59 protein-coding genes, 1 tRNA gene and 3 pseudogenes (2 of these 63 running past the window's edge) are annotated in these 54,994 nt (G+C 64.9%); 33 read left to right on the top strand and 30 right to left on the bottom strand.

Translation table 11 applies throughout. From position 1 onward, the window contains the following. From EYW42_RS13625 to EYW42_RS13575, 11 genes and pseudogenes are all read left to right on the top strand, one after another. Positions 1–199 (top strand): annotated as a pseudogene (locus EYW42_RS13625) (ABC transporter substrate-binding protein); it begins 1,144 nt to the left of the window's first position. Next, positions 199–1,008: an ABC transporter ATP-binding protein gene (locus tag EYW42_RS13620; protein WP_135535840.1), complete on the top strand. Its 810-nt coding sequence runs from the start codon at positions 199–201 to the stop codon at positions 1,006–1,008. Before EYW42_RS13625 ends, EYW42_RS13620 begins: the two are co-directional and overlap by 1 nt. Beyond that, positions 1,005–1,715 (top strand): ABC transporter ATP-binding protein, encoded by a 711-nt coding sequence (locus tag EYW42_RS13615; protein ID WP_135535839.1) that lies wholly within the window; start codon positions 1,005–1,007, stop codon positions 1,713–1,715. The genes EYW42_RS13620 and EYW42_RS13615 overlap by 4 nt, the downstream gene beginning before the upstream one ends. Continuing rightward, complete coding sequence (locus EYW42_RS13610) at positions 1,712–2,722, top strand: branched-chain amino acid ABC transporter permease (RefSeq protein ID WP_135535838.1); 1,011 nt, start codon at positions 1,712–1,714, stop codon at positions 2,720–2,722. The genes EYW42_RS13615 and EYW42_RS13610 overlap by 4 nt, the downstream gene beginning before the upstream one ends. A 40-nt stretch (positions 2,723–2,762) precedes the next feature. Next, positions 2,763–4,064 carry a branched-chain amino acid ABC transporter permease gene (locus tag EYW42_RS13605; RefSeq protein WP_135535837.1) on the top strand — a complete coding sequence of 434 codons (1,302 nt, stop codon included), beginning with the start codon at positions 2,763–2,765 and terminating at the stop codon, positions 4,062–4,064. Continuing rightward, entirely contained in the window at positions 4,061–5,080 is a 1,020-nt protein-coding gene (locus EYW42_RS13600; RefSeq protein WP_135535836.1) for a 3-oxoacyl-ACP synthase, read from the top strand. The genes EYW42_RS13605 and EYW42_RS13600 overlap by 4 nt, the downstream gene beginning before the upstream one ends. Positions 5,081–5,121: 41 nt before the next feature. Then, positions 5,122–5,192 (top strand) — tRNA-Pro (locus EYW42_RS13595). A 678-nt stretch (positions 5,193–5,870) separates the two neighbouring features. Continuing rightward, positions 5,871–6,281 carry a type IV pilin N-terminal domain-containing protein gene (locus tag EYW42_RS13590; protein ID WP_202613901.1) on the top strand — a complete coding sequence of 137 codons (411 nt, stop codon included), beginning with the start codon at positions 5,871–5,873 and terminating at the stop codon, positions 6,279–6,281. A 758-nt stretch (positions 6,282–7,039) separates the two neighbouring features. Continuing rightward, positions 7,040–7,894 (top strand): cytochrome c oxidase subunit II, encoded by an 855-nt coding sequence (coxB, locus tag EYW42_RS13585; RefSeq protein WP_135535834.1) that lies wholly within the window; start codon positions 7,040–7,042, stop codon positions 7,892–7,894. Continuing rightward, positions 7,891–10,443, top strand: a complete 2,553-nt coding sequence (locus EYW42_RS13580) for a cbb3-type cytochrome c oxidase subunit I (protein WP_135535833.1) — start codon at positions 7,891–7,893, stop codon at positions 10,441–10,443. The genes coxB and EYW42_RS13580 overlap by 4 nt, the downstream gene beginning before the upstream one ends. Positions 10,444–10,451: 8 nt before the next feature. Further along, positions 10,452–10,712: a cytochrome C oxidase subunit IV family protein gene (locus EYW42_RS13575; RefSeq protein ID WP_135535832.1), complete on the top strand. Its 261-nt coding sequence runs from the start codon at positions 10,452–10,454 to the stop codon at positions 10,710–10,712. A gap of 121 nt (positions 10,713–10,833) precedes the next feature. Here the strand turns inward: EYW42_RS13575 and EYW42_RS13570 are convergent, their stop codons facing one another. From EYW42_RS13570 to EYW42_RS13545, 6 genes and pseudogenes are all read right to left on the bottom strand, one after another. Further along, a complete protein-coding gene (locus tag EYW42_RS13570; RefSeq protein WP_237561334.1) occupies positions 10,834–11,289 on the bottom strand; it encodes a nucleoside deaminase in 456 nt (151 codons plus the stop codon). A gap of 136 nt (positions 11,290–11,425) precedes the next feature. Further along, positions 11,426–12,085, bottom strand: a complete 660-nt coding sequence (locus EYW42_RS13565; RefSeq protein WP_135535831.1) for a DUF7546 family protein — start codon at positions 12,083–12,085, stop codon at positions 11,426–11,428. Between the two features lie 43 nt (positions 12,086–12,128). Further along, positions 12,129–12,584, bottom strand: coding sequence for a hypothetical protein (locus EYW42_RS13560; protein ID WP_135535830.1), 456 nt, complete (start codon positions 12,582–12,584; stop codon positions 12,129–12,131). 103 nt (positions 12,585–12,687) lie between these two features. Next, positions 12,688–13,290: pseudogene (locus EYW42_RS13555) on the bottom strand (IS6 family transposase). A 176-nt stretch (positions 13,291–13,466) separates the two neighbouring features. Continuing rightward, positions 13,467–13,814, bottom strand: coding sequence for a nuclear transport factor 2 family protein (locus tag EYW42_RS13550; RefSeq protein WP_161972951.1), 348 nt, complete (start codon positions 13,812–13,814; stop codon positions 13,467–13,469). Between the two features lie 216 nt (positions 13,815–14,030). Further along, complete coding sequence (locus tag EYW42_RS13545; RefSeq protein ID WP_161972950.1) at positions 14,031–14,498, bottom strand: phosphotransferase family protein; 468 nt, start codon at positions 14,496–14,498, stop codon at positions 14,031–14,033. Between the two features lie 270 nt (positions 14,499–14,768). On the opposite strand from EYW42_RS13545, the gene EYW42_RS13540 reads away from it, so the two are divergent. From EYW42_RS13540 to EYW42_RS13530, 3 genes are all read left to right on the top strand, one after another. Beyond that, entirely contained in the window at positions 14,769–15,575 is an 807-nt protein-coding gene (locus EYW42_RS13540; RefSeq protein ID WP_135535827.1) for an alpha/beta fold hydrolase, read from the top strand. Next, positions 15,572–17,530 carry a hypothetical protein gene (locus EYW42_RS13535; RefSeq protein ID WP_135535826.1) on the top strand — a complete coding sequence of 653 codons (1,959 nt, stop codon included), beginning with the start codon at positions 15,572–15,574 and terminating at the stop codon, positions 17,528–17,530. Before EYW42_RS13540 ends, EYW42_RS13535 begins: the two co-directional genes overlap by 4 nt. A 108-nt stretch (positions 17,531–17,638) precedes the next feature. Beyond that, on the top strand, positions 17,639–17,767 hold the full coding sequence (locus EYW42_RS13530; protein ID WP_135535825.1) for a phosphohydrolase: 129 nt from the start codon (positions 17,639–17,641) through the stop codon (positions 17,765–17,767). Between the two features lie 114 nt (positions 17,768–17,881). On the opposite strand, the gene EYW42_RS13525 is transcribed toward EYW42_RS13530, so the two are convergent. Further along, on the bottom strand, positions 17,882–19,078 hold the full coding sequence (locus tag EYW42_RS13525; RefSeq protein ID WP_135535824.1) for a redox-regulated ATPase YchF: 1,197 nt from the start codon (positions 19,076–19,078) through the stop codon (positions 17,882–17,884). 86 nt (positions 19,079–19,164) lie between these two features. Next, a complete protein-coding gene (locus EYW42_RS13520) occupies positions 19,165–19,764 on the bottom strand; it encodes a hypothetical protein (protein WP_135535823.1) in 600 nt (199 codons plus the stop codon). 84 nt (positions 19,765–19,848) lie between these two features. Between EYW42_RS13520 and EYW42_RS13515 the strand changes: the two genes are divergently transcribed. After that, entirely contained in the window at positions 19,849–21,006 is a 1,158-nt protein-coding gene (locus EYW42_RS13515; RefSeq protein WP_135535822.1) for an NAD(P)/FAD-dependent oxidoreductase, read from the top strand. A gap of 17 nt (positions 21,007–21,023) precedes the next feature. Here the strand turns inward: EYW42_RS13515 and EYW42_RS13510 are convergent, their stop codons facing one another. Next, the gene (locus tag EYW42_RS13510) at positions 21,024–21,452 is read right to left on the bottom strand and encodes a hypothetical protein (RefSeq protein WP_135535821.1); all 429 of its coding nucleotides are present in this window, start codon (positions 21,450–21,452) and stop codon (positions 21,024–21,026) included. Between the two features lie 132 nt (positions 21,453–21,584). On the opposite strand from EYW42_RS13510, the gene EYW42_RS13505 reads away from it, so the two are divergent. Next, positions 21,585–22,022, top strand: coding sequence for a universal stress protein (locus EYW42_RS13505; RefSeq protein WP_135535820.1), 438 nt, complete (start codon positions 21,585–21,587; stop codon positions 22,020–22,022). A 167-nt stretch (positions 22,023–22,189) separates the two neighbouring features. Continuing rightward, positions 22,190–23,245 (top strand): NAD(P)/FAD-dependent oxidoreductase, encoded by a 1,056-nt coding sequence (locus EYW42_RS13500; RefSeq protein WP_135535819.1) that lies wholly within the window; start codon positions 22,190–22,192, stop codon positions 23,243–23,245. A 6-nt stretch (positions 23,246–23,251) separates the two neighbouring features. On the opposite strand, the gene EYW42_RS13495 is transcribed toward EYW42_RS13500, so the two are convergent. Then, the gene (locus EYW42_RS13495; protein ID WP_135535818.1) at positions 23,252–24,526 is read right to left on the bottom strand and encodes a carboxypeptidase regulatory-like domain-containing protein; all 1,275 of its coding nucleotides are present in this window, start codon (positions 24,524–24,526) and stop codon (positions 23,252–23,254) included. A gap of 127 nt (positions 24,527–24,653) precedes the next feature. Here EYW42_RS13495 and EYW42_RS13490 point away from each other — a divergent pair, with 127 nt between their 5' ends. The 3 genes from EYW42_RS13490 (at position 24,654) to EYW42_RS13485 (ending at position 27,252) form a co-directional block, all read left to right on the top strand. Next, positions 24,654–25,940, top strand: coding sequence for an ornithine cyclodeaminase (locus tag EYW42_RS13490; protein WP_135535817.1), 1,287 nt, complete (start codon positions 24,654–24,656; stop codon positions 25,938–25,940). A 67-nt stretch (positions 25,941–26,007) separates the two neighbouring features. Beyond that, entirely contained in the window at positions 26,008–26,169 is a 162-nt protein-coding gene (locus EYW42_RS19515) for a hypothetical protein (protein WP_161972949.1), read from the top strand. Between the two features lie 6 nt (positions 26,170–26,175). After that, on the top strand, positions 26,176–27,252 hold the full coding sequence (locus EYW42_RS13485; protein ID WP_135535816.1) for a hypothetical protein: 1,077 nt from the start codon (positions 26,176–26,178) through the stop codon (positions 27,250–27,252). Between the two features lie 81 nt (positions 27,253–27,333). Here the strand turns inward: EYW42_RS13485 and EYW42_RS13480 are convergent, their stop codons facing one another. Next, positions 27,334–27,711: a universal stress protein gene (locus EYW42_RS13480; protein WP_135535815.1), complete on the bottom strand. Its 378-nt coding sequence runs from the start codon at positions 27,709–27,711 to the stop codon at positions 27,334–27,336. 234 nt (positions 27,712–27,945) lie between these two features. Between EYW42_RS13480 and EYW42_RS13475 the strand changes: the two genes are divergently transcribed. Continuing rightward, complete coding sequence (locus tag EYW42_RS13475) at positions 27,946–28,899, top strand: phytoene/squalene synthase family protein (protein WP_135535814.1); 954 nt, start codon at positions 27,946–27,948, stop codon at positions 28,897–28,899. Between the two features lie 46 nt (positions 28,900–28,945). Here the strand turns inward: EYW42_RS13475 and cruF are convergent, their stop codons facing one another. Genes cruF through EYW42_RS13460 form a run of 3 tightly spaced genes read right to left on the bottom strand, consistent with a single transcriptional unit; the run spans position 28,946 to position 32,089 of the window. After that, positions 28,946–29,785, bottom strand: a complete 840-nt coding sequence (gene cruF, locus EYW42_RS13470; RefSeq protein WP_135535813.1) for a bisanhydrobacterioruberin hydratase — start codon at positions 29,783–29,785, stop codon at positions 28,946–28,948. Then, positions 29,778–30,611: a prenyltransferase gene (locus EYW42_RS13465; RefSeq protein ID WP_135535812.1), complete on the bottom strand. Its 834-nt coding sequence runs from the start codon at positions 30,609–30,611 to the stop codon at positions 29,778–29,780. Before EYW42_RS13465 ends, cruF begins: the two co-directional genes overlap by 8 nt. Next, positions 30,608–32,089, bottom strand: coding sequence for a phytoene desaturase family protein (locus EYW42_RS13460; protein WP_135535811.1), 1,482 nt, complete (start codon positions 32,087–32,089; stop codon positions 30,608–30,610). The genes EYW42_RS13465 and EYW42_RS13460 overlap by 4 nt, the downstream gene beginning before the upstream one ends. Before the next feature lie 76 nt (positions 32,090–32,165). On the opposite strand from EYW42_RS13460, the gene EYW42_RS13455 reads away from it, so the two are divergent. Both EYW42_RS13455 and EYW42_RS13450 read left to right on the top strand, forming a co-directional pair. Then, complete coding sequence (locus EYW42_RS13455; protein ID WP_135535810.1) at positions 32,166–32,858, top strand: SDR family NAD(P)-dependent oxidoreductase; 693 nt, start codon at positions 32,166–32,168, stop codon at positions 32,856–32,858. Between the two features lie 76 nt (positions 32,859–32,934). Continuing rightward, complete coding sequence (locus EYW42_RS13450) at positions 32,935–33,774, top strand: ZIP family metal transporter (protein WP_375137131.1); 840 nt, start codon at positions 32,935–32,937, stop codon at positions 33,772–33,774. A gap of 93 nt (positions 33,775–33,867) precedes the next feature. Here the strand turns inward: EYW42_RS13450 and EYW42_RS13445 are convergent, their stop codons facing one another. The 9 genes from EYW42_RS13445 to EYW42_RS13400 all read right to left on the bottom strand — a co-directional run bounded on the left by EYW42_RS13445 (position 33,868) and on the right by EYW42_RS13400 (position 43,561). Then, a complete protein-coding gene (locus tag EYW42_RS13445) occupies positions 33,868–34,407 on the bottom strand; it encodes a hypothetical protein (RefSeq protein WP_135535808.1) in 540 nt (179 codons plus the stop codon). A gap of 30 nt (positions 34,408–34,437) precedes the next feature. Beyond that, the gene (locus EYW42_RS13440; protein WP_135535807.1) at positions 34,438–35,262 is read right to left on the bottom strand and encodes a hypothetical protein; all 825 of its coding nucleotides are present in this window, start codon (positions 35,260–35,262) and stop codon (positions 34,438–34,440) included. Further along, positions 35,259–36,110, bottom strand: a complete 852-nt coding sequence (locus EYW42_RS13435; protein ID WP_135535806.1) for a hypothetical protein — start codon at positions 36,108–36,110, stop codon at positions 35,259–35,261. Before EYW42_RS13435 ends, EYW42_RS13440 begins: the two co-directional genes overlap by 4 nt. A 529-nt stretch (positions 36,111–36,639) precedes the next feature. Continuing rightward, the gene (gene ppc / locus EYW42_RS13425) at positions 36,640–39,330 is read right to left on the bottom strand and encodes a phosphoenolpyruvate carboxylase (RefSeq protein WP_135535804.1); all 2,691 of its coding nucleotides are present in this window, start codon (positions 39,328–39,330) and stop codon (positions 36,640–36,642) included. 270 nt (positions 39,331–39,600) lie between these two features. Then, the gene (locus EYW42_RS13420) at positions 39,601–39,924 is read right to left on the bottom strand and encodes a transcription factor S (protein ID WP_135535803.1); all 324 of its coding nucleotides are present in this window, start codon (positions 39,922–39,924) and stop codon (positions 39,601–39,603) included. A gap of 116 nt (positions 39,925–40,040) precedes the next feature. Further along, positions 40,041–40,598, bottom strand: coding sequence for a hypothetical protein (locus EYW42_RS13415; protein ID WP_135535802.1), 558 nt, complete (start codon positions 40,596–40,598; stop codon positions 40,041–40,043). Next, complete coding sequence (locus EYW42_RS13410; protein WP_135535801.1) at positions 40,595–41,503, bottom strand: hypothetical protein; 909 nt, start codon at positions 41,501–41,503, stop codon at positions 40,595–40,597. Before EYW42_RS13410 ends, EYW42_RS13415 begins: the two co-directional genes overlap by 4 nt. A 74-nt stretch (positions 41,504–41,577) precedes the next feature. Then, the gene (locus EYW42_RS13405; RefSeq protein ID WP_135535800.1) at positions 41,578–42,414 is read right to left on the bottom strand and encodes an RAD55 family ATPase; all 837 of its coding nucleotides are present in this window, start codon (positions 42,412–42,414) and stop codon (positions 41,578–41,580) included. A gap of 151 nt (positions 42,415–42,565) precedes the next feature. Continuing rightward, on the bottom strand, positions 42,566–43,561 hold the full coding sequence (locus tag EYW42_RS13400; RefSeq protein ID WP_135535799.1) for a beta-ribofuranosylaminobenzene 5'-phosphate synthase family protein: 996 nt from the start codon (positions 43,559–43,561) through the stop codon (positions 42,566–42,568). 216 nt (positions 43,562–43,777) lie between these two features. Between EYW42_RS13400 and ilvD the strand changes: the two genes are divergently transcribed. Beyond that, complete coding sequence (gene ilvD / locus EYW42_RS13395) at positions 43,778–45,505, top strand: dihydroxy-acid dehydratase (protein WP_135535798.1); 1,728 nt, start codon at positions 43,778–43,780, stop codon at positions 45,503–45,505. Positions 45,506–45,595: 90 nt separating this feature from the next. Beyond that, positions 45,596–46,240 carry a bifunctional 4-hydroxy-2-oxoglutarate aldolase/2-dehydro-3-deoxy-phosphogluconate aldolase gene (locus EYW42_RS13390; RefSeq protein WP_135535797.1) on the top strand — a complete coding sequence of 215 codons (645 nt, stop codon included), beginning with the start codon at positions 45,596–45,598 and terminating at the stop codon, positions 46,238–46,240. Positions 46,241–46,267: 27 nt separating this feature from the next. Here the strand turns inward: EYW42_RS13390 and EYW42_RS13385 are convergent, their stop codons facing one another. Then, positions 46,268–47,185: a hypothetical protein gene (locus tag EYW42_RS13385; RefSeq protein ID WP_135535796.1), complete on the bottom strand. Its 918-nt coding sequence runs from the start codon at positions 47,183–47,185 to the stop codon at positions 46,268–46,270. A gap of 172 nt (positions 47,186–47,357) precedes the next feature. Beyond that, positions 47,358–47,861 (bottom strand): hypothetical protein, encoded by a 504-nt coding sequence (locus EYW42_RS13380; RefSeq protein WP_135535795.1) that lies wholly within the window; start codon positions 47,859–47,861, stop codon positions 47,358–47,360. Between the two features lie 128 nt (positions 47,862–47,989). Between EYW42_RS13380 and EYW42_RS13375 the strand changes: the two genes are divergently transcribed. The 4 genes and pseudogenes from EYW42_RS13375 to EYW42_RS13360 all read left to right on the top strand — a co-directional run bounded on the left by EYW42_RS13375 (position 47,990) and on the right by EYW42_RS13360 (position 50,381). Further along, on the top strand, positions 47,990–48,583 hold the full coding sequence (locus EYW42_RS13375) for a hypothetical protein (protein WP_135535794.1): 594 nt from the start codon (positions 47,990–47,992) through the stop codon (positions 48,581–48,583). 21 nt (positions 48,584–48,604) lie between these two features. Further along, a pseudogene (locus EYW42_RS20360) lies at positions 48,605–48,814 on the top strand (ArsA-related P-loop ATPase); the annotation flags it as partial. A gap of 79 nt (positions 48,815–48,893) precedes the next feature. Further along, positions 48,894–50,006, top strand: coding sequence for an AI-2E family transporter (locus tag EYW42_RS13365; protein WP_135535793.1), 1,113 nt, complete (start codon positions 48,894–48,896; stop codon positions 50,004–50,006). 156 nt (positions 50,007–50,162) lie between these two features. Further along, positions 50,163–50,381, top strand: coding sequence for a hypothetical protein (locus EYW42_RS13360; protein WP_135535792.1), 219 nt, complete (start codon positions 50,163–50,165; stop codon positions 50,379–50,381). A 40-nt stretch (positions 50,382–50,421) separates the two neighbouring features. Here EYW42_RS13360 and cysK read toward each other — a convergent pair whose 3' ends face one another. The 4 genes from cysK to EYW42_RS13340 all read right to left on the bottom strand — a co-directional run bounded on the left by cysK (position 50,422) and on the right by EYW42_RS13340 (position 52,747). After that, positions 50,422–51,321, bottom strand: coding sequence for a cysteine synthase A (gene cysK, locus EYW42_RS13355; protein WP_135535791.1), 900 nt, complete (start codon positions 51,319–51,321; stop codon positions 50,422–50,424). 88 nt (positions 51,322–51,409) lie between these two features. Further along, entirely contained in the window at positions 51,410–51,682 is a 273-nt protein-coding gene (locus tag EYW42_RS13350; protein ID WP_135535790.1) for a DUF7521 family protein, read from the bottom strand. After that, positions 51,679–52,056, bottom strand: a complete 378-nt coding sequence (locus tag EYW42_RS13345; protein WP_135535789.1) for a helix-turn-helix domain-containing protein — start codon at positions 52,054–52,056, stop codon at positions 51,679–51,681. Before EYW42_RS13345 ends, EYW42_RS13350 begins: the two co-directional genes overlap by 4 nt. Before the next feature lie 46 nt (positions 52,057–52,102). After that, entirely contained in the window at positions 52,103–52,747 is a 645-nt protein-coding gene (locus EYW42_RS13340) for a helix-turn-helix domain-containing protein (RefSeq protein WP_135535788.1), read from the bottom strand. Positions 52,748–52,881: 134 nt separating this feature from the next. Between EYW42_RS13340 and EYW42_RS13335 the strand changes: the two genes are divergently transcribed. Then, complete coding sequence (locus EYW42_RS13335) at positions 52,882–53,109, top strand: DUF2249 domain-containing protein (RefSeq protein ID WP_135535787.1); 228 nt, start codon at positions 52,882–52,884, stop codon at positions 53,107–53,109. Positions 53,110–53,169: 60 nt separating this feature from the next. Then, on the top strand, positions 53,170–53,403 hold the full coding sequence (locus tag EYW42_RS13330) for a DUF2249 domain-containing protein (protein ID WP_135535786.1): 234 nt from the start codon (positions 53,170–53,172) through the stop codon (positions 53,401–53,403). 45 nt (positions 53,404–53,448) lie between these two features. Here EYW42_RS13330 and EYW42_RS13325 read toward each other — a convergent pair whose 3' ends face one another. Then, positions 53,449–53,751 (bottom strand): DUF2249 domain-containing protein, encoded by a 303-nt coding sequence (locus EYW42_RS13325; protein WP_135535785.1) that lies wholly within the window; start codon positions 53,749–53,751, stop codon positions 53,449–53,451. Between the two features lie 88 nt (positions 53,752–53,839). Here EYW42_RS13325 and EYW42_RS13320 point away from each other — a divergent pair, with 88 nt between their 5' ends. Both EYW42_RS13320 and EYW42_RS13315 read left to right on the top strand, forming a co-directional pair. Next, positions 53,840–54,196: a CGCGG family putative rSAM-modified RiPP protein gene (locus tag EYW42_RS13320; RefSeq protein WP_135535784.1), complete on the top strand. Its 357-nt coding sequence runs from the start codon at positions 53,840–53,842 to the stop codon at positions 54,194–54,196. Positions 54,197–54,198: 2 nt separating this feature from the next. Then, positions 54,199–54,994: the 5' portion of a TIGR04053 family radical SAM/SPASM domain-containing protein gene (locus EYW42_RS13315; protein ID WP_237561333.1), read on the top strand. 314 nt of this gene lie beyond the right edge of the window; the window shows 796 of its 1,110 coding nt (coding positions 1–796); the start codon lies at positions 54,199–54,201; the stop codon falls past the right edge of the window.

Below are 54,994 nucleotides of genomic sequence, written 5' to 3'. Positions count from 1 at the left end.
AGGACAGGGCGGGTACACGTATCAGGAGTACAACAACCAGGCCAGGTCCGCGATGACCATCTCGAACCCGGTACCGACGACGGACGAGTGGGCGGGCAACTGGGACGCACCGGTAATGCCCAGTCCTCCCGTCACCGAGATATCGGCGGACGACGCGACTATTCCACAGAACGCAAGCGGGATGAACTGCGACCTGTGATGATCCGGACGACAGGACTGACCAAACGGTTCGGCGGTCTCACAGCGGTCGACGGGGTCGATTTCGAACTCGGGCAGAACGAACTCTGTTCGCTCATCGGTCCGAACGGTGCCGGGAAGACGACGTTTTTCAACCTGCTCACGGGCACGCTTGCCCCGACGGCCGGCCGCGTCGAATACCGCGAGAACGACTGGGTCGACGTGACCGACGACGGCCCCCACGAGACGGCGCTGCGCGGGATCCACCGCTCGTACCAGATCACGAACGTCTTTCCGACGGCGACGGCGCTGGAGAACGTTCGCGTCGCCGCGCAGGCACACGGCGGCAACGACGCCTGGAAGCTATGGCGCAACGTGTCCGCGTTCGGCGAGTACGAACGGGAGGCCCGCGAGATACTGGACCGGGTCGGACTCGGCGACGAAACGGACACGGTCGCATCGACGCTGTCTCACGGACAGAAGCGACATCTCGAAGTGGCCGTCGCGCTCGCCGGCGACCCTGACGTTCTCCTGCTCGACGAACCGACAGCGGGCGTCTCAAGCGACGCCATCGACCAACTGGTCGAACTGATACGGAACGTCGCCGAAGACCACTCGGTCCTGCTCGTCGAGCACAACATGGACGTGGTGATGGACGTCAGCGACCGCGTGGCCGTCCTCCACCGGGGCGAACTCATCGCGGACGACGACCCGGTCGCGGTCCGCGAGAACCCGGACGTACAGCGGGCGTATCTCGGTGGGTACGAGGCCGACGGGGACGGGTCGAACGCGGGCGGGAACGACACGGGTACAGGGGGTGAACCCGCGTGAGCGGCGATCCCCCCGCGCTCGAACTCGACGGCGTCCACAGCTACTACGGCGAGAGCCACGTCCTTCGCGGCGTGGACCTCTCCGTCGAAACCGGCGAGAACGTCGCTCTCGTGGGTCGGAACGGCGTCGGGAAGACGACGACGCTCCGGTCGATTTTGGGGCTGACGCCGCCCCGCGAGGGGACGGTTCGGATCGACGGCGAGGATGTCACCGGCGAACCCACTCACGAGATCGCGCGACGCGGCGTCGGGTGGGTGCCCGAGGAGCGTCGGATGTTCAAGCACCTCTCCGTGGAGGAGAACCTCCGGGTCGCGACGCCGCCCGGATCCGACGTGTCCAAACGAGTTCAGGAAGCGCTCGACGCGTTCCCGGCGCTGCGCGACCACGTCGACAGGGAAGCCGGCGACCTGAGCGGCGGCCAGCAACAGATGGTCGCCATCGCCCGTGTACTGGTCGGCGACAACGACCTGTTGCTCGTCGACGAACCAAGCGAGGGTCTCGCACCGCTCATCGTCGAGGAGGTCGTCGACGCCCTAGGGACGCTGGCCGAGGACGTGACGTTGCTACTCGTCGAGCAGAACTTCCCGATGGCGATGGATCTCACCGACCGGTTCTACCTGCTCGACCAGGGGAAGGTGGTGGAAACGGGCGACTCAAACGCCGCCTCGCGTGACGACGAAACCATCCGGAGGTATCTCTCGGCATGACCGACGCCGCCGTCCTCTCCGTCGCCGACGTTCTCGTCGACCTGCTGGAACCGACGACGCTGGTCCGGATACTACTCGACGCGCTGTCGAAGTCGGCGCTGTACGTGCTCATCGCGAGCGGCCTCTCGCTCATCTTCGGCCTGATGGGCGTGTTGAACTTCGCGCACGGGTCGCTGACGATGCTCGGCGCGTATCTCGGCGGCGCAGTGATGGTCGCACTCGTCTCGGGTAGCACCAGTGAACCGGTCCAGTTACTGCTGTTTTTCGTCGCTATCGCCGCGACGTTCGCCGCGCTGACGCTGCTCGGCGGCGCGGTCGAGATGACGCTTATACGCCCGATATACGACCGGGAGCCGCTGTTTCAGATCCTGCTGACGTTCGGGCTGGTGCTGGTGCTCGACGAACTCGCGCGCATCGCCGTCGAACTGTACGGACTCCAGCCGCGAAGCGACTGGCAGGCCGCGCTGGGGACGGCTCCGGGCTTTCTCTCGTCTCGTTACACCCTCGCGGGCGTCACGACGCGAGGGCTCTACCTGTTCGAGGTGTTGATCGGCGCGCTGGTCGTCGCCGCCATCTGGGCGTTCCTCACCCGGACGCGGTACGGCCTGTACATCCGCTCGGGGAGCGAGGACTCGGAGATGACTCGCGCGCTGGGTATCGACGTCCGGCGCACGTTCACCGTCGTGTTCGGCCTCGGATCCGGCCTGGCGGGGCTGGCCGGCGTCGTGCTGATGTGGGACCCGCGCTTCGGCGCGAGCGTCCCGCTGTCGGTGGAGACGCTGCTCGTCGCGTTCGTCGTCGTCATCATCGGCGGGCTCGGATCGTTCCGCGGCACCGTGGTCGCCGCGGGAGTCGTCGGACTGACCGACGCGCTCATGACCTGGCTGTTCATCAACCACGTCGACTTCGCCGGCCTCCCCGAGATGGTCACGTTCCTGGTGCTCGTCGCCGTGTTGATCGTTCGCCCGCAGGGACTCTACGGCATCGCGGAGGTGGGCGGCCATTAGCGATCCGACCCAACCGGCTGACACGGCGGACTCGACCGACGTGTCCGAGCCGACCGAAACGTCGGACGCCCCCGCGGTCACAGACCGGCGGGGAGCGTACGTGCGGCGAATACTCGCCGACCACGCAGTGCACGCCGCGGTCGTGGTGGCCTTCGCGCTGTATCCGATAGTGTACACCGTCCTGGGCCAGACGCCGCTCGGGTCCGAGTTCGAGGTCTTCCTGCCGCGAGTTCACGCGATGGTCGCCGTGCTGTACATCGGTCTGTTCGCGATGAGTTTCGACTTCATCAGCGGCTACACGGGCTATCTCTCCTTCGGCCACGCGCTGTTTTACGGAAGCGGCGCGTATCTGGTCGTCCTGACGGCGACCGACAAGGTGCCGCTGCTCGGGCCGGACACGCCGTTCATGCTGCTGATACTCGTCGCTGGTCTCGTCGCGGTCGCGCTGGCGCTCGCAGTCGGTGCTGTCTCCTTTCGTCTCTCCGGCGTCTACTTCGCGATGATCACGCTCGGCTTCGCGGAGGTAGCTCACGTGTTCATCAGGAACTGGGACCACGTGGGGAGCAATCCGAGAGACGGCGCATCGATCGGTGCCGCCGGCGACGCGTTCGCGGTCGGCGTTCCCGGCATCGACGCGCTTCAGGTCGGCATCGGCCGTCTGGTCGGCGACGAGTTCGGCGACGTGTTCGGCATCGGCGTCGAGTTCGGGACGGCAGAGGTCTCCTACTACGCGATAGGCGCTGTCGTGTTGGTCTGTTATCTCCTCATGCAGCGGATCATCCACTCCCCGTTCGGGCGAGTGATGATCGCGATTCGGGAGAACGAAGAGCGCGCCCGGGCGGTCGGCTACGACGTGTTCCGGTTCAAACTCGCCGCGTTCGCGATCAGCGGCTTCTTCGCTGGGGTCGCCGGCGCGCTGTTTGCCGGCTACCGCCGGACCGTCGCACCGGGGAACACGTTCGACCTCTTTTTCACCGCTGAGGCGCTACTGGCCGCCATCGTCGGTGGGTTCGGGACGCTCGCCGGGCCGCTGTTTGGGTATCTGTTCAACGCCTCGGTCGAGGGTGTCCTGTCCACGGAACCCCACGGAATCGCCCGATATCTCCGCGACGTTCTCTCCGAGTCGACGCTGTCGGCGGGCGCTGGCGGAGTCACCGTGGCCGATGTGATCAACGTTCTCGTCGACGGGCGGGCCGACCTCTATCTCGGCATCGTGTTCATCCTGTTCGTGTTGTACGTCCCCCGCGGGATCCTCGGGACGCTTCGCGACCGCCTCGGCGGCCACGTCGCTGACCGACTTCCCGAGCGAGTGCGTTCGCGCTTCCGGGGGCGAAACGAGTGACGGTCGCGCTGACCGGCTACGGTCGCTACCTCCCGGACGACCGCCTCACCGGTGCCGAGATCGCGGACCGGAGCGGCATTCCCGAGTCGGTCGTCGTCGAGAAGATGGGCGTCCGGGAAAAGCGCGTCTGCCCGCCCGACGACGACCATCCGTCGGACATGTGTGTCGCCGCCGCCGAGGACGCACTCGCGGACGCGGCACTGGACCCCGCCGACGTCGACCTCGTGCTGTATCACGGGAGCGAATTCAAAGACTACGTCGTCTGGAGCGCCGCCGCGGATATCGCCGACCGGGTCGGTGCAGACGACGCGTACGCGACGGAGAGCTACACGCTCTGTGCCGGCGCTCCGATCGCCATCCGACAGGTCCGCTCGCAGTTGATCACGGGCGACATCGACACGGCCCTGCTCGTCGCCGCCAACCGCGAGGAGGACCTCGTCGAGTACGAGAACGAAGACGCGTCGTTCATGTTCAACTTCGGGAGCGGCGCATCCGCGATAGTACTCGAACGCTGTGCCGGCGACTGCGCCCGGGCGCAGGTCCACGAGAGCGCGGCAATCACGGACGGATCGTTCTCCCGAGACGTGGTGATGCCCGCCGGCGGTACCCGGCACCCTCCGAGCGGGGAGACGGTGGCCGCCGGCATGCACTCGCTCGATGTGACCAAGCCCGAGGGGATGAAAGAGCGTCTCGCACCCGTCTCGCTCCCGAACTTCGTCGACGTGACTGCCGAGGCGCTGAAGCGGTCGGGGCTCGCCCGCGACGACATCGGTTTCGTCGCACTCACCCACATGAAACGCTCGTTTCACGACCGGTTCTTCGAGGAACTCGGCCTGAACCCGAACTCTGACGGCTACTACCTGAGCGAGTACGGCCACGTCCAGAGCGTCGATCAGGTGCTCGCACTCGACGAGGGGGTGGCCGCCGGACTCGTCGATCCGGGCGACATCGTCTGTTTCGTCGGCGCAGGCACGGGGTACACCTGGGCCGCGACCGTCCTTCGATGGCGCGGATGAAACGAAGCGCTTAATTGTCGTACGCTCTTCGAATCGGGTACGGGACCGTGGGGTAGTGGTATCCTCTGCGGATGGGGTCCGTTGGACCCGTGTTCGAATCACGGCGGTCCCATAAGGATTTCATTTCTTTTCATACCTAGAGAGCGTATGGCTTATCGGTCCAAATTACCAGCCCCTATTCGTTGTAATATTCTCTAACACGGCCTCTGCTGCTCGTCAAAATCTTCCTGCGGAACAACGTATAAAGCGACGAGGTGCGGGGGCTGACCGGGCCAGGATTCGTGCGATTGAGCGACACTACGCTGGCGACGGTATCGACGATCCTACTCGACCTGGATCCAGCGAAAAGATAGTTCCCTCGTTCCCCTATGGTCTCAGACGACGTACGAGTTGATAATTCTATGGTGACTGCAAGTTCTCGCGCTGTACACTTCTCAGATCGTACTATCCCCGTGGATCTCCCTTTGGATGTAACTCCTGATGGTCGCACGTCGATAAGGATCCGTGGTTAGAGGTGGCTTAGGCAGTCGAAAACAAGTGTGGTGGTAGATACAGGGTGCGTGTCTATCGCATTCGGATATTACTTCAACAAATTCGCCGGGACCAACTGGCCTGTCGATGACTGCATCTTCGTTTCACTCCCATATCTCGGGCCGTTCAAGGGCTGCTATCCGGGTCACAATTACACATTGAAGGATATATACGTCATCCTACAAACCACAACACAATAGATTTAAAAGAATTATTCACAGATGACGATTCGATTTCGCCTGTTATCGGCGTGATACTCATGGTCTCTATTACAGTGATTCTGGTGGCCGTGATCGGGGCGTTCGTTCTCGATCTTGGTGGCAGTCAGGAATCGGCACCGCAGGCGAGTTGGAGCTTCGACTACTATGACAATTCAAATGGCTTTGATGGGGGTACCGCCGCCGCCGACACCATTACCATCAGCCACGACGGGGGAGACGACATAGATAATAGTACGCTGACCTTCTCAATTGGAAGGTCATCTACTGGGGGTTCTACTGCTATTAACCCTGAAAGCTCCACGACCGTTACTGATTTGTCGGCTGGATCCTCCATGGACATTGAGGAGAAGAATGCTGGAGGTATCAATAGCGGAGACGACGTTCTGGTTATCTGGGAGGGGTCGTCTGGTGACTCCAGTAACACGATCGGCGAAGGCTCGGTCCCGTAACCGACTGCCAACTTCCCGTTTTACGGGTTTCTGTGCGGTATCTTTTATTCAGCGCGGCCAACGAAACTGCAGAGTCAGTCGACGCGTCGCTCACCAGTTAGCGGCAGGCCCGCGCCCCTACACGCGAGCCACATGACAACAACAGTTGTAACTGCGTACACAGGGACTTAGTAATAAAGTGGTTAGCGGCCTATTCGGGCGTTTAACCCGGTATTATCGGTGTTTCGGAGACAAGGGGAATTCGACCCTCGACCCGGACGGTGTCCACGAAGCTCGATTCCCGCTGATCGACATACGAGGTAAGAAACCCCTGTTACCGCCCACGATATCCTGTGTCGTCGGTTCGCGTCTGAGGGTCTGGGGTAGGTCGACCGACGACGCAGGAGCGCCCCCGAGGACAGAATGCCGAGGGATTACTCGCTCGGCTAGGTCATCCTCCGAGATGGTCCCGGCGCTGTGATCGCTGTCTGAGCGGGTCTACTGTGTTACCGCTACGACCGCGCGAGGGCGTGCGGTCGATGCCGAAATGACTTACAGCAGTCCCAAGAGCGGTCAACGCAGTCGAGACAGGACATATCTGCGAAGCGATCAGGTCTCCCGACTGGGTAGATGATTCCAGCGCAGGTGGCCGAGAAACACACCTCCCGCTATTTCCGACAGATTCGGCCCGCTCTCCGAACGTGTTCGGCGACGACGGCGACATCCCCGTAACGGATAAGTGACAGCGTGTTCAATAGAAATAAAGAATGTCCCGAACGATGGGTATAGATCCGTCCTTCGGTAAGGGGTTGGTAAACGTTACCGTCGAACACGCCTTGCATTCGGGCGGCGCTGACGACATCCAGACGACGTTCGATATCTTTCGGGAGATATTCCTGGTGTTTCTGGTCATCGGGACGGCCGTCGGCGTCGTCGTCGTCGTGTACATGACGTACAACGCCTACAAGTACCGAGACGGAAACGGGACGGCCGATAGCGGCGACGTCTCCCGGCCGGAACTGGGCGAACTCCCGTCCGGCAGCGGCGGCGGGAAGAAGCTGTTCGTCTCGTTTTTCTTCAGCGCGATCATCGTCGTCTCGCTTATCGGCTGGACGTACGGGGTGCTCGGCTACTACGAGGAGGGACCGACGGAAGCGGAGACGGACGAAGCGCTCGAAATCGAGGTCACGGGCTACCAGTTCGGCTGGCAGTTCACGTATCCGAACGGACACACGAACTCCACGCTGGTCGTCCCGCAGGACCGGCCGATACGCCTGACGGTCACGTCTGACGACGTGTTCCACACGTTCGGCGTCCCAGAGCAACGCATCAAAACCGACGCTATCCCCGGGCAGACGACGAAGACGTGGTTCGTCGCCAACGAGACCGGACAGTTCGAAGCCCGGTGTTACGAGCTCTGCGGGAGCGGTCACTCGTATATGACCGCGGACGTGGTCGTGGTCAGGCAGTCCGAGTTCCACGACTGGTACGACAACCGGAGCGCGGCCGAGAACGAGACGCAAGCTGACGACGAGTCGAACGAGACAGACACCGACACGGAGGGACGGCTGGCGGGCGGTACCTCCGTTACGACCCCCCACCACGCGATTGAACCGACCCCCATCGAACCATGACCGAGGACGCTCACGCCGAGAACGGCCACGACGGACTGCCCCCACAGACAGCGGTAAAACGGTGGCTGGTAACGACGAACCACAAGGACGTCGGCATCCTCTACATCGTGACCTCGCTCTTTTTCCTCGTGTTCGGCGGCGTCCTCGCGCTCCTCATGCGGGTGGAACTGTGGACGGCGACCCAGACTGTCATCGCGCCGGGCGCGTACAACGAGACGGTCAGCGCCCATGGGCTCATCATGATCTTCTTTTTCATCTCCCCGTTCGCGTTCGGGTTCGCGAACTACGTCGTTCCCCTCCAGATAGGGGCCGAGGACCTCTCGTTCCCCCGGTTGAACGCGCTCTCGTACTGGCTGTATCTCTTCTCGGGGCTTCTGTTCGGTACCTCCTTTTTCCTCGGCGGGACGTTTTCTGGCGGATGGACGATGTACGCCCCGCTGAACATGCCGGCGTACACGCCGACAGTCGGTGGGACGACCGCCGTCCTCGCGCTGATGCTGTTCGTCGCGTCGGTGACGGTGTCGTCCGTGAACTTCCTCACGACTATGCACCGCCAGCGAGCCGAGGGGCTGACGACGCTGAAGCTGCCGCTGTTTAGCTGGACGATCCTTCTGACGGTGTGGATGATGCTGTTCGCCTTCGCGGCGCTTCTGGCGGCGTTACTCATTCTCGCTTCGGACCGCATCGTCGGCACGGTGTACTTCCAGGCGACCGAGGGGGGATCTCTCCTCTGGGCGCACCTGTTCTGGTTTTTCGGCCATCCGGAGGTGTACATCGTCTTCTTCCCCGCGCTGGGGATCATGGCCGAGTGTTTCCAGACGTTCTGCGGCCGGCGGATCGTCGGCCGGAAGTGGTTCATCGCGGCGATGGTGCTCGTGGCGATCCAGAGCTTCTTCGTCTGGATGCACCACATGTTTCTCACCGCGATCAGCCTGGAAATAAAGACGCTGTTCATGGCGACGACCATCGGCATCTCCCTGCCGTTCGACCTGATGGTGTTCGCCCTGATCTACACGATGGTGAAAGGGAAGATCCGGTACACGACGCCGTTTCTCTTCTCGTTCGGCGCGCTCGTGCTGTTTATCATCGGCGGCATCACCGGCGTGTTCCTCGGCGCGGTCGTACTGGACTACGAGTTCCGCGGCACCTACTGGGTCGTCGCGCACTTTCACTACGTGATGGTCGGCGGGGCGACGGCGCTGTTCGGCGGCCTCTACTACTGGTATCCGAAGATAACCGGGCGGATGTACGACGAGTTCCTCGGGAAGGTCCACTTCGTGCTGTACTTCGTCGGGTTCAACCTGCTGTACTTCCCGATGTTCGTCGCCTGGGAGACGCCCCGGCGCGTGTTCGAGTACCACCAGAGCTTCGTCGCGTGGCACCAGCTCGCATCGATCGGTGGATTCGTCCTCGCGGCGGGCTTTCTCGTGATGTTTTACAACCTCTACAAGAGCCTGTTCGCTGGCGAAGAGGTCGACGGGAACCCCTGGGAGTACGCGTCGTCGGCGGAGTGGTCCGTCTCCTCGCCGCCGCCGTTCGAGAACTTCCCCGGCCTCCCCTCGTACGGCGACGGCCGCCTCCGGTTCCTGACGCCCGGTCGCGGGGGCGAAGTGGCTGACGGCGGCACCGCGCCGGGGGACGACGCCCTCGACGCCGCGGCGGACCCGGCCACCGAATCCGACCCCCCGAAGTCAGACGGCGGGACCGTAACGGCCGAGACGGCTCGTCCCGAGATCGCCCGCGACGAGACGGCCGATACCGCGCTCCCGGATGCGGAAGCCGAGGAGGAACATCCCGACCACGCGAGCTACTGGCCGCTCGCTATCGGGCTCTCGGCGTACGTGACGTTCCTCGGGCTCTCGGGGATCCGGATGGACACGGCGATGTATCCCGCGCTCACGGGCGTCGGCCTGGTGATGGGCGCGTTCTCGTTCGTTGGCCTCGGCCGGGAGTCGTTTCACGTCCCCGAGATGGCGGTCGCGGAGCGGTGGCCGTTCGAGGGGGTCGAAAACGGGAAGCTCGGGATGTGGATCTTCCTGGCGTCCGACGTGGTGCTGTTCGGCTCACTCATCGGGTCGTACGTGTTCATACGGGTCGCCTACGGGTGGACGGCGTGGCACGTCGTCCCGCACGATCCGATCCCGGGACTGATAAACACGTATCTGCTCTTGACGAGCAGTTTCACGGTCGTGCTCGCGCTGGTCGCGGCCAAGCGAGAGAGCACGCGCGGCCTCGTCGCCAGCCTGGGAGCTACGGTGGCGTTCGGCGTCGGGTTCCTCTACAACAAGGGTATCGAGTGGCAGGAGCTGTTCCACGAGGGGACCACCGTCGGCAGCAGCGTCGAGGCGTCGACGTTCTTCCTGACGACGGGCCTGCACGCTGCACACGTCATTATCGGTCTGCTCATCGCCCTGTTCATGATAGCGCAAGCGCTGAAGGGGGCGTACCTCGGCGAGGAGGGGAGCAGGAAGGTGGAGTACTTCGGGCTGTACTGGCACTTCGTGGACATCGTCTGGCTGTTCCTGTTTCCGCTGTTCTACATCCTGTAGGTGACACCATGAGAAAAATCAAACTGTACACGATAATCTACGTGGTCCTGTTCGTGTTCGCGACGGTCCAGGTACTTGTCGAGTTCGCGGGGTTCGACTACTGGACCGGGCTGGTGGCGATCCTCGCGCTGTCGGCAGTGAAGGCGGTTCTCGTCGCCGGATATTACCAGCATCTCGTCCACGAACCACGGTCGCTCACCGCGCTGATGGTCGGGAGCCTGTTCGTCGCGCTGGTGCTCACGACGGCGGCCGCGTTCTCGATCATGTGAGGTGGCTGTGGTCGGGAATCTACGCGGCCCCGTAGAGGAGAGTGCGCCGGTACGGAGTTCAGATGTAGCGGTCGTTCCAGTTCGGGGTCACCTCCGTGAGAGTCGGTTCGTCGTCGCTTGCTTACCAGTCGAAATCGCGGTGAATCTGGCGTCCCGTATCGTTCAGCACGGGACCGACAACCTCACTGATCCCGTCGAGGATCTCTGCCGATCGGACCGACGGCTCGTTGCCGGTGAACTCCGCGACCTCGTCGCTGCCGACGCTGTAGACGACCCGTCCGAATCCAGCTTTGGCCATTCCGCCGGCGCACATCGGGCACGGCTCCGTGCTCGTGTACATGACGGTCTCGGCGCGGTCGTCCGGGTCGAACTCTCGACAGGCCCGATACGCGAGGTGGAGTTCGGGATGACGACGGATGTCGTTCTCGGTAACTACGCGGTTCGAGTCGGCCATGATGACCGTATCGTCGCGGACGAGTACGCTACCGAACGGCCGGTCACCGCGGTCGGCGGCCTCGCGGGCGAGTGCGAAGGCCTTGCGCATGTGCGAGTCGTGATCGAAGTTCGGGTCGGTCACGTCCGGACACAGGTTCGGCCACTACGTAGTTCCACTCCCCGAGCGGTTTTCATCACGAGCGGAATCGACAGCGAAACACTCACACGTACTTGGCAGATAGCGTTCCTCGGATCGCAGTACGGGTTTCGCCGATCGATCACTCGATCCCCGGTCGCCAGTACAGGAGCGCCACCGTCACGACGAACGCAGCGGTCGCGATGTCGACCGAGTGCGCGTACGCCGCCGCGGCACCGGCGGATCCGGCCACGCCCGCGGCGAGCGTCGTCAACACCGGAAGGCTACAGCCGACGCAGGCGATCAGGCCGAGGCCGCCGAGCGCGGTCGCGCTCAGCGCCTTCGTCGTCGCGACGTAGAGGAGATACGAGAGCGAGAGATAGCCGACCGCGAGATAGGGCACGAAGGTGACGTAAAACGAGGGCGAGACGTACGACAGGACCGGACCCCACCCCGGCGAGCGCACGGCGAAGCGGGTGCCGAGCGGCCCCTGGGGGTCGCCGGTCAGCCCCACGAGACCGCCAACCGTCGCCAGGACGGCGAAGTACGCCACGGCGAGGACAAGCGCGACCGCCTCCCGCTGGCGGGACGCGTTCGGCGGGGGCGTCTTCACCGCCGCCAGCACGCCGAGATTGATCCAGACGAACGGGTAGAGGACGTAGCGTAGCGATGTCGGTTCGCCGGGCCGGACCCGGAAGTGAACCGCGACGAGGAGCAACTCCGCCGCGACGGCGAGAACGAGTAGCCGGACATCTCGGCGCGACGTCACCGCGTCGAGTCGGTGCCCGGTCGCGCCGCTCATCGCTCCCACCGCCGTCGCCGGGCGAGGGCGGTCAGTCTCACGCTCATCCGGCCGCGACGAGTTTCACGACGACGCCCGCCACCAGCAACACGCCGAACGCGGTGGCGCTCTCGGCGACGGCGAGCGCGCTGGAATGCCCTCGCTGACGACCGAGGAGGTAGACGCCGGCGAGGAGATACAGCGCCAACATGGCGACGAACAGCATCGGGAGCATGTCGCCGAGCGTCGCCGGGTCGCCGAGAGCGAACACGCCGGCGGCCGCGAACCCGACAGTGACGATCACGAAGCCGACGATCCACGCGGCCACGTCGTCGTACAGACGCGCGAGGAGTCGCTCGCCGGGGAGGACGGGGTCGCCGCTGCTGTCGGCGGTTTCCGCACCCTGCGAGTGCGTGGGACTGCCGCCGGAGGCCGCACGGCGCGACCCGACGACCGTCGCGCCGGCCACCGCCACCAGTAACAGCCCCGTCACGACCGTGCTTATGGTGAGTGTTACCATTCCCCTTCCACCTGTAACTCACGTCGTCCGCCCGAGATAATAAGCGTTTGCTCCGCGACGACAGTCGTGTTCAGATCAGCTGATTCCACGCGAAGGCAAACGATCAGAGCCAGTCGTCAGCTGTCGTTGCTTCGGCGTTGCTGAAACTGTTTGAGAATGAAGAAGTGCGCCGCCTTACCGCACGAAAGACATGTTCGCCGCTATTCCGGTTTCCATGTTTGGCATATCTGAAATCGAGGCCGTGTCGTGAGCAGGCGTCTTTCAGTGAGAGTGTCCCATCGATGAGAAACACGGCGTCATCAACATCGTGTTTTTCGCGGAGTTCCGCGAAAAACACGTGAGCGATAACCTTGTTCGTCGTCGGTTCGAGCTTTGTATGGTGTAATTCGTTGGTTTCTGGATCGTCCGCGGCGTACAGCCAGTGTTGCTCGTCGTTGAGTTAGATCACGGTTTCGTCAACCGAAACGTGTTCCGGCGATTGACCAGTCTCTGGCTGTAGATCGGCTTTGTGAACCCAATTATGCACAGTTGAACGCGTACGTTCAACACCGAATATCTAAAGACTCGAAACTGTATTCTAAAGCGATAATTCAGCCAGATGCAACTGAATACCTATCTCCATCAGCAGTCGCGGCGTCGATTCACGTTCAACAAACTCTAGGTCGATCTGGTCGATACTACCGCTGAGGCGTGTGTTTTCGGGCATGAACCACTCAGAAAACACCACGCCTCTCCTTTCGATCCTTATCTGAACACCGCCCTTTCTTTGACGCTAAGTGATTTCGGTAGGAGCGACTTTCTACTCAGGTCCGGGACGACACAAACTACTTTGGCTAGCTACTCACACTCTGTAATATATCACTCTACGAACACCAGCCGCTATCACTTAGTGAGCCACAACCTCTGAATCTGGTCTCCTTCCACCAGATAGATCGCAAAGACCTCTAGAGGTTCGTCCATCCCCGTAACCCTCTCGTGACAAAATACGAATTTGCCAAGTGTCAGTTCAGTTAACACCTCACATTGAAGAGTCGGGTATTCCTGGAACAGAGGTGCATACTGATCGCGGATTTCTGATCGACCCTGTGCCATATCTGCGCCTGTTGAGAGGTTACTGATGACTGCATCTTCTGCGAACCACCGACCGAATTCCTCAACATCAGTGTTGTTGTAGGCGTCTAGCTGGTTGTGAACGATCTCTGACAGCGTCTGATCAGTATTAACTGGCACACCGACGGTTTCCTTTCCATCAGTATCAAGATTGTCGTGCAGCGCTCTTCGCCAGATTTATTCAGACTTTAAGTATCTGTTTTATAACTAAGATTATGTAATTTGGTATTTAATTTTGCCAAATGTAAATTTGTGCGAGTTCGTATGCGGCAGGCGTCGCGGCGGCCCCCGCCCAGTCGAGAACGGCCTGGGTGACGCAGTTGGCATCGGGATCGATCACGAGGTTCGCGGGACGATAGTCCATTGGGCCAGGACAGGCGTGACGTGTGTGGTCGAGCGGCACTTGGTAGCCGCCTCGCTGGTGTGTTCGTAAAGCGTCTCTAAGTAGGGCTCGAACCGTGGCCCAAACTGGTCGATTTTGGCCTCAAGCGTCTGCTGGAACCCCGATGGCCGGTCGTCGGCTACGTTCGCTGCTGTCACACCGTCGTTGCCAATAGTAAGAGGTCCACAGTGCTCGAAGGTATCGGTGCTATGGAGGTCGGCCAAGTGCCGGCCAGCCTCCTCACAGATCCGGGCGAGGAGATCGGGAGACTCGATGACAGGCCGGCCCGGGAACGTTTGCCGGGGTACCCGTTCGTAGAGACAGCGAGGATACTCCAGCAGGTCCCTGGACGTTCCGAGTACCTCGGGGACCGAAATTGCCGTGTGCTCGCGAATGAGCTGCAGGATTTGGGGTTCAGTCAACACGCAGTCACCCGACACTGCTCCGACTTTCAGGATCGCTTTCCGATCGTCTTACGTAACCTCGTAGACGCCGTTTTGCCGGCCTCGACCGGTAGATGGTGTGGATTGGTTATCTAGTTGCTTCCTGCCCGTACGACTGACTACGAACCGGATCGGAGTCGACTAAACTGCTAATTATGTGCACTATATTCAGCACACCACTCCTGTTGAGCCTGGAGGGCGACGACCCGGCCCCGACTACTAAACGGAGGTTCGTCGTAGGTCGGTGGTATGGTGGGATCGTCACAGACGGATCTGCGCGGAGTCACCGTTACGGGAGACTCGGACGCGACCGCTGTCGTGTTCGTTCACGGGGTGACGTTGACGCGAAAGATGTGGCTGCCGCAGGAATCGGAACTCGGCGAGGAGTTCCGGGTTATCTCGTTCGATCTCCCCGGCCACGGTGAGCGCGCCGCGGAGGAGTTCCGATTCGACGAGGCTCTCTCTTTGCTCGACCGGGTTGTCGAGACGGTCGCGGACGGAAACGCAGTGGTGGTCGGCCTCTCGCTCGGGGGGTATCTCGCGACGGCGTACGCCGCGCGACACGGCGAGAAGGTCGACGCACTGGTTATCTCGGGCAGCAGCGTGAACCCGACCGGTCTGCTCGGCACCCTCACGCGAGTCGTCAGCGCGGTTTCGCGACTGGCGAGCAAAAGCAAACTCGTCCGCAGAGGATACAGTTCGGTCTGGAAGCGGATCATCCGGAAACTGGACCTGCACGAGGACGAAAAGCGGGGGATAATCGACGCGGGGTTTTACTTCCGACCGTTCGGCACGGCCGGGAAAGCGCTGGCCGGCCGGGATTTCCGCCGCGAGTTCGGCGCGTACTCGGGTCCGGCGCTCATCCTCAACGGGGAGGGCGACCTGCTCTCTCGGCGCGGCGAGGACGCCCACGCGGCGGTCGCCCCGAACACCCGCGTCGAGGCCGTCGACGCCGCCGGCCACACCTGTAACCTCCACCAACCGGCCGCGTACAACAGGGCCGTCGAACAGTTCTACCGGGAAGCGCTGTCGGCGTTTCCCTCCGGTGCGGAATGACCGGGCGTCGAGCGTTCCCGGACGTCACGCGGCGCGACTGGCTCCGCACGACCGGCGGCGTCGCGGGCAGTCTCCTCGTCGCTGGTGACGTTAGCGGGCGTAAGACGGCCGACCGGTCGGTGCCCGCAGTGCGAAACGACGACCGGCAGGACTTCGTCTGGCTGAACGGGTCGCTCCGGACGACAGACCGACTCCGAGACAACGTCCTCGCGTTCGCCGACCGGCACGACCTCGCCGTCGTCCTCGTGAAGACGAACGTCAACGTGCCGGATGTCGTCGACGCCGTCCGCCCGCACGTCGAGGCGGCGGCCGAACGCGGCGTCGACGTCTGGTTGAACACCGGCATCCTGAACCAGCTAACGGCCGGGGAGTTCGTCACCGACGACGACGGACGGGGGCGGCATCTCGACCGACTCCGGAGCGTCGCCGAACTGTACCGCGACCGCGTCGACGGCGGCCGGATCGTCCTCTGGCAGGAAGCCCCCGTCTCAGGCCGGTGGGCCGAGGGGGGCAAGTGGACTGCCGAGTCCGTCGCGAACCTCCGGGAACACGGCCCCGCGGTGTTCGCGGCGCAGCGGGAGGCGATACGGGACGTCGCGCCGGACATCGACGTCGGCATCTTCGTCCACTTCCCCTACGTCGTCGACTCGAAGACGCCGGAGACGTACGCGAACCTGCTGTCGTCGCTCCGCGACCGCGACGCGCTGCCGGACTTCGCGTTCGTCGACTTCTACCGCGGCTGGTACGAGAAAGACGCCGGGGCCGAACCGGCGAACGACGCGATCCGAAGCCTGATCGAGAACGCCCGCGAGGGCGTCGACGGCCGCGAGGTGTTCTACATGGGCCAGGCGCACACGATCAACCCGAACCACACGCCGAGCAAGACAGCGATGCGTCAGGACCTGTGGACGGCGCTCGACGCCGATGCCGACGGCGTCGGCTGGTACTCCCGGAACCAGTACAAGCGCACGCGCACCGGGTTCGACCCGTACGTTCCGAACGAGGGCGACGCCGAGGAGTTCGGGGATCGGCCGGACGTCTCCACGTTCACTGTCGCCCGCGACCGGTACCAGTACGCCTGGTCGGGCACCCATCCGACCCGGCAGGGGTACGACCCGCGGGAGCGGTTCGACCTCTGGGTTCACACCGACGCGGTCGGCTTTCACGACCACAGCGTCTCGCTGCGGTCGACGGACGGCGACTGGACGTTCCTCGCTGATATCGGGAGCTACGCCGACGGGGAGTACCGCTTCGACGACGGGCCGCACGTGTCGATACTTCGCGGACTGGACCGCGAGCGGTTTCTTGGCGACACCCTCGACCTTCGTATCGAGTCTCGGGACGAGACCACGCTCCGGGGCGTCTACGTCCGGCCGTGCGCCCCCGACACGTTCGTCACGGAACGCGAGGCGACCGAGATCGTCCCCGACCGCAGGTTCGGGACGTTCGGTCAGTTCTGTCTTGGGCACTCGACCGGTCGGGTGACCCTCGCCGACGGTGACACGACGCGGGTCGCCGTCAGCGTGGACCGCCGCCGTCCGAGCGTGCCGCTCGACGTGCTCGTCTATCCGGACGCGCTCGACGTTCGGTCGGCGCTCCGTCGGGCGGAGCGCGACGCGGAGTTCCGGCCGCTCGACCGGTTCGACCTCTGGATCGAGGGGGCGGCTCTCTCGGCTCTCGACGCCGTGTCTCTCGACGACCGCGACGCCCTCGATGCGAGTGTCGCCGTCGCTCGGACCGATGCCGCGGCCGTCTGCTACGGGGTACCGCGGTCGCTGCTGGACGGCGGGACGCTCCCGACTGCCGACGCGGCGGGCGGAGCGTCCGTCGAGGCGCTGTACGCGATGCCGTACGGTGGTACCGGCGCGTTCACGACGCCGGACCGCGCCGGAGACCTGATCGCGGCGGACCGCGACGCGGTCGAGACGTTTAGCCTGGCGTACGCGCGGCGCTGACACGGGCGCACGACACCCACAGACAGTCCAGAAACCGCAAGAGGGCGTAAATTAACTCGGTTTCGAATCACAGTACGCTTTTACTCTCGGGGGTCGCACACACGACTAATGCCCGAGATCGAGGTTTCCGACAGCCTGTACGACAAACTCGAAGAGGCGTCCCAGGACGGCGACATGGACGACGCGCTGTGGGAGATGGTGTACCTGTTCGAGCGCGGTAACAACCCCGCGGAATAGACGTTCGACGCCGAGTTTTCTCGCACTGGCCGAGCGACTGCCAGGTTCTCGTGGCGGTCCGAGCGACTGCCGGAGTTCTTGCGACCGGGAAAGTAGCCGCCGTGAGTCGCCCGACTACTGATTCGTCGAGAGGATTTCGACGACTGCACGGTTCTCTAGCTCCCGGTCCGCACCGATCTGGCGCTCGGTCCGACAGTCGACGGCGTGGAGGAACCCGTCGCCGATGTCCGAGTGGAGGTGATAGGCGAAGTCCTCCGCCGTCGATCCCTCGGGCAGGATGAAGCAGTCCCGCAACACCTTGCCCTCGTCGGTCACGACGCCGTTCGAGGAGCCGGGAAACACCGCTACGCCGCCGAGTTCGTCGAACAGGGCGGTCTCAAGTGTCCGCTGGACGCCCGTTCCGTCGAACGCGCCGACGAACTCGCGGATCTGCTCTAACCCCTCCGCCTGCTCCTCTGCGATGTCGCCGGTGACTTCGAAATCGTCGTCGCCGGGCCGGTAGTCGACCGAGTCCTCCTCGGCGGCGGTCTTGAGAGCCCTCTCGGCGTGGGCGCTGGTCGGCACGACCGTCAGATGGTCGTACTCGGGGTCGTTCGTGATCTCCTCGTAGTTCGACTGCGCCTCCGGCGTGTCCATCTTGTTCGCGGCGATCACCATCGGCTTCGTCCGTTTGCGGATCTCGCGGGCCAGCGCCGCGCGGTCGTCGGCGTCCCACTCGTCCGGGTCGAGCGGCAGGTCGAGCCACAGGATGGTCTGTTTGATCTCGTCTTTGTTCGTCCGGAAGGCGCTCATCTGCTCCGCGAGGTCGACCTCGACCTTCGACTCTTCCCCGTCGTAGCCGGAGCGGTGGCGCTCGATGCCTTTCTCCAGAACGTCCAGATACCACATGTCGAGTTCGTTCTCCAGGAAATCGATGTCGTCGCGCGGGTCGTGGTCCTCCGTCGGCTCCCCTTCGAGGTCGGTTTTCCCGGAGAAGTCGACGACGTGGACGAGCACGTCCGCCTCGTTCAGGTCCGTCAGAAACTGGTTTCCGAGTCCGTTTCCTTCGTGTGCGCCGGGAATGAGCCCCGCCACGTCTACGAGTTTGACTGGGACGAACCGTTTCCCGTCCTGACAGTAGCCCGTCTCCGGCGTGCAGGTTTCGCCGAACTCCGGTGCCGCGCAGTCGACGCGGACGTACGCCTCGCCGACGCTCGGGTCGATGGTGGTAAAGGGGTACGCGCCCTCCGGCACGTCGTTCATCGTCGCGGCGTTGAAGAAACTCGACTTCCCGACCGACGGTTTCCCGACGAGGCCGATCTTGTGGGTCATTACGCCCCCTGACCGGGCGCGGCAGGAAAGAGTTACCAAACGAATCCGCTTCGTCAAAGCGTCACAGTGCCACGGTCTCCGGCGGGTTACTCTTCGGTTTCCTCCTTGTCGTCCGCTCCGAACGTCGTCTCCTCTCCCTCGTCTGCGTCCACACCTGTCACCTCGGTGTCGGTCTCCTCCGTTTCGTCGTCGAACACCACCTCGGTGTCGCCGGGACTGTCGTCGTTTCCGCCCTCGTCGAGCCCGAAGTCCTCCTCGTCGTCGGTCATCTCGCCGCTCGCTTCCATGTCCGTCTGGATGTCCTCCGGCGGTTCGTCGGTCCTCTCGTCGGACCCCCCGAGTTCGACTTCAGTCATTTCCGTCTCCGCTTCGATCCCTTCGTCCTTGGAACCGGTGATTGTGTCCGTGTATTCGGCGCTAGAGAGCGTCTCCTGTCCTTCCCGGCGGGCGCGTCGCTGGAGCAGACCAACGCCCAGCGCGAGAGTACCGAGGGCGAGTCTCCGGCCCCGCTTTTCGCGAGAGCGGAGCCCGCGAACGATCCAGACCGCACCGGTCCAGATAGCGAGCCGTCCCGAACGGAGTTGCCTGCGGAGGCGACCGCCGCTTTCCCCTATCGCCTCGTCATCGCGTTGGTTCTGTCTCCTTTCACCTTGCGCCGGTGCGCTGAAGAAATTCTTGAGTTTCATCGGTTCTCTGACGACAGATCTACGACGGCGACTTAGTTAAACGTCGACCCGGGCGATGAACTGGCTCGACGCCCTACCCCGAGTATGACTCGACAACCGTCTTACGAGGTGATCGTGGTCGGCGGCGGTCCGGCCGGGTTGACGACGGCCCTGTACACGACCCGTCTCGGTCACCGCACCGCGCTCGTCACGCGCGAGGGCGGCCGACACGAACTCGTCGACGCCGTCCACAACCTGATCGGCGTCTCCGAGGATACATCCGGCCCGGAACTCGCGGCCGTCGCGGTTGCCCAGTTAGAGGAGTACGGAGCGGACTACTACGAGGACGCCGTGACGAGCGTCGAGCGGGTTGCCGACGGAGAGACGGGGACGGACGGAGCGGAGACAGGCGGCGAAGAGACGCCTGCCGACAGACCCTCGACGAGTGACGGAGGCGAAGCGGGAGAAGCGACGGACAGCGGCCGCCGGTTTCACGTCGAAGCCGCGCACGCGGACATCTTCGCGGACCGCGTCGTGCTTGCGACGGGTTTCACCGACGAAGCGCCGCGCGTTCCGGATCTCCAGCGGTACACCGGTCACGGCCTTCACTACTGTCTCCACTGCGACGCGTACACGCTGGGCGACGCCAGCGTGTTCGTCGTCGGCCACGACGACCACGCCGCGGAGATCGCGATGACCCTGCTCAACTTCACCGGCGACGTGGATCTGGTGTTAAACGGCGAGGACCCGTCCTGGGACGACGAGACGGCAACACAGGTCGAAACGCATCCCATCGAGGTCCTCTCACGAACTGTCGCGTCGACGTTTCCGGACGAGGGAGCGGCCGACCCGCCGTGGATCGGGGGACTGGAGTTCGGCGACGGCACCACCCGCGAATACGCCGGCGGGTTCGCCGTCTACGGACGGTCATACAACTCCGACCTCGCTGCCGACCTCGGTTGCGACCTCAACGACGATGGGTCCGTCGCCGTCGACGACGACTACGAGACGAGCGTCGACGGCCTCTACGCCGTCGGTGACGTGACCCACGGGCAGAACCAGACGCCGGTCGCCATCGGCGACGGCGCGTACGCGGGCATCGCCATCCACCACGATATCCGGCGGTTTCCGCTGTCTTCCGAGGAGTGCGCCGACCGCGACGCCGAAGACATCGAAGCCCCTGCCGCAGCAGACGACCTGCGGGCGCGGATGCGTCGCCACCGGACGCTCAACGACCACGCGGGGATGACGCCGGACGAGTGACTGACCCGCGGAGGCCGTCACGCCTCGGCGATAGCCTGTTCGGCGTACCAGACGAGCGAGAAGTCCTGCGGACTGGGCAGCGCACACGCCAACCACGCGACGCTGCCCGTGATTACGTACGGATTACCGGTGCTAACGGGGTCCGGAACGATACCCAGGGGGATCAGGGTGAACGGCGTCGCGAGCGCCAGCGGCATCAGCGCCGACGTGCGGAGTAGCCACGGAGACGTGTTCTCGGGGAGCGCCTGCGGCGTTACCGCGGCCCACGTGCCGAACGCGCCCGCCCGGAGTAGGTCGGTACCGTCGCGGTCGGGGAGCCACTCGGTATCGTACGGAATGCCGCCCGCTCGGAGTACCGAAGCGTGGGCGTACTCGTGGACGACGGTACCGACGCCGAGAACGACGACGAGAGCGACGACAGCGCCGAGAGATTCGATTATACCCATCGAAAGTCGACCTTACTTACCGGTACACAGGAACCACCACTCATTAATCTCTCGTTTCCGGCCGGCGTTACGTCGACCGATGGAGACGCGATCACGGTTCGATTCAAGTGCGTGGACTGAGATCGTCAGCCCATGTACGACGATGTTCTGATGCCGACGGACGGGAGCGAGGGAACGATGACGGCGCTCTCTCACGCCCGCGAGATCGCGGCCAATCACGACGCGACGCTTCACGTCGTCCACGTCGTCGACCGCCGCGTCTACCTCGCCGCGGGGAAAGACGAACAGGACGAGGTCCTGGCGGAGTTGGAAGAGGAGGGAGAGTCGGCGATCACCGCGGTTCTCGACCGACTCGACGAAACGACTCTCGACGTCGAGACCGAACTTCGGGAAGGTGTTCCTCACCGGGAACTGCTGGAGTACGCCGACGATCACGGCGTCGACCTGATCGCTATCGGCACGCACGGTCGCTCGGGCCGGGACCGCATCGTCAACATGGGAAGCGTCACGGAGAAAGTCGTCGACGAGTCCGAACGACCGGTCCTGGTCGTCCACATCGAGAACGAGTAGGGAGTCGGCGACGGCTGATACTGTCGGGCGGCGGCCAACGAAGACTGAGATACACCGGTCGGGGGCCCACGAAGACTGTCGTCACACCGCCGTGTCGAACCTCGTCGAGAAGTTTCGTCCGACATGACTCGTCGAACCTTTTGGCCGGCAGTGCGTACTCGGACGCGATGCAGTCTATCGCTATCGTCGGCGGCGGCGTCGCTGGCCTCGGTGCGGCGTACTCGCTCCGCGACAGAGCGGCGAACGTCACTCTGTTCGAACGCGACGACGACATAGGGGGACGCGCGGCGACTCGCCACCGTGACGGATGTGCGTACGACTACGGTGCGAACTACCTGAAAGACGGCGATTCGCGGGTCACGGAACTCGTTAGGGGACCGCTCTCGGACGGTCTGGTCGAGGTCGACGGCCCGGTGTGGACGTTCGACGCCGACGGCGAGGTGTCGCCGGGACGGGACGCCGATGAACACAAGTGGACGTACGAGGACGGTATCGCAACGCTCGCCGTCCGTCTCTGCGATGCCGCAGACCCCACGGTCAGAACCGAGGCGACTGTCGAGTCGCTCAAACGGACGAACGACGGATGGGTCGTGTGGACGAGCGACGGTTCGGCGGACGGGGAACGTGCCGGGCGCGTTCGAAACGGAGCGTTCGATGCGGTCGTGCTGACGCCGACCGCCCCGAACACTGCGGACGTCCTCGCTGCCGCGGAGTGGGATCACCCGGTCTGCGAGCGGATCCGCGAGGCGGTTGCAGCGGTCCCGTACCGTACTATCATCTCGGTCGCCCTCCACTACCCGTTTTCCGTCGACGTGCCGCACTACGCACTCGTCAACACCGACCGCGAGCACGAGGTCGGGTGGCTCTCGCGGGAGGAGTGCAAGCCGGGCCACGTTCCCGGCGGCGAGTCGCTGTTGGTCGTCCAGATGGCACCTGACTGGTCGGCGTCGCGGTACGGCGACGAGGGCGACGGGATAGCCGCGGACGCGGCGGAGCACGCGTCCGAATTGCTCGACGACGACCGCCTCGCGGAGCCGGACTGGCACGACATCGGCGAGTGGCGATACGCGCTCCCGGACGACGGCGTGGCGGACGGGACGGTCGAACGAGCGCGGGATCACGACCTCTATCTCGCCGGCGACTGGGTCGCTGGCGACGGCCGGTTGCACTCCGCGCTGGTCAGCGGGATAGAAACCGGAGAACTACTTGGGCAGGGCGGGTGAACTGCGTCAGTCGCGACGGCGAAACGCGACGAGCGTCGCCGCCAGGGCGATCACCGTTACCCAGACGGTGAATCCGGGCAAGCCGCCGCCGTCGCTATCGGTTTCTTCCCCGTCGCCGCTCGTATCGGGGGTCGCAGTCTCGGTCGCTTCGCCGACGCCCTCGACGGTGACGGCGTCTGCGGTCAGGCCGTCGGACTCCGCGGTGATCTCGAACTCGCCGGCGGCGGTGATGGGGACGCTCAGAACGCCGTTACCGTCTGTTTGGCCGACTTCCTCGTCGCCGCGATACACGACGGCGTCGCCGATCGGTTGCCCGTACTCGTCGGTCACTTCGATGCGGACTGTTCCGCCCACATCGACGCTATCTTGCGCCGGTTCGATCGAGATGCCGGGCGTTCGCGTGATGTTGTACGTGACAGCCACGTCGTCCTGTTCGTCGATCTCCAGTTCGCGTTCGACCGTCTCGTACTCCGGGTGTTCGAGGGTGACGGTGTACTCCGTGTTGACGCCGAGACGGGTCGCCGCTTCGCCGTTCCGTGTATCCGTATGGACCGTCGTCACCTCGTCGCCGTCGTTCGACACCGTGATACTGACATCGCCGACGGGCGTCGAGTTGTTGAAGTGGCCGTCTCGCACGGTCACGTCCACGTTCGTCCGGGCGGATTCGAGTTCGGCGGAGACGGTCGTTTCGCCGTCGGCCGTGAACTCGACTTCGTCCTTCAGATACCCCTCCCTGACTACCCTGACGGTGTACTCGCCGGCCTCGATACCGTCAGTCCGGTACGTCCCGTCCGCGTCAGTTCGGCCCCGTTCGACGGTTCGAAGGTCCCCGTCTTTCTTCAGCGAAACCCGAGCGCCGTCGACGGCACCGCTGTCGTCGCTCACGTCGATAGTCGCGTTCGCACGGGGATGGACCGTCACCTCAATCTCAGTGTTCGATTCCAGAGACTGGGGCTCGACGGGGAAGTTCCGAACGTAGTCGTCGTGCTCGATGTAGATAGAGGGTGAAACGCCCCGGGGAACGTCCACGAGGGCGCGGCCGTTCGACACTGTCGTGGTCTCGTTGTATCCGCCGTCGTAGGTGACGTTCACGTCCGCTCTCCCGACGGGTGTACCGTCGTCGTCGACGACCGAGAGTTCCAGCGTTACGAGGTCCGGAGTACCGCCGTCAGCTGTCGCGGACGGGGTTGATTCGTCGGAGTCGGCCCCCGCGAGGGGGGCAGTGGCTCCGAGAGCGCTCGTGATCAGGAGGAGTGCAACGAGTACCGCCGAACGGTTCATATTCGCGGTGTTGTTTACTGGTTACTTAAATTTCACCTCCGTTATAGTAAATAGTCTGTTATGTTCTGCGTTCCGGCGGCGTGTCATCTCCACAACGCTCTTGTCGTCCTCTCGCTATGCCTTCCTCATGACTGCCACGCGTACCGTCGAACTCGAAGGCCACATCATCGACTCCGGGATGATGGGTCGCTGTTTCGGTCTCATCATGGATATGGACGGCTCCTTCGAGGTCGAGCAGTTCGATATCGGCCGGCACAAACACGAGGAGTCGTACGCACGTCTGGCGGTCTCCGCCGACACCGAACACGACCTCCGGTCGATCCTCCATGAACTCCACCAGAACGGGGCGACGTTGCTCGACCCCTCCGACGCGACGCTCGAACCCGCTCCCGAGGACCAGGTCGTGCCGACGGATTTCTACTCCATGACGAACCACCCCACGAAGGTCCGCGTGGACGACGAGTGGATCCCCGTCGACAACATCGAGATGGACTGTGCGGTAGTCGTCGAGCGCGGGACGCGAGGCGACTCGGACGGAGCGAGCGACGACGAGGAACTGCGAGAGCGGGGGGCTGTCGGACCGAAAGCGTACACGAAAGTCCTCAACGCCGTCGAGGAAGGCGACATGATCGTCACCGGCGAGGCGGGCATCCGCGTCGAACCGCCTGAGCGGCCGCGGGGCGACGAGGGCGGCGCGTTCGGCTTCATGCAGGGCGGGGTCAGCAGCGAACGGCCGTCCGAATCGCTTATCGCGAAGGTCGCGGACGCCGTCGAGGAGACCAAACAGGAGGGCGGAAACGTGCTCGCGGTCTGTGGCCCGGCGCTTATCCACTCGGGCGCGGCCGACGACCTGGCCCGCCTCGTCCGGGAGGGCTACGTCGACGCGATCAGCGCCGGCAACGGGTTCGCCGTCCACGACATCGAGCGCGGCCTCTACGGCACCTCGCTCGGGATGGACATGGAGACGATGGAACACCCCCGGAAAGGCCACAAGCACCACATCTACACCATCAGCGAGATCATTCGCGCGGGGGGGATCGAGGCCGCAGTCGAGGACGGCGTCATCACCGAGGGGATCATGTACGAGTGCGTCGAGAACGACGCGCCCTATGTCCTCGCTGGGTCCATCCGCGACGACGGGCCGTTGCCCGACACCATCACCGACGCCGTCGAGGCTCAAAACGCGATCCGCGAGCAGGCCCGCGACGCCGACATGGTGCTCATGCTCGCGACGCTGCTTCACTCCGTTGCGGTCGGCAACTGCCTGCCCTCGACGACCCGCGTCGTCTGTGTCGACATCAACCCCTCGACCGTCACGCAACTGCTCGACCGCGGGAGCGCACAGGCGATCGGCATGGTTTCGGACATCGGCACGTTCGTCCCGATGCTCGCGGATAACCTACTCGACCAGTAGGAGAACGGAGGCGTTGCCCTACGCCTAAGACGCTCGCGAGTGCACGTTCTACCGGGGATTGGGGACGATGCAAGACGAACAACAGTACTACGAGCGACGCACGTACGGACCGAACGAACACTTCGAACACGCGGACGTCACCGACGAACACGAGGACGTCGGCGACCTCCGCCGCGGCGGCCAGGCCCGCCACTCGCCGGGCGACGAGTCCCACGAAGGCTGGGCGTAGAGAGAGATGGCACAGTCGCGACGAGGCGAGAGCGGATCGACAGACCGCGGCGAGTCGAATCAACGACGCGCCGGTTCGAACCACCCTCACGGCGGATCGAACCGGCGCGATACGGATCAGCGCCGGAGCGGATCGAATCAGTCTCAGCGAGGGAGCGAGACCCGGTCCGGAAGCACGAACAAGCGGTACGGACGCCGGTCGCGCGAACTCAGCGGTGCCCGCGGTGACACTCTCTCCGACAGGCAGGAGTCTGACGACGATAGCGGCGGCTTCCTCAGCAGTTTGTTCGGTAGCGACGAGGAAACGACAAACCGCGACCGTGACGCGGGCGAACGCGACAGGGGTGACCGGACCGAAAGCGGTCGCGGGGTCGGCGACTACGCGAGACGTAACCGCGACATGCCCCGGCACACGAACGCCGGAGAGTCGGCCGGAACCGGCGCGAACGACCGCCAGACCAACCGACGGCAGGCGGGCACGGACGAGGAGGGCCGAACGGACCGCGCCGGATTCGGCGACATCGGCCCGCTGGGGGGAGAAGACGCCCGTCAGGACGCTCGCCAGCAGGGCGGCGGCGAAACGCCGGACGAGTACCGTGAGACGCGTACTCAGGGACAGATACCAGAAGGCGAGCGACACGGCAGCGTGACCGAGCAGACGCTCGACCGGGGCACCACCAGCCACTCTAGCCGTCACGAGTTCGGTGGTCACAGCGCCGGCGACACCGGGACGACCGGCCGCACCCGCCGCGAAACTGAGTCGGCCGACCACACCGACCGCGGTACCGACCGCCAGCACGGGTCCCGTCGCCGGAGTCAGAGTCGCAACAGCAACCCGTCGCAGGGGAGCCAGCGTGGGAGTTACCGCGAGGAGGGACTCACCGGCCGCGTCGGCGGCCACTTCGGGAACCCTCCGGCCGAGGAATCGCCCGAACAGGGGGGCGAGCGGCAGTTCGGCGGCGAGCGCGGCCGGAGCGAGCGGGACCACCAGTTCGGTAGTCGACGCGGCCACGGCAGCCAGCTCAGGGCGCGGTTCGGGGAGGACCGCGACGAAGCGGACCGGTCCCGCAGTAGTAGTCACTGAAAATCAATGCACACCAGATCGCTCGACAGCGATGCGATCAGCGTGTAAATCGTTTCAGTGACTACGATAGTCCGACGCCCGCTACGGGGAACGCGGTACCACCGTGACCGGGAGCGGCGGGTCGGCGATCAGGTCGCCGACTGAGCCGCCCGGTCCGAGGTTTGCGCCCGGGCCGCCCCGCCGCGAGCAGACGACGAGTTCGTCGGCGTCTCGCTCGGCGATAGCCTCGCGTAGTTCCTCGGCCACGGTGCCGTTTCTGACCGCCGTCCCGACGGTTGCCACGGCGCTCAGCCGGACGCGAAGGACGTTTAACGCCTCCCGCCGGTCGCGCTCTGCCGTTCCGCCGCCGGACTCGACGACTGCGATCCCGACCACGTCGTCGCCGTCGAGGCGCGACTCCAGATAGTCACAGATGTCGGCGCTCGTGTGGACCGAGTCCGTTCCGACGAGATACAGCATACGGAGTGGTGGCGAACGGATGGCAATAGCTCTACTGACCGTGCAGTGACCGCGTGGCCTTCCGGGGAGCACCTCTCGGCGGTCATGTAACCGAGCCATACGCGGTCTCCACTCGCCTTTTGTCCTGTCGTTACAGGGGGTATCATTATAATCGATGAATCCTTAGCAATGGAAGATTCATGCATCGTCGAACCAGCCCGACTGGGACACTCAACAGCCCGTTTGAATCCACCAATGGCTGACGACCGTCGCGTCCGCGAGAGCAAGGCGATCCAGCGTCGAACGGGGAAGACCTTCCACCTCGCGACGAGGGTCCTCCCAGAGCGGGTCCGTCACCCGACGTACGTCCTCTACGCGTTCTTCCGTATCGCTGACGAGGTTGTCGACGACGCGGAGGGCGTTCCGACCGACGAACAGGCCGCTCGCCTCGAATCGCTGCGAGCGGAAGCGCTCGGTCGGGCGGACCCCGAATCCGAAGTACTGGCGGCGTTTCAGGACGTCCGGGTGGAGTACGGCGTTCCGGACGAGGAGATCGACACGTTCATCGATGCGATGAAGACCGACATCGACAGGAGTCGGTACGAGACGTACGACGACCTCAGGACGTATATGCGCGGGTCCGCCGCGGCAGTCGGGGCGATGATGACCGCGATAATGGAGACGGACGACGAGGAAACCGCGCTCCCCCACGCAGTCGCCCTCGGCGAGGCGTTCCAGATGACGAACTTCCTGCGCGATGTCCGGGAAGACATCGTCGAAATGGACCGCATCTACCTCCCGCTGGAGTCGCTGGAACGTCACGGCGTCACCGAAACACAGGTCGAGAACCTCCAGTTCACGCCCGAGTTCGCCGACGTGATGCGGGACGAACTCGTTCGGACGGAGCAACTCTACCGCCAGGGGGTTGCCGGGATCAAGTATCTGCCGCGCGACTGCCAGTTCGCCGTCCTGCTGTCGGCGGTGCTGTACGCCGACCATCATCGCCTGATCCGCGCCCGAGAGTACGACGTGCTATCCGCGACGCCGAGTCTGGGAACCGCTCGGAAGTTCTGGCTCGCGGCCCGGACCCGCTGGCACTGGCAGTGGAACCACGACCCGGTCGAGGTGTTTCGGCGCGTCAGCGCGCTGCCGGACGCGAACGTCGACAGGTACGAAGTGGATCCGCCGGATCCGGTCCCCGTGCGATGAGTGTCCGCGGAGGACCTGACCGTCCGTCGGTCGTACTGTCGGCCCGTCACCGGTCCGGGAGTCCGTCACCCTGCGACCGCCACACGTCGAAGTCGAACCGGTCGGTCCGCAACAGACCGGCGAACAGACAGACCGAGAGCGCAACTGAGGCCCAGTTCCCGTAGACTGCGTTGACGCCGCCCCAGAGGACGACGAAACTCACCAGGTCGTCGAGCGCGAACTCGCAGGAGCGCAGGCGGGCAAGCAGTTCCGCGCGGTCGAACGCGAGGTCGAAACAGACGACGGCGACCGTCCCCGACAGCACCCATCCGGCGTAGTTCGAAAGCGGCACGCCGTAGTACGCGCCGCCGTTGCTGTACGACCAGAATCCCAGCGCGACGGCCCCGGGATCCAGCACGAGGTCGACGACCAGCACCGTCGGGAGCGTGGCGAGCAGGCGGACCGCTCGCCGGCGCGTGGCATCGCCCAGCAGGAGCAAAACGAGCAGGTAGCTGTTCAGGACGAGAGGGAGAAAGAAGACGGGCAGGCCGACCGGCACCTCGCCGAACGCCATCGGTCCGAGGTCGATGCCGTACTCGAACTCGCCGTAGGGCCACCCCGTTCGGACGCCGACGAGTTCGATGCCGTACGCGTACGCCGTCAGCGCGAGCACGGCCACGGCGGCCCGCCGGTCGACGACCGGCCCCACGCCGGCGATAAGCGGCAGGCGCATCACGAGCGTTCCGAAGAGGATCAGCGTCGGCTGAAACGCGAGCGGCGGCGGGACCAGGCCCTCCGCGCTGGCGAGCAACAGAACGGCCCCCACCGCGGGAAAGACGACTGCGATGGTGAACCGGTTTCTCCGTACGAGGTCGTCCAGTCGCCGCTGAACCGCCGCCCTATCCATTGACCAACCCCCACAGGCCGCCCATCGTCAGCGCGGCACCGACGACGGCGTTTATCGCCGGGTAGTACCAGTACGCCCGGTCGACGGCGACGTTCGTCCGGGCGACGGCGACGACGAGAAGAGGGTAGACCGCAAGCAGTGCGCCCGCCCGCGGGTCCAGTGCGGCGAACGCCGCTGCAGCCAGCGTCCAGCAGACGGCGCAGTAGGCGTACGTCCGCCGTTCGCCAAGTGCCGTCGCAGTCGTTCGAATTCCCGCACGCCGGTCCGGTTCGATGTCCGGGATCGCGGAGAAGGTGTGCATCGCCATCGACCAGAGCCACCCGCCCGCGACCGCGAGCATGGGCGGGTGCTCGCCGGCGACGGCGGCGTACGCGGCCGCACCCGGCAGGACGTACAGCCCGTTCGACATCGAGTCGAGAAACGGCGTCGTCTTGAACCGCAACGGCGGCGCGCTGTACTCGGTCGCCAGCAACAGGAACGCGACGAGCCAGGGGATCGCAAGTGGCTGCACAACGGCGGCAGGCACGGCGATCAACGCGCCGGACGCCGCCACGGCGACGACGACGAATCGCTGGCCGCCGTACCGGACCTCCCTGTCCGATTTCTTCGGGTTCTCCGCATCGATGTCCGCGTCGAACACGTCGTTTATGCCGTACAGATAGACGTTCGCAGGCACGAGAAAGTAAGCGAACAGGGCGACTGCTACGGGCGTAGCGAGGTCGCCGACGAACTGCGCACCGTACGCGACACCGACGAGAACGGGGCCCGCGAGATACAGCCAGAACCGCGGACGCGACAGTTTCAGCAGGTAGCGCCTGCGGTTCATGCGTGGTCGTCGACGACTTTCTCCGCCGTCACGTCCCCGCTTATCAGACACATCGGGACGCCGATGCCCGGGTTCGTGTACGACCCGGTGAAGTAGAGGCCGTCGACCTCCTTCGAGCGGTGCGACGGGCGGAACGCGGCCGTCTGGGTGAGGGTGTGAGCGATACCGAGGGCGGACCCCTTCGTGCTGTTGTACCGTTCGGCGAAATCCGAGACCGAGAACGTCTCCTCGACGACGATTCGATCCCGGAGGTCGACGCCGGTGCTCTCTGCCACGTCGCTCAGCACGACGTCGCGGTACCGCCGGCGCGTCTCCGGTCCATCGTCGAGTCCGGAGGCGATCGGAACGAGCGCGAACAGGGTGCTGTGTCCGTCGGGTGCAACAGTGTCGTCCGTCTTCGACGGCGCACAGAGGTAGTAGGCGGGGTCGTCCGGCCAGGACGGGGTCTCGAATATCTGGTCGAAATGCTCCTGCCAGTCCGTCGGCAGGACGAGCGAGTGGTGGGCCAGTTCCTCGACGTCACCCTCCACGCCGAGATAGAGGAGAAACGCCGACGGCGCGTACGTCCGGGAGTCCCAGTACTCGGCGTCGTACGAGCGCTTCTCCGGGGGGAGTAGCTCCTGTTCCGTGTAGGCGTAGTCGGCGTTGCTGACGACGATGTCGGCCGTGAACCCGTCCGTCTCAGTTTCCACTAAAAACCCGCCGCGGCGGCCCTTGATCTCCGTTACGGGCTGGTTCGCCCGGTACGTCACGCCGAGTTCGTCACCCATCTCGACGATGCCGTCGACGACGCCGCCGATCCCGCCTTCGGGATACCAGACGCCGAGGTTGAAATCGACGTGGCTCATCAGGTTGTACAGCGCCGGCGTGTTCGTGGGCGACCCGCCGAGGAACACGAGCGAATACTGCATTATCTGCCGGAGTTTCGGGTGGTCGAAGTAGCGCTCGACGTGGTCCTGCATCGACCCGAGCAGCGAGAGGCCGTCGGCGTTGAGCGCGACGTCGCGGTCCAGAAAATCCCGCAGTCGGCTCCGGTCCTCGTAGACGAAATGTTCCATCCCCACGTCGTAGGTGTACTCCGACTCCGTCAGATAGCTCTCCAGCGCCTCTCCGGCACCGTCCTCGTAGGAGTCGAACACCCGTTTGGACTCCGCCAGGGTCGCGGGGATATCCACCGTGTCTCCGTCCTTGAAGAAAATACGGTAATGTGGGTCGAGATGTTCCAGGTCGTAGTAGTCCTCCGGCGTACGGCCGAACGCCCCGAAGAACCGCTCGAACACGTCGGGCATGAGATACCAGGACGGTCCCATGTCGAATTCGAAGCCGTCGACTTCGAGGCGACTGGCCCGGCCGCCGAACTGGCCGTTTTTCTCTAGCACCGTCACGTCGGCACCGTCGTCGGCGAGGTAACACGCCGTCGACAGGCCGCCGAATCCGCTGCCAACGACGACCACAGACTCACCAGCGAGCGGGTCCATACCGAACCCAACGGCGGAATGATAAAAAGCGCTCCCCTCCCGACGGTTTTACCCTTGATTCGTCCGTAGGAGTGGTATGGACGACGATACCGCCGTCGTGACCGGCGGCACTCGTGGAATCGGGAGCGCGGTCGCACGAACGTTCGCCGACGCCGGAGCGAACGTGGTCGTTTGCGCCCGCGACGCGGACGACGTGGACGAAACAGTCGCGTCGATAACCGATGCGGGCGGGTCAGCGACCGGCATCCGTGCCGACGTTCGCGACGAATTCGACGTCGAACGGCTGATGGAGACCGCCGCTCGGTTCGGCGGTAGCATCGACTACGTCGTCGCGAACGCCGGCGTTTACCACGGCGACCCCGGCGAAACGCCGCTCCCGGACGAGTCTTACACCGCTTTCGACGACCACTTCCGAACCAACGCGCGCGGCGTGTTCGCGACTGTTCGCGAATCCCTTCCGTATCTCACCGACGACGCCCGCGTTCTCGTGACGACCGGATCCGTCGCCCGCGACCCCGGCCCTGGTCTGGGCTCTTACGCCGTCTCCAAGGCGGGGGCCGAAGCGGTCGTCCGCGGGTTCGCTGCCGACCTCGACGTTCCCGTAGGCTGTGTCGACCCGGGCGTCATCGCGACTGAACTATCCGGGCCGTCGGGGCGGGACCCCGTGGACGTTGCTCCGATGTTCGCCTGGGCTGCCACCGAAGCGCCGGCAGAGGACCTCGACGGCGACGTGTTAGGCCTGCAGGCCTGGCGACAGGCGACGCGCTGACCGCGGTCTTTATTATTGTCGAGGCGCGCTGTTCTACTATATGAATATTAACGAAGAGAGAGGAGTTATTAACGCGGTGCGGGAGAGTTCGGGCGTTGGCCTCCTCGCTGTCGTACTACTTTGCAGTCTCACGGGATTTGCAGTGATCGCCGCGGACCGGGCACCGGAGATGTGGAAACTGATCGGTATCTCGTGGTTTGCGTTCGTAGCGATGGCCGGGGCGGCCCCGTTCGGTGCGCGTAGCGCAGGCCGGGAACAGGCGCTGACGCTGGTCTGGGGCTACGGCCTCGCCAGCGGTGCGATGGTGACGAGCGCCGCCGTCTTCTTGCTGCCGCAGGCGTTCGGCCTGCATCCGAAGATCGGCGGGTTCGGCGTGGCCGCGGGGCTGCTCACCGGGTTCGGTGCGCACACCGTGGGCCACCGCTTCACGCACGCCGACTTCGGCTTCGACCACACCGCGCTGGAACTGTCTGCCCACGCCCTCTCGGCGGGCATCATCATCGGCATCATCTACGGCAACATGCCGGAACTCGGCCCGCTGCTCGGCCTCGCAATCGTCTCGCACAAAGGGCCGGCGGGCTACGCGGCGGCGCGCCGCCTCGCGGGCGACGGCCGGTCCGTCTCTGTCCTCCTGTTGCCGGCCGCCGGCGTCGGCATCACCGCTATCCCCGCGGCGCTGGTCCAGTTGCCCGCGAACCAGACGATAAACGCCGCCGTCTTCGGCTTCGCCGCCGGCGTGTTCCTCCACGTCGCCATGGACTTCCTGCCGAGCTGTGAACTCGGCGGCGAGGTGTACGAGGTGGCCCAGGTCAGCGACGACGCACACCACCTGTTAGACCGCCTGCGCCTGCACGCCGTCGGCAGCACCGCGCTGGGCGGTATCGTCGTCTTTCTCGCCTGGTTCGCGCTCAGTTAGACTCGCCGCTCTCGTCCGGTTCGTCTTCGAGATATTTTCGGGCGGAATCGGAGAGCGACTCGCATCCGGTCACGTCACTGACCACATGGAATTTCACAGTTCCCGGTCGGACTCCGGGTCGTCCAGTTCCCAGAGGTACTCCGGGAGGAAGGCGTCGAGTTCGTCGACCACGCGCCGCTCGCTCACGTTCAGCCCCTCGCAGTGCTCGTGCGCGGAGTCGCGCACGTCGACGTGGATATCGCCGTCCTCGACGGTCACTGCGAGCGGGAATACGGAGCAACGCGCCGGCTTCCAGTCGTGTTCGTCGTGGAGGGCACAGAGGCCGTCCTCGCGCAGAAAGTAACAGGCCGCGCCGTCCTCGGCGACGTGTTCGTCGCGGTCTTTCTCCTCGCGGCGGACGAAGTCCTCGCCGCGGAACTGCGTCGTCGCCCGGTTGACATTCTCTCGTTCCGCGAGTTCCAGAAAGTCCTTGTCGTACAGCAAGACGCCATGCTGGCAACACCAGGTGCAGTCGTCGACGCACTCGAAGGTCAGATCCGGGTCGAAGTCCACGACGGCCTCCCGTTCCGGGTACACCTCGACGCGCGGCTTTCCGTCCGCGCTCGCGTCGGTGTCACGGTCGTCTGCGCTCACAGGGGGTAGTGAGGTTCCTGCGGGGAAAGGCTACTCGGTCTCGACCTCGGTTTCGTACGTTCGTCGGCCAGCGCGCCAGTTCAGGATGAACGACATGTGGTCCCCGTCGGGATGCTCGTAGCTCCAAGTCGCTGTTTCGCCAGCGGGCACTTCGAGACGAACCGCCGTCTCCGGCGCGTGTGCGACGCGCCCGCCGGCGATGTTGAGTCCGCCGACGAACGTTCCGTCGGCGTCACCGGTGTTGCGCACGGTCAGAGTGATCGGTATCTCCTCTCCGACCGCTATCGTTTCAGGCCCGCCGTACTCGACTACCTCGAACGTCGTCGTCGGACGGGCGAGTTCCGCGGCCACTCCGTCGTCGAGCGCGTACTCGCCGCCGGGCCAGGTTATCGCCGCGTCGTCCGCGTCGAGCGGCTTCGGACACTGGAACAGGAGCCATCCCGCTTGGTCGTCGCCGTACAGCGTTCCGCGTTCCTCGACGTTCCAGAGTTGCGTGACCCGTCTCCCGTCGACCGCGTCCACCGACCCGTACGTTTCGCCACCTGTTTCGAGTGCGAACTCGTCGCAGTCCGGTGAACCGTCGCCCGTCGACGCGGCGGAGGCGAGGAGAAACTGATCGCCGCGTTCGCCGAGCGTTCCGATCGAATCAGGCGAGTCAAGCACCACTATCTCGGGGGCGACAGTCACGTCGTCAATGGCAATACCGGCGGTTTCGCGCTGATCTTCCGGGGACTCGTCTCCGTTGCTCGACCCGACGGGTTCGGTCGTCGCGGCCTCGGAGTCCGGCTGGCCGAGACAGCCACCCACCGCGCCGACCCCCGCGACCGCAGTTGTGAGAAAGCGCCGCCGCCTCATATTTCGATGTTGACCTTTCGAGTCAGGTCGTCACTGCGACATCGGAAGTGAAAGCGCATCGAGAGGTTGTCGCCGTCCTCGCGGTCCAGATGTCGCTCGTCTACCGTGTGGCTGCGTTCCCACGTCGCCGTCTCGCCGGCCGGCACGTCGATTGAGAGCGCTCCATCGGGCGTGGACGCGACCCAGGGACCGGACCTGTTCCTCGCGGCGACGAACGTCCCGTCGACGTCGCCGACGTTCTCGACCGTCCCCGAAACAGTCGCTTCCTCTCCGACCTCGACCGAGTCAGGGGCAGTGAACTCGCGTATCTCGAACTCGGTCGGCGGCCGCGCCAGATAGTCGACGGCGTCCGAATCGAGCGACCGGTCACCGCCGGGCCAGGTGATCGCCGCGCTCTCGCCGTCGAGCGGTTTCGGCACCGTAAACGCGATCCATCCCTCGGTCGAATCGTTCGATCCGAATCTGGTCTGATACGGACTTTCGAACGTCCACAGGTGACCGTTCATGCCGCCAGCGTCCTCGTCTGGTGAGTGCGTCGTCCCGCCGGCGTCGAGTTCGAACGCGCCGTACTCGGGAGCGCTCGACCCCTCCGCGGAGACGGTTGCGACGACGTACTGCTCGTCGCTGTCGCCGAACGTCCCGATAGAGTCCGGGGTGTTCATCGCGACGAGTTCCGGTGTTGCCCGCACGTTGCCGACTTCGACGCCCGGAAACGACGTCTCGTCGGGCGTCGTTTCGTCGTCGCTGTCGTTGGTATCGTCGGATGCCGACCCGGCCTGGTCGAGACAGCCGGTAACGGCGATTCCGAGAGCGCTCGCGGCGGACCCGAGATAGCGGCGTCGGTTCATGTTCTCTCGGTAACGGTGCCGGAATAAGTGCTTTCAGAAAGCTAAAACGAGTGTTTCACTATCGACCTCCTCGTATATTCAACGTATCTCTCCCGGAGGTGTAAAATATTCAATCACTCTGCTGTACAGTTCCTATCTATCTTATAAATAAATTACTTCTGCGGTGAATATGATACCTACACCGCTCCAGTATCAGAATGGTATTCACTCAAGCGGACATAGCGATCAGTCGGTGCAAACCGCGGCAGGCCCGAACTATTCAATAGCGGTATTTGTAGAGTAAAAACAGGAAGATCAGAAAGAGGGGAACTAGCGGGGCTGCAGCCTCAAACGGCGCTACCAGAAGTATCACGGCGGTAAGTACGACGAATTGCACTGCAATTAATACACTTAGAGTCTCTCCCGACTCGACCATTAGCGTATATCTATTCACACCATGGCTGTTTGAAACCACTGGGTGATTGACACGCTCTGGTGACTGGGTGTTCTACCGCAGAACGCGCTCAGCGAACGCTCTGCGTGCACCCGCTCAGCCCGTGTTTTTCATTCCCGCCGCGATCCCTTTGACGGTCAGTCGCAGTGTCCGCTCTTCCTCTTCAGTCCGGTGAGTCTGACGCAGCAGGTGTGTTTGGAGCAGGTTCAGCGGGTCGACGTACGGGTTGCGCCGGCGGAGGCTCTCGCGGAGCCAGTCGCGGTCGATGGTGTGGTCGCGGCTCGCGATGTCGGTGACCAGATCGACGGCGGCCTCGTACTCTTCGCTGACCCGCGGGAAGAACTGCTCTCTGAGTTCCGGGCGGGCGAGGTCGGCGTACTCCTCGGCTATCTCCATGTCAGTGCGGCCGAGCGCCATCGCGGCGTTGTCGATGCGCGTCTGGAAGAACGGCCACTCGGCGTACATCTCCTGGAGCGTCTCCACTTTACCGCCGCTGTCGAGATACGCCTGGATACCCGTCGCCAGCGCGTACCAGCCGGGCAGGATGCAACGCGACTGCGTCCACGAAAACACCCACGGGATGGCCCGCAGGTCCTCGACGTTGCGCTCGCCCGTCCGTGACGCTGGGCGCGAGCCGAGGTTCAGGTCCTCGATGACGGTGATCGGCGTCGCCTGCTCGAAGTACTCCACGAAGCCGTCGGTTTCGAGGAGGTCGCGATACTCGTCGCGGGCGGCGTCGGCCATGGTGTCCATCGCGTCGACCCACTCGTCCTCCACCTCCTCGACGGGCTGGTTCATAGCGCGGTAGCGCGCCTTGACCTGGGCGTTCAGCATCTGCTCCATGTTGCGCTCGGCGATACGGGGATTGGCGTACTTCTCGGCGATAGCCTCGCCCTGCTCGGTGAACTTGACCTGGCCGGTGATGGTGTTGTTCGGGAGCGCGAGGAGCGCGTCGTTCATCGGCCCGCCGCCGCGTGAGATGGAGCCGCCGCGACCGTGGAACAGTCGCATCGTCACGTCGAAGTCGTCGCAGATCTCCGCGAGGCGACGCTGGTTCTTGTAGAGCGACCAGTTGGCGGCGAGGAAGCCGTTTTCCTTGTTCGAGTCGGAGTAGCCCAGCATGATCTCCTGGGTGTCGTCGCGCGCCGACAGCGCCTGCGCGTACGCCTCGTTCTCGAACAGGGTCCCCATTATCCGCCGAGCGCCCGAGAGCGCGCGTTCGGTCTCGAGCAGCGGGACGATATCAAGCCCGCAGTGACCGGGCAGGTCGATGACGTCGGCCTGGTCGGCGAGGAACAACACTTCGAGGACGTGGCTCGGCTCATCGGTCATCGAGATGCAGTATGTGTCGATGGCCTGAATGCCGAACTCCGCTTGCCACGCCGAGAGGGAGTCGAACCGTTCGAGAACCCGCGCCGCGGTGTCCGAAACGTCGCGTGTGTCCTCGATGTCGATGACGCGTTCGTCCTGCAGGATGCACTCGGTCAGTACGTCGACGCGCTCCGGTTCGTCCATCCCGGCGTAGTCGATTTGCTGCCGAGCGAGCGCCTCAGCGACGGCTTCGGTGTGGTTCTCCTGATGGTCGCGCAGGTCCAGACTCGCCAGACTGAACCCGAACGTATCGACGCGGCGGCGGAGCGGGTCGACGTGGGCCTCGGCCACGCTATCGGCGGCGTTGTCCCGGAGGCTCGCCGCGAGCATGTCCAGGTCGGATTCGAGTTCGTCGACATCAGTGTAGCCGCCGGGGCGAACGTCGCCGACGCGGTTCAGACGCTCGCGCATCAGTTTCAGCTTCTGCCTGTATGGCTCGCTGGGGTAGCGCGTTTCGGCCTCCTCCGCGATGCCGGGCAGGCGGTCGCGGTCGGCCGCGAGCGATCGCTTGAACGGTTCGCCGACTTCGATGCGGCTGCCGTCCTGGCTGAGAACGCCGGAGAGTTCTTTCAGCGCGTCGCGGTACTGTTCGAGGACGACCGCTCGCTGGCGTTCGAGCGTGTTCGTCGTGACCTCCGGCGTGACGTAGGGGTTCCCGTCCCGGTCGCTACCGGCCCACGAGCGGAACTCGAACAGTTTCGGCACGTCGATGGGTTCGCCGAACTCGTCGTCGAAGGCGTCTTCGAGTTCGTCGTACACCTCGCCGACGATGTCGAACAGCGTGTTCTCCAGATACCACTGGACGTTTCGCGCCTCGTCCTCCGGACTGGGGCGGCGTCTGCGCACCTGCGGCGTCTGCCAGAGGCTGGTCACTTCGGCATCGATGTCGCGCTCGACCTGGCCCCGTTCCTTGTCCGTGAGGAGGCGCTCGTCCAGAGTTTCGAGGTGAGTCGCCACTTCCCTGAGCTTCGACTTGACCGTCTTCCGGCGCGCCTCCGTCGGGTGCGCGGTGAACGTCGGTTCGATGAGTACGTCCGCAAGCACCTGCTCGACCGTCTCGGTGTCCGCCTCGGACAGTTCCGCGGCCGCTTCTTCGAGACTGTCCTCTAGATCGCCGTCTTGCGATCCCTGCCGGATCGACCTGACCCGTTCGCGCTCCTCGGCGAGGTTGATCAGTTCGAAGTACGTCGTAAACGCGCGGGCGACGACGCTCTCCAGTTCGGGCGTTAACCCGTCGAGTTCGTCGTACAGCGGTTGTCTGGAGTCGGTCTTGCCGGCCCGGTAGTCGATCGCGGACGTCCGGATCGTCTCTACCGTGTCGAACGCTGATTGGGAGGCCTGGTCCGCCAGGACGTCCCCGAGCAACGCGCCGAGTTCCCGGACGTCCTGTCTTACCTCCCTGTTGTGCAGTCGCATAGTTTTCAGATCTCCCCCCGGGGCTAAAACGCTCGGGGACGTGGCGAAAAATACCGTCCTGAACCGAAGTTCGTGACAGACTGATAGTCATGATCACGCCAGAGTTTGCCACACACTTGGTACTGGCACGCGGTTCGCACAGAAGGTTAGTCCTCTGGTCGGGTCTGTATCCACGTCTTCGGTGTATTCGTAATGCAGGCAATGTGTCCCTCGAAAGAACTCATTTCCCAAAACGACAAACCTCGTTAAAACGGCAGTGCCAAGTGGGAATTAGTTGTAGTCTCGCCAGCGGTTGCCACACTCTTGGCACTTGAAAAACCGCGTCGGCGGTTCGTCGGCTGACCCTGTCTGTTTGATCGTGTACCAGGCCTTCGTGTGGCCGCAATCGTCACAGATCACGTCGTCTGCAGTCGGTTTTCCTTCGAAGTTCGACCCTTCCTCGGTCTCTATCACGTCGTCGTGAGTCTGGCTTTCGGTGCTGACGAACTCGGCCGCGCGGTCCTCGTCGCGTTCGACGGACGCGCCGCAGTCCGTACACACCATTTCGCCGTCCTGTGATTTCATCATAGAGCCGCAGTCGTCGCAGAACTGCATGGTCGGACGTAGTCGCTCCGGTCGCAAAAACGGTCCGCTCTGTGCGAGGTGGTCTATTGGCCACCGAGGTCGCACTGACTGTCGTCCATCCCCGCCGTCTCCCGACGACACCCGCGTTACCGGTCGGTTCCGGTGCCGATCTTGCCGAGGCGTTCGTCCTCGCGGACGACGGGACAGTTGACCACGCGGAAGCGGTCGAGGTCGACGATTTCCCGTATTTCGGTTCCTTCGTGGCCGCAGTGTACGTTTGGCGGCGCGGAGAAGAACTCGCAACCCTGACAGTAGGAGTGCTTCGATATCTCACGGACGTCTTCGACCGCGTCATCGACCGTCTCGGTTGGGTCGTCGGACGTTGCCTGCTCCCAGAGGCTCTCGCGGTCTATCTCGCCGACCTGCTCTTCGGTGAACAGTTCGTTCCTGTCCGCGCGCTCTCGGTCACTGCGGCGGTCGTCGACGCGGGCCGCGAGGTCGCCGAGGGGGGCATCGGGATCAGACTCGTCGCCGTCGATACCGTCGGGCCCGTCGCTACCGGCGCTGTCCGGAGTATCGCCGTGTCCCTCGTCGCCGTCGCCAGACGGTTTCGCCGCTGTCTCTTCGAACGGGTCCGCGGACCCCTCCTCCTCGTTCGAGATGCGGTCCGTGAGGTCGGAGAGGGGGCCGTCGTCCTCGCTCACGACCGGTCACCCCGGTCGACGCCGAGGCTTCCGGTTCCGTCGCGTTCCCCGACGCCGTCACCGTCCGTCACCATGTCGTCGAGCGACGAATCGAGGTCGGGTTCGACGCTCCCGCTCAGGGCCGGCGGCTGGCCGGTAACGAGCGTCGCCGAGTCGAAGAAGCGGCGTTTCCCTTCGACGTCGCTGAACGTGTTCGCACAGTGGGGGCACTCAGGTGCAGTCAGGAGTGCGATGTCGACCTCCGACCCGCAGTGGTCGCAGTCGGCTGTCCGGACGCCGAGGCGGTTAGCCGCGACCTGTAGCGACTCCGCCTCGGCCCGGCGCTCGGACTCCCCCGCCAGTTGCCGAACTTCGTCCCGAACGTCGACGACGGCCCGTGCCATTAGGTCCGTTCGCTCCTGAAGTTCGTCAGTCGTGTCAGTCAGATACTCCAGGACATCCTCGTAGTTCGCAAACCCGGCGTCGAGGCGGTCGTCGAGGTCCTCGAGATGCGTTTCGACCGCCGCGATGTCGTCGACGAGACGCTCGGTCTCCGCGTCGAGACCGTCCAGACGGTCGAGGACATCTGGATGGTCGTGGTCAGCGGGCGCTTTCCCGTCGGCCTCGCGTTTGACCTGAATGACGCGTTCCCGAACGTCCTCGATGAGATCCATGTATCGGTCGTCGATCTCGTCGAGTCGCTCCTCGACGGCGTCGGACACCCCGTCGTCCGCATTGACGAGTTCCTCGACGACGGCGTCCGGAGAGTCGCCGTTTTCCATCTGGTCGACCGCGTAGTACGATTCGATGAACTGACGGATCACGTCGTCGGGGCTTTGAGCCCGTTCGTCGGCCTGTCGGTCAAGCCACTCCCGCAGTTCGCGAGGAACGCTGACTGACAGTTCCCCCGACTCCTCACTCGACATTCATGCGGAATTCGGTAGCAAGACTCATAAGGGTTATTGCAAATCAGAGAGGCCTCCGGGGACGGCCGTTCGTTTCAACGTATCTTTCGAACGTTACTAATGTTGAAGCCGTCGTCCTCGATGTCAGTCTCGAATCGGACGATGTTTTCCTCCTCTAACCGGGAGAGAACGCCGCGGAACTGCTGGACGACCATCGTCCGGTCGCGTTCGCTCCCGCCGCTTTCCCACTCGAAGCGTATCGTCCCATCGGCGGCGTCGTTGAGCCGACCCAACTGCGTATCTGTCAGCGCTTCCACATTTACGTGCAGGAGGATGAGACCGCCCCACTGCTGTGAGGCCTTCTTCAGCCCCTTCATCAGGAGCGTGATACTCGACCAGTCCATCTGCTCGCTGGCCGCGCTGACGAGGTCGGTCACGGAGTCGATGACGACCAGATTCCCCGAGGCGTTCTCGTCGAGGTAATCGCCCATGGCGTCTAACACGTCGCGCCGGTCGTGGCGCTCGCCGAGCGCGGCGATGTCCTGGGTCTGCTGGGCGTACCAGTTGGTCGGGACCGGTGATAGCTGGAAGTACTCCGGCGACAGGTCGGCGAAGGAGATGTCGTCGCTCACCGCGTCCACGATGTCCTCGTCCATGGTGAACGCCATCTCATCGAGGATAGCCGACTGGTCGCTCGTGAGAGAGAGGTAGTGGACTTCGCCGGGCACGACGGAGTTTGCGTGCAGCGATCCGTAGTACAGGTCGAACAGTTCCGGGTCCGCCTCGACGAGAGTGTTTATCGCCGCGCTGGTGTAGAGGAACTCCCTGGCACCCGCGCCGATGTCGCCGGCGAGGAGGACGACGCTCCCCGGCGGGGCCCCGCCGTGTATCATCGAGTCGAGGCGCGAGATGCCGAAGGGGATCCTGTCCATACCCTCACGTGGCAGCGTATTCGCTTACGTTTTATGGCGGCACGGTAGCGTCAGCGTAGTCGCGGTTGTCGGAGTCGCGAAAGTGCATAGCCGGAGCGTCCCGACTCGCTTGAGAATCGACTCGTTGCGGTCCTCGAACAGTCGCATTCCGTCACTGCGGTCCCCGCTCGCTCTCGACGGCCCCGCCGCGCACCGTCGCGCCAGCGTTGCGGACCGGAGCGACCAGCACGTCGCCGTCCACGCCCGCAGTGTCGAGGGCCTCCCGCGCCGCTTCCGTCGCCATGTCGGCCCCGTCGACATCGGTGAGGCCGTACACCGTCGGCCCCCAGGAGGACTGACCCGCCCCAGTCACGGCGGGACAGTCCGACAGTTCGTCGACGATGGTGCCGACCGGCGGCCGGAACACGCCGCCCTGGGCGTCCGCATACCAGGCACCGTTCAGTCGGCCGATCTCCGCGACCGCGTCGCCGAAGGCCGACCGCCGGCCTCCGGCGGCCGCTGGGAGGAGTCGCCGCGAGACGACGCCGCTTATCCTGTCGGCGATGGCGGGGTCCGCCCGCTCGATCACCGAGCGCATGCTCGCCTCTTCCTCGTCGCCACTCCGGCCCGGATCGGCGTCGGGGACGGCGACGACGAACCGCCAGTCGACGGGGAGTTCGTGCCGCGCCACGACGGCGGGGACCTGCCACTCGCCGTCGGCGGGGCGGTCAGTCGTGAACCGTCCGGTCGGGTGGCCGGCGTCGACGAGAAAGCCGCCGCGTTCGAATCCGGCGGTGCCGACGCCGCTCCGGCCGCCGCGGCCCAGCGCCGGCGCGGCCGTCCGAACGTCCGGATCGGTCCCGTACGCCCGAGCGACGGCGGCGTACACTGCCAGTGCGAGTTGCGTGCCGCTCCCGAGGCCGACGTGTCTGGGGAGCGCCTCCGTCACCGACACAGTCGCGCCGGGAACGTCGAGCACGTCCGTCGCACGGCGAGCGTACTCGCGGGCCGCCTCGTGGTCCGCCGCGACCGTCTCCGCCGGGTCCGCCTCGACCTGGAGTCGGGGGGCCGCGAGCGATACGCCGAGGCTCCCGTACAGTCGCTCGTGAGCGAGCGAGAGGTTCTGGAACCCGAAGTGAAGACGCGCCGCCGTCTCGACAGTCGCCATTACCGGCGCTACGGGGTGAAGGGGGTTTTCGGTTTCGGCCCTGGCAACTATAGTAGCGCATTCGTCGCGACGTGTGGATGCTGTTCAGCGGGGCAACGGTCGCGATGTATTGAGGCCGGCAGCGGGGTTCCTACCTGTTCCGGCGCACACGTTCGGACGCCAGCAACGCTTGTGTCCGTCCAGTTGTCTTAAGGCGTCCCGATTCGTTCACCGTGTATGAGCCAGCAGTCAGAGCCGCGCAGGGAGAAAGACGACGACCTGCGCAGCAGCGAAGTCACCGAAGGGGCCGAACGAGCCCCGCATCGCGCCATGTTCCGGGCGATGGGCTACGACGACGAGGACCTCACGTCGCCGATGGTCGGCGTCGCCAACCCCGCCGCGGACATCACGCCCTGTAACGTTCATCTGGACGACGTGGCCCAGTCGGCCTACGACGGCATCGACGAGTCCGGCGGCATGCCGATCGAGTTCGGAACCATCACCATCTCCGACGCGATCTCGATGGGAACGGAGGGGATGAAGGCCTCACTTATCTCCCGAGAAGTCATCGCCGACTCCGTCGAACTGGTCTCGTTCGGCGAGCGTATGGACGGCCTGGTCACCATCGGCGGCTGCGACAAGAACATGCCCGGGATGATGATGGCCGCCATCCGGACGGACCTGCCGAGCGTGTTCCTCTACGGCGGTTCGATCATGCCCGGCGAACACGACGGGCGCGAGGTGACGATCCAGAACGTCTTCGAGGGCGTCGGCGCGTTCGCCGAGGGCGACATGTCCGAGGACGAACTCGACACCCTAGAGCGCCAGGCCTGTCCCGGCGCGGGCTCTTGCGGCGGGATGTTCACCGCGAACACGATGGCCTCGGTCTCCGAGGCGCTCGGGTTCGCCCCGCTTGGCAGCGCGAGCCCGCCCGCCGAGGACGACGCGCGATACGACGTGGCACGGGAAAGCGGCGAACTCGCCGTCGAAGTCGTCCAGGAGCAGCGCAAACCCTCGGATTTCCTCTCGAAGGAATCCTTCGAGAACGCTATCGCGTTGCAGGTCGCAGTCGGCGGATCGACGAACGCCGTTCTCCACCTGCTCGCGCTCGCGGCCGAGGCCGGCGTCGACCTCTCGATCGAGGAGTTCGACGAGATCAGCCGACGGACCCCGAAGATCGCCGACCTTCAGCCCGGCGGCGAGAAGGTGATGAACGACCTCCACGAGGTCGGGGGCGTCCCGGTCGTCCTGAACGCGCTCTACGAGGCCGACCTGCTTCACGGCGACGCGCTGACGGTCACGGGCGATACGATAGCGGAGGAACTCGATCGCCTCGACCCGCCGTCGATCGAGGAATTGGACGAGGACTACCTCTACACCGTCGATGAACCGAAAAACGAGCAGGGGGCGATCCGCATCCTGACGGGCAACCTCGCACCCGACGGTGCCGTCCTCAAAGTAACCGGGTCTGAGGACCTTCACCACGAGGGGCCCGTCCGCGTCTTCGAGACCGAGGAGAACGCGATGAAGTACGTTCAAGAGGGCAACGTCGAGTCCGGAGACGTCATCGTGATCCGGAACGAGGGTCCCCAGGGCGGTCCCGGCATGCGCGAGATGCTCGGCGTCACCTCCGCGGTCGCGGGCCAGGACCACGCCGAAGACGTCGCGCTCATCACAGACGGCCGGTTCTCCGGCGCAACTCGCGGACTCTCGATCGGTCACGTCGCCCCGGAGGCGTTCTCCGGCGGCCCTATCGGCGCGCTGGAAGACGGCGACTACGTGACCGTCGACGTCGCGGACCGGACGCTTGCGGTCGACCTCTCGGACGAGGAGATCGAGGGTCGCCTCGACGACCGCGACGACCCCGAGCCCTCCTACGTCTCCGGCGTCCTCGCCAAGTACGGTCTCGCGATGGGTTCGGCGGCCAACGGCGCAGTGAGCAACCCCGGCGTGAAACGGGAGTAAGTCGCTGCGGGACCCGGGTCTGGAACCGGTTCGGGGGCGGCAGTTTGCGGTGACGAGTAGTTACAAGGGGGCGGCGGTCGGACCACGGATATGAGCAAGCAGGAGACGCTCCAGCGGATGCGAGAGAGCGGCGTCGTCGCTGTACTGCGCGGTGCCGACGCGGACATGACCGTCGACATCGCCGAAGCGCTCGCCGAGGGCGGCGTCACGGCGCTCGAACTGACCGCCGACACGCCCGGCGTCATGAGCCTCATCGAAGAGGTCGGCGACGCGCTCGACGACACCGATGTCATCGTCGGTGCCGGCACCGTACTGGACGAGGAGACGGCTCGGGCCGCCATCCTCGCCGGCGCGGAGTTCGTCGTCTCGCCCAGCTTTCACGCGGAAGTAGTCGAGACGTGCAACCGGTACGGCGTGCCCGTCGCCCCCGGCGTCGCCACGCCCACCGAAGCCGTCGAGGCGTACCAGGCCGGTGCTGACATGGTGAAGCTGTTTCCCGCCTCCTGTCTCGGCCCTGATTTCCTCGCCAGCATCAAGGGTCCGCTCGGCCAGATCCCGATCATGCCGACCGGCGGAATCGGCCCGGACAACGCCGGCGACTTCATCGAGGCCGGAGCCGAGTGCGTCGGTGCCGGCGGGTCGCTCGTCGACGACGAGGCCGTCGCGAACGAGGACTTCGACATGATCGCCGCGAACGCGGAGGCGATGGTGCAGGCGGTTCAGGACGCGCGGTAGGTGTTTCGGCGAGTTGCCGACGCTCCATCACCCGGCCGAGAGCGCGTCGTCGATCCGGCGCTCCAGATCGACGAGGTCGTCGTAGAGGTCCTCGTGCCCGTCGATCTCGTCGATCCGGTCCGCTAGCCCCTGGAGCCGCGAATACTTCTCGCTCTCGTCGACGCCCGTCTTCTGGACGTACACCTGCTCCTCGACGTCGTACACCTCGTCTTCGGTCACGTCGGTGACCGCGAGCACGAGGTCTAGCTTGTCGGGATCGACTCCGAGCACCCAGTCGTGCGGGATGTCGTGTTCGTCGAGCGCGTCGAGCACCGTCTCGTCGTCTTTCGGCTGCCGCCGCTCGCGGGTGGTCCGCCGGACCGTTCCGAACCGACCGCGCAGTTCCTGGTCGGGACCCAGGCGGTCGAGCAGAGGCCCTTTGGCGGTTCCCCGAACCCGGTTAGCGCCGCGCTGGACGTCCGACAGCAGCACGTACAGGTCTGTCAACGTCTCGGTGTCGAGCGCCGCCGGGTCGTCAGCGTCGAGTCGGTCGAGCATGTCGGCGAGCAACACGGCGTCGTCGTGGACGCGCTCGTACGGCGTCCGGGCCGCTTCCGGCGGCGTGAGATGCGGGCTCTCCCGGCCGACCGCGTCGTCGGACGATCGGGAGAGCGTCTCCCCATCAGAGGTGTACTCGGGGGAGAGAGAGAGTACGGTCGCGTACGGCTCGACACCGGGCGGGAGGTCGTCGAGAGATAACGGCCCCTCGTCGAGGCGGTCGTCGAGGTCGTCGAACTGCCGCCGGCGGAGCGAGCGCTCCTCGCCGCTGTCCTGAAACCGGACGACGATCTGGTTCTCGAACGTGGCCTCGACCCGGAACGGCCGGTCCGAGACGGGGGTTACCAGCTCACTCGCCGGCTCGAGCCCCTCGCACTCCTCCCGAAGCGTGTCCCATAGTTCGCTCATACGGGAACGTTCGTCGCGCATCGGCAAAAGCATCAATCGCCGGATTTCGAACAGTTCCGGCGAGGGCATCGCGAGAGTCGCCGCGAGAGGGGGTTCATACTGTCGGACGGACGGTCGTGGCGCGATTCGACACACGGCTATCGACAGCTTTGGGGGCCGCCGTCCGACAGTATCAGTCCGGCCGGTCGCTCTCGTACCGAACGTCCACGCGGACCGCGTCGCCGGCGTCGGGAACCGGGTCGACGCGGACCGCGTCGAGCAGCGAATCGTGGATGCAGTCCGTCCAGACGTCCATCGCCGTCTCGTGATACTCCGCGACGGTTTCGTCGTCGACGGCCTCGCCGTGGTCGCGGCGGGCGGCGTTCCGCGACCCCTGCCGGGTCGGGATCCTGACGGTCGTCCGGTCGGGGTCATCGCCCCGGTAGTTCTCGACGAACCGTTCGGGAGGCAGACAGACCGACGTTGCGTCCGCCGCCGGCAGGGCGGACGTTTCGCCGTCGATGGCGTGCAACTCGGCGCGCGTCTCGCCCTCGAACGGCGACGAGACGCGGAGGCCGTGGCGACGCCGTTCGGACTCGTCGTCCCGGTTGCGCTCGAACGCCGCGATGAGGTCGTCGGGGTCGACGACGACGGTCCCGATCTGTTCTACGCCCCTCGCACCGTCCTGTTCCGACATGCGAGTACAGTCGCACTCCGCGTACTTAGGCTACGGCACTACTGCAAAACTGGTTCTGGGCCTCGGACGATGGGTCTCGCGGGCGCGGACCCCCACTGTTAGGCCGCTCGGCGTGGGACGGTCGACGAATGGACCTCAGACGACGCGTTCGCGACCGAATCGAGATGGATCCGGCCGGGCGGAGCGAGGTGGTCCGGCACTGGTTAGAGAGCGAGGTCGACCAGGACGACAGCAGCCTCGACCCGGAGGCGATAGACGACGAGGCCGAACTCGTCTCGGCACTTGTCGACCGCACGCCGATCGCGGCCCGGACATTCCGACCGCCGCGGCTGGACTGGTACCATCTGAATCTCTCGCCGGGACAGCTCGGCGACCTCAGGGTCGTCGAGGGACCGCCAGACGAGGAGTGGCGGCGTGTCGCCCCCGACGGGATGCTCGCCTCGGCCGCGTACCGGTTGTTCGAGGCCGACGACCCGGAGCGCATCGACCGGAACGTCTCCCACGACCTGCTCGAAGTCCTCGACCTCGCGGACGACATCACCGCGTCGGGACCGCCGGAGGACCTGATACTCGTTCAGGACCGGCCGGACGAACTCCCGTGGATCGCGGACGGCAACCACACCGCCGCGGCCCAGCAACTCACCGTGCTCCGCGGCGACGGCTACGTCGGCCAGGCGGCGTACCTCGGCGTCCGGCGCACGGGCGAGACGGAGCGCCCGTAGCGGCCGGCGCTCGCGGACCACGGCGGGACCGTTCTCGTCGTCTCGACGGACCCGGCCCACTCGCTCGGTGACGCCCTCGGCATCGATGGCGGCGACGAGGTGGCCGAGGTGTTGCCCCGGTTCTCCGGTGTCGAGGTGGGTCCGGAGCGCGGCCGGGCCGCCTATCGCCGGGCGGTCGAGGCGCTGGCCGACGAGTTCCGGCCTGTCGGCTTGCAGACGGACGAAGGGGATATGGAGGCGCTGTTCGGCGCGGGCGTCCGAGCGCCGCCTGCGTACCGACGCTTTTCGCAGTCGCCGTGGTACGGCCGATATGACTCCCGAACTTTCGGACGTCGACCGGTCCCGCGTCGGCTGGTGGGCGCTCACGCTGGGCATCGCCGTCGCGTTCGCGTTCGTGTTGTTCGCGCTCGTCGGAACGTTCGTGCTCGGACTGTTCGTCTACTACGGCACTCGACCGCTAGACCGCAGGTTCCGCCGGCACCTTCCCAAAGGAGTTTCCGCGGGCTTCACGCTCGTCGCTATCGCTTTGCCCGCGTTCGTGCTAGTCGGCTCAGTCGTCGTCGTGGCGGTCCAGGAACTCGGTCCGGAAGGGGTCGAAACCGTCGCTCAAACGGCGGGGTCCTACGCGGGCGTCTCGCTGGGCGAGGACCCCGTCGCGGAACTGCAGACGCTCGCCGCCGACACCGACACCGGAACCGCGATGGGGGTCGTCGCGACCGGTGCCGGCGCGCTGTCGTTTCTGGCCGACGGCCTCCTGCACGTCGTCATCGCGCTCGTGGTCGCGTTCTATCTCCTGCGCGACGACGACCACCTGCGGTCGTGGTTCGAGAACAACGTCGCGGACGAGGGGGAACCGCTGCACGCGTACGCCACCGCCGTCGACCGTGACCTCGGGACCATCTACTTCGGCAACGTGTTGCTTATCGGGCTGGTCGCCGCCCTCGCGACGGTCGTCTACCACGGGTTCAACCTCCTCGCGCCGCCCTCGCTAGCGATCCCCGTTCCAACGGCGTTGGCGATGCTGACCGGGTTCGCCAGTCTCATCCCTATCGTCGTCGGAAAGGTCGTGTACGTACCGCTGACGCTGTATCTCGCGGCCATCGCCTTCAGAGCGGACCCCGCCCTGCTGGTGTACCCGGCTGCGCTGTTCGCGGTCTGTCTCGCGCTGCTTGACCTGCTTCCGATGACGTATCTGCTCCCCCGGATCGCGGGCCGGAAGACCCACGTCGGACTGGTGTTGCTCGCGTACGTCCTCGGTCCCGTGCTGTTCGGCTGGTACGGCCTGTTCTTCGGGCCGCTACTGCTGGTGCTCGGCGTCCAACTCGTTCGGATCGCGTTCACTGAACTGATCCACGGCGACGGGGTCACGCCGTACGTGACGGCCGCGGAGTCCATCGGTGCCGACCCCGAGGCCGAGGACTGATTTGTCAGACGGCGGCCCCAAGACTGTCGATATCCCCGTGTATCGAACCTTCACGACGGTCCGCCCGACAGTACGAGCGGTCGACCGCAAACACACTGAGAAGTCGATCGCCGACACACCCATAGGCATTCACGGCGCGCCCGCCTTGGGATCAGTATGGCCTACACGTGGAAATACTACGACCTCGTCCTCGTCGGCATCGGATCGAGTATGTTGCTCGGCGGTACAATCGGCTTCCTGACCCCGCTGTCGGTCCAGGTCGCTATCATCGCCGCGGGCCTCGTCGCCATACTCATCATGGCCCACGGGATGTTCGTCAACGGCCCGGTCGACAGCCCCGAGGACCTCACGGAGGAAGTGGACTCGTTGAACTGAGCGGCCGTCACGACCTCGAAACGGACGGTCTTCCGCTCGGTCACTCGAAGAGGTCCGTCGAGAGGTACCGCTCGCCGGAGTCGGGGAGGACCGTGACAACGCGCCCCTTCGGGCGGCGCTCCGCGACGCGCTCAGCCGCGACCAGTGCCGCGCCGGAGGAGATCCCCGAGACGATACCCTCCTCGCGTGCGAGGCGACGGACGGCGGTGACGGCGTCATCGCGGTGAACCGTCTCGATATCGTCGATCAGCGCCTCGCGGAGCACGTCGGGGACGAACCCAGCGCCGATGCCCTGGATGCCGTGATCGCCCGGGTCGTCCCCCGAGAGGACCGCCGAGCGCTCCGGTTCGACCGCGACGATCTCGGGGTTCGCGTCGCGTATCTCCGTCAGGTATTCGGCGACACCGGTGATCGTCCCGCCGGTTCCGACGCCGGCGACGAACGCGTCGATCTCGCCGTCGGTCGCCTCGAACACCTCTTTTCCGGTCGTCAGCCGATGCGCGCGGGGGTTGGCCTCGTTCCGGAACTGCTGGAGCGTGATGGCGTTTCCGTCCCGACACCGCTCTTTCGCGGCGTCGATAGCGCCGTTCATCCCGTCGTCGGCGTCCGTCAGGACGAGTTCGGCGTCGAGGCTGGCGAGCAGCGTTCGACGCTCCTCGCTCATCGACTCGGGCATCGTCAACACGAGATCGTAGTCGTTCGCCGCGCAGACGGCGGCAAGGCCGATCCCCGTGTTGCCGCTAGTCGGTTCGACGATGGTGGTATCGCCATCGAGTTCGCCCGCCGCCTCGGCCGCTTCGACCATCTCGCGGGCGATGCGGTCTTTCACGGAGTAGGGGTTGAACTGTTCCAGTTTCGCGAGCACGCCTCCGAAGGAATCGAGACGAAGAAGCGGTGTCGATCCGACGAGTTCCGTCGCGTCGTCGACGATACGGGGCATATCTGACCGTTGTCGGGAGCGACGGAGACGCTGTCCCCGAACGGGTTCGACCGCATCCGGTCGGGAGCGTCGGGTCCGTTCGAACGGTTCACTCCGCGTACAGCGAGTAGAGGATGACGCCGAATCCGATCGCCGTCAGGCCGCTCTCGACGATCAGCGCGAGTTGCCGGTTCAGCCCGACCACTTGGTCCATCGCCCCCGCCAGTAACGACCCGACCGTGATCGCGCCGAACCCGATCGTGAGCGCCCGAAGCGCCGGGGAACGCGTCCGCTTGTACGCACGGAAGGCGTAGAAGGTGATCATCCCGCCCAGAAACAGCGTCGCGGTTTTGAGACCAACGATAATGAAGGGGTGAGTCATGTCTCCTTGCGCACCTCCGACCACATGGCGGCGAGCTGTTCGTCCGGAGAGCGCTCGGGCCGGGCGATCCCCACGTCGAACGAGTGGTTCTCGTCCAGTGCGATCCGGACCTCCTCGAAGTCGATATCGTACCGGGTCGTGTGTTGGCCGTCCGAGCGGATCTCGGTCTGTTCCGTCAGAAGCGAAGCCTCCGTGAGGAGGTCGAGCTTCCGGTAGGTAGTCGACAGCGGTACGTCGGCCGCGTCGGAGAGTTCGCTTGCTGTCATGGGCGCTTCGAGTTCCGTGATGATGGCGCGGCAGTCGGGATCGTCCAGCGCATCGAGGATGTTCTGCAGTGCTGGGGAGTCGTCGTCGCGAAAGGGGTCCCGCACCATTGTCAGAGTGGTAGTATGAGAGACGTAAAGTTCGTTCGGGACACGCTCACTGCTCGGGCATCGAGCTGACCTCGTCTAGGTACTGCTTGACTATCTTTTCCTCCGCTCGGTGGAGGGTTTCCGAGCAGGTCGACTTGGCGATGTCGAGCGTCTCGGCGAGTTCGGTGAGCGAGGACGTACGCGGCGTGTCGTAGTAGCCGACTTCGACGGCGGTGCGGACGAGTTCGAGTTGGTGGTCGGTGAGCAACTGGCCGGATTCTATCGTCTGTTGAACGTAGTCGACGGTGTAGCTGACGCCGAACGCGTCCAACTGTTCGCCCAGCTGCGAGAGGCGGTCCTGCGGAGCAGTGAGCGTCCACTCGGCTTCCCCGTCGACGATGTCGAACGGCATCTCCAGCGGGACGCCGGAGTCCTGTACCGCGAACAGCAACAGCGGCATCGTCGTCTCGAACTGGATCAGCGCCTCGTTCTCGTACTCCTGGAGGAGGTCGACGTCTGTCACCTCGTCGTACGCGGTCATCTCGCCGATCAGGTCGGGCAGGTTCGGTGACGATATCTCCGCGAGGCCGACGCCGGACATCTCCCCGGCAAGCGCCGCAACGATCCGGACGCGCGCCTCCGAGTACGATCTGGAGAGGTCGCCGATCCACGTCTTTTCCGGGATCGACAGCGTGAGTTTCGCCTGAGGCATATCTGTGCGTTTGGCCGACGGCCGGCAATAAGTATTCCCGAACGTATTCGGGTTTTCTACGGATCGTCGACCGACCCACTACGAACATGGTCGGGAGAACGGCAAGGTACTTCCCGTTCGAACGGACGAACGCGATGAGCACCGACACGCCCGACCGCACGCTCGACGCCAGGGATATCGACGGAGAACCGTTCAGCGATATCGTGACGGAACTCGACGGCCTCGGCGACGACGAAACGCTCGTCCTGGTCAACAGTTTCGAACCGGAACCGCTGTATCAGGTGCTCGAACAGCGCGGATTCACCTACGAGACGGAACAGATCGCCGACGACGAGTGGCACGTCGCGATCGAGCACGCCTGATGAAATCCCGAACACGTTCGGAACAATCGGTTCCTCCCACCCGGGATGAGTTGTACCTGCATGACTGATCGAACGCTCGACCTGCGCGACGTGCCGCCGCCGGAACGCCACCCGAAGATTCACGACGCCTTCGGTGACTTAGACAGCGGCGAGGCGCTGACGCTCGTCAACGACCACGAACCGAAGCCCCTGTTCTACGAGATGAAAGCCGAAGTGGATGCGTTCGACGCCGAGGCGTACGAGGTCGAACGCCGAGACGAGAACGAGTTCGTCGCGACGCTGCCGAAGAAGTAAGGTTGGTCCCGTTTTCGAGTCCGCGACCGACGCGGGCGGAGACGGCTACGGTTTCCACACCGCCGTCACGACGGGCCCATCGCCGTTCCCGTCTCCCTCGTCGAGTTCTGTTTCGAACGTACCGTACTGATACCCCCTCTCCCCGAGTTTCGGGTAGAGGTGCTGTGGCGCGCGGTCGTTCAGTTGAACCAGCACCGTCTCGTCGTCGAGTTCCGCGAGTAGTTCCAGCGTTCGCTTGAGCGGTTGCGGCGGCGGGAGTTCGCGGGCGTCGAGCCTCTCCCGCGGACGGTCAGCCGGCGCGTCCGTCGATGCGAGTTGGTCCTCCAGTGGGTCTGTGGTTCCGGTCATGTGCGACGGTTCGGGTGCCGCCGGGCAAGCCGTTCCCCCGAACACGTTCGGGAGACGGGTTTCGGCCGCCGAGTGTCACCGTACGCATATGGGCTCCGTTTCTCACGACGACGTCGAACCGGTGACCGAGCGCCGACACGACAACTCCTGGTCGGCGAATCTAGAGAAGTCGGTTCACGCGGAGGAACGCGATATCGTCGTCACACAGGCGAAAGACGCCGTAGAACACACGTCACCGGGTAACCACGTCAATCTCGTAACCCACGGGAACCACGGTCATCCCGAGACGTACCTGTACGACGAACTCCGTGCGGCGTTCGACGGCGTCGACTTGGAGTACGTCGAGCAGTGCGGATGCGGCGGCCACGTCACCCGCGTTCACGTCAGTTCGGACACGTCGACGAACGCGGCGGAGAGAAACGAGGAAGAGACGATGGAGGATTGACCGTGCGCCCGAGCGCCGTCGACCTCGACGAACGGCCGTTCGTCCTGGTGTGGGAAGTGACCCAGGCCTGCGAACTCGCCTGCGAACACTGCCGGGCGGACGCCCAGGAGCGACGCCACCCCGACGAACTCACGACCGCGGAGGGGAAAGCGCTGCTCGACGAGGCCCGCGAGTTCGGGGACGGTCAGCTCGTCGTCCTCTCTGGAGGCGATCCGCTGGCCCGCGACGATGTCGTCGACCTCGTGACGTACGGCACCGAGCAGGGGCTACGAATGACGCTCACGCCGAGCGGGACGGGGTCACTGACACCGCCCGCCATCGAGGCGTTCGCCGACGCCGGCCTCCGGCGGATGGCGCTCAGCCTCGACGGCGGAAGCGCCGGGTCACACGACGCATTCCGCGGCGAATCGGGGAGTTTCGAGCAGACCGTTGCGGCCGCCGAGGCGGCCCATGACGCGGGGCTACCGCTCCAGATCAACACGACAGTCTGCGCGGAGACGGTCGACGAACTGCCGGCGATCCGGGATCTCGTCGCCGACCTCGGTGCCGTGCTCTGGTCCGTGTTTTTCCTCGTACCGGTCGGTCGCGGTCGGGTACTCGACCCGGTGTCGCCCGAGAAAGCGGAACGAGTGATGGAGTGGCTCCACGAGGTGAGCGACGCGGCACCGTTCGGCGTGAAAACGACGGAGGCTCCGCACTATCGCCGGGTCGGCCTCGAACGAGCGGACGGCGACGGCACCGCGGCACCCGACCGGGACGCCATCGGCCGCAGGGCGGGGATCCGCGCCGGAAACGGCT

The organism is Halostella pelagica, assembly GCF_004762015.1.
Lineage (GTDB): Archaea > Halobacteriota > Halobacteria > Halobacteriales > Natronoarchaeaceae > Halostella > Halostella pelagica.
This window is presented reverse-complemented; position numbering and strand designations above follow the sequence as displayed.

Bases quoted from the DNA above. Each gene is read 5' to 3' on its own strand.
- EYW42_RS13530 (WP_135535825.1), top strand. From the start codon at position 17,639: ATGCCCGAGATCGAGGTTTCCGACAGCCTGTACGACAAACTCGAAGAG.
- EYW42_RS13590 (WP_202613901.1), top strand. From the start codon at position 5,871: ATGGTCTCTATTACAGTGATTCTGGTGGCCGTGATCGGGGCGTTCGTT.
- EYW42_RS13500 (WP_135535819.1), top strand. From the start codon at position 22,190: ATGCAGTCTATCGCTATCGTCGGCGGCGGCGTCGCTGGCCTCGGTGCG.
- EYW42_RS13480 (WP_135535815.1), bottom strand. From the start codon at position 27,711: ATGCTGTATCTCGTCGGAACGGACTCGGTCCACACGAGCGCCGACATC.
- EYW42_RS13560 (WP_135535830.1), bottom strand. From the start codon at position 12,584: ATGGTAACACTCACCATAAGCACGGTCGTGACGGGGCTGTTACTGGTG.
- cysK (WP_135535791.1), bottom strand. From the start codon at position 51,321: ATGCCCCGTATCGTCGACGACGCGACGGAACTCGTCGGATCGACACCG.
- EYW42_RS13440 (WP_135535807.1), bottom strand. From the start codon at position 35,262: ATGAGGCGGCGGCGCTTTCTCACAACTGCGGTCGCGGGGGTCGGCGCG.
- EYW42_RS19515 (WP_161972949.1), top strand. From the start codon at position 26,008: ATGCAAGACGAACAACAGTACTACGAGCGACGCACGTACGGACCGAAC.
- EYW42_RS13505 (WP_135535820.1), top strand. From the start codon at position 21,585: ATGTACGACGATGTTCTGATGCCGACGGACGGGAGCGAGGGAACGATG.
- EYW42_RS13525 (WP_135535824.1), bottom strand. From the start codon at position 19,078: ATGACCCACAAGATCGGCCTCGTCGGGAAACCGTCGGTCGGGAAGTCG.
- EYW42_RS13495 (WP_135535818.1), bottom strand. From the start codon at position 24,526: ATGAACCGTTCGGCGGTACTCGTTGCACTCCTCCTGATCACGAGCGCT.
- EYW42_RS13565 (WP_135535831.1), bottom strand. From the start codon at position 12,085: ATGAGCGGCGCGACCGGGCACCGACTCGACGCGGTGACGTCGCGCCGA.
- EYW42_RS13460 (WP_135535811.1), bottom strand. From the start codon at position 32,089: ATGGACCCGCTCGCTGGTGAGTCTGTGGTCGTCGTTGGCAGCGGATTC.
- EYW42_RS13455 (WP_135535810.1), top strand. From the start codon at position 32,166: ATGGACGACGATACCGCCGTCGTGACCGGCGGCACTCGTGGAATCGGG.
- EYW42_RS13485 (WP_135535816.1), top strand. From the start codon at position 26,176: ATGGCACAGTCGCGACGAGGCGAGAGCGGATCGACAGACCGCGGCGAG.
- EYW42_RS13510 (WP_135535821.1), bottom strand. From the start codon at position 21,452: ATGGGTATAATCGAATCTCTCGGCGCTGTCGTCGCTCTCGTCGTCGTT.
- EYW42_RS13540 (WP_135535827.1), top strand. From the start codon at position 14,769: ATGGTGGGATCGTCACAGACGGATCTGCGCGGAGTCACCGTTACGGGA.
- ilvD (WP_135535798.1), top strand. From the start codon at position 43,778: ATGAGCCAGCAGTCAGAGCCGCGCAGGGAGAAAGACGACGACCTGCGC.
- EYW42_RS13620 (WP_135535840.1), top strand. From the start codon at position 199: ATGATCCGGACGACAGGACTGACCAAACGGTTCGGCGGTCTCACAGCG.
- EYW42_RS13465 (WP_135535812.1), bottom strand. From the start codon at position 30,611: ATGAACCGCAGGCGCTACCTGCTGAAACTGTCGCGTCCGCGGTTCTGG.
- coxB (WP_135535834.1), top strand. From the start codon at position 7,040: ATGGGTATAGATCCGTCCTTCGGTAAGGGGTTGGTAAACGTTACCGTC.
- EYW42_RS13325 (WP_135535785.1), bottom strand. From the start codon at position 53,751: ATGACCGGAACCACAGACCCACTGGAGGACCAACTCGCATCGACGGAC.
- EYW42_RS13365 (WP_135535793.1), top strand. From the start codon at position 48,894: ATGACTCCCGAACTTTCGGACGTCGACCGGTCCCGCGTCGGCTGGTGG.
- EYW42_RS13475 (WP_135535814.1), top strand. From the start codon at position 27,946: ATGGCTGACGACCGTCGCGTCCGCGAGAGCAAGGCGATCCAGCGTCGA.
- EYW42_RS13575 (WP_135535832.1), top strand. From the start codon at position 10,452: ATGAGAAAAATCAAACTGTACACGATAATCTACGTGGTCCTGTTCGTG.
- EYW42_RS13380 (WP_135535795.1), bottom strand. From the start codon at position 47,861: ATGTCGGAACAGGACGGTGCGAGGGGCGTAGAACAGATCGGGACCGTC.
- EYW42_RS13375 (WP_135535794.1), top strand. From the start codon at position 47,990: ATGGACCTCAGACGACGCGTTCGCGACCGAATCGAGATGGATCCGGCC.
- EYW42_RS13520 (WP_135535823.1), bottom strand. From the start codon at position 19,764: ATGAAACTCAAGAATTTCTTCAGCGCACCGGCGCAAGGTGAAAGGAGA.
- EYW42_RS13400 (WP_135535799.1), bottom strand. From the start codon at position 43,561: ATGGCGACTGTCGAGACGGCGGCGCGTCTTCACTTCGGGTTCCAGAAC.
- ppc (WP_135535804.1), bottom strand. From the start codon at position 39,330: ATGCGACTGCACAACAGGGAGGTAAGACAGGACGTCCGGGAACTCGGC.
- EYW42_RS13490 (WP_135535817.1), top strand. From the start codon at position 24,654: ATGACTGCCACGCGTACCGTCGAACTCGAAGGCCACATCATCGACTCC.
- EYW42_RS13390 (WP_135535797.1), top strand. From the start codon at position 45,596: ATGAGCAAGCAGGAGACGCTCCAGCGGATGCGAGAGAGCGGCGTCGTC.
- EYW42_RS13340 (WP_135535788.1), bottom strand. From the start codon at position 52,747: ATGCCTCAGGCGAAACTCACGCTGTCGATCCCGGAAAAGACGTGGATC.
- EYW42_RS13435 (WP_135535806.1), bottom strand. From the start codon at position 36,110: ATGAACCGACGCCGCTATCTCGGGTCCGCCGCGAGCGCTCTCGGAATC.
- EYW42_RS13350 (WP_135535790.1), bottom strand. From the start codon at position 51,682: ATGACTCACCCCTTCATTATCGTTGGTCTCAAAACCGCGACGCTGTTT.
- EYW42_RS13360 (WP_135535792.1), top strand. From the start codon at position 50,163: ATGGCCTACACGTGGAAATACTACGACCTCGTCCTCGTCGGCATCGGA.
- EYW42_RS13610 (WP_135535838.1), top strand. From the start codon at position 1,712: ATGACCGACGCCGCCGTCCTCTCCGTCGCCGACGTTCTCGTCGACCTG.
- EYW42_RS13420 (WP_135535803.1), bottom strand. From the start codon at position 39,924: ATGCAGTTCTGCGACGACTGCGGCTCTATGATGAAATCACAGGACGGC.
- EYW42_RS13580 (WP_135535833.1), top strand. From the start codon at position 7,891: ATGACCGAGGACGCTCACGCCGAGAACGGCCACGACGGACTGCCCCCA.
- EYW42_RS13335 (WP_135535787.1), top strand. From the start codon at position 52,882: ATGAGCACCGACACGCCCGACCGCACGCTCGACGCCAGGGATATCGAC.
- EYW42_RS13405 (WP_135535800.1), bottom strand. From the start codon at position 42,414: ATGGACAGGATCCCCTTCGGCATCTCGCGCCTCGACTCGATGATACAC.
- EYW42_RS13515 (WP_135535822.1), top strand. From the start codon at position 19,849: ATGACTCGACAACCGTCTTACGAGGTGATCGTGGTCGGCGGCGGTCCG.
- EYW42_RS13330 (WP_135535786.1), top strand. From the start codon at position 53,170: ATGACTGATCGAACGCTCGACCTGCGCGACGTGCCGCCGCCGGAACGC.
- EYW42_RS13385 (WP_135535796.1), bottom strand. From the start codon at position 47,185: ATGAGCGAACTATGGGACACGCTTCGGGAGGAGTGCGAGGGGCTCGAG.
- cruF (WP_135535813.1), bottom strand. From the start codon at position 29,785: ATGGATAGGGCGGCGGTTCAGCGGCGACTGGACGACCTCGTACGGAGA.
- EYW42_RS13320 (WP_135535784.1), top strand. From the start codon at position 53,840: ATGGGCTCCGTTTCTCACGACGACGTCGAACCGGTGACCGAGCGCCGA.
- EYW42_RS13535 (WP_135535826.1), top strand. From the start codon at position 15,572: ATGACCGGGCGTCGAGCGTTCCCGGACGTCACGCGGCGCGACTGGCTC.
- EYW42_RS13345 (WP_135535789.1), bottom strand. From the start codon at position 52,056: ATGGTGCGGGACCCCTTTCGCGACGACGACTCCCCAGCACTGCAGAAC.
- EYW42_RS13410 (WP_135535801.1), bottom strand. From the start codon at position 41,503: ATGTCGAGTGAGGAGTCGGGGGAACTGTCAGTCAGCGTTCCTCGCGAA.